This is a genomic window from Streptomyces endophytica (assembly GCF_026153355.1).
Classification (GTDB): Bacteria; Actinomycetota; Actinomycetes; order Streptomycetales; family Streptomycetaceae; genus Streptomyces; species Streptomyces endophytica.
The window spans coordinates 3506465-3564135 of the sequence record NZ_CP110636.1 but is presented as its reverse complement, the minus strand read 5'-3'; the positions used below and the strand labels follow the sequence as shown (position 1 = coordinate 3564135).

General features: G+C 72.3%; 45 protein-coding genes, 3 tRNA genes and 7 pseudogenes (2 of these 55 running past the window's edge). 25 read left to right on the top strand and 30 right to left on the bottom strand.

What is annotated here, in order from left to right:
- The 3 genes from trxA to OJ254_RS15895 all read right to left on the bottom strand — a co-directional run.
- Positions 1 to 370: the 5' portion of a thioredoxin gene (gene trxA / locus OJ254_RS15905; RefSeq protein WP_265365174.1), read on the bottom strand. Its footprint begins 158 nt before the window's first position; 370 of the gene's 528 nt are visible here — the first part of the coding sequence; its start codon is at positions 368 to 370; the stop codon falls past the left edge of the window.
- A gap of 108 nt (positions 371 to 478) precedes the next feature.
- Positions 479 to 1258: a maleylpyruvate isomerase family mycothiol-dependent enzyme gene (locus OJ254_RS15900; protein WP_265362854.1), complete on the bottom strand. Its 780-nt coding sequence runs from the start codon at positions 1256 to 1258 to the stop codon at positions 479 to 481.
- A 188-nt stretch (positions 1259 to 1446) separates the two neighbouring features.
- Positions 1447 to 1803: a cupin domain-containing protein gene (locus OJ254_RS15895; RefSeq protein WP_265362853.1), complete on the bottom strand. Its 357-nt coding sequence runs from the start codon at positions 1801 to 1803 to the stop codon at positions 1447 to 1449.
- A 303-nt stretch (positions 1804 to 2106) separates the two neighbouring features.
- On the opposite strand from OJ254_RS15895, the gene OJ254_RS15890 reads away from it, so the two are divergent.
- The gene (locus tag OJ254_RS15890) at positions 2107 to 2982 is read left to right on the top strand and encodes a glycosyltransferase family 2 protein (protein ID WP_265362852.1); all 876 of its coding nucleotides are present in this window, start codon (positions 2107 to 2109) and stop codon (positions 2980 to 2982) included.
- 174 nt (positions 2983 to 3156) lie between these two features.
- Here the strand turns inward: OJ254_RS15890 and OJ254_RS15885 are convergent, their stop codons facing one another.
- The 4 genes from OJ254_RS15885 to OJ254_RS15870 form a co-directional block, all read right to left on the bottom strand.
- Positions 3157 to 3402: a hypothetical protein gene (locus OJ254_RS15885; RefSeq protein ID WP_265362851.1), complete on the bottom strand. Its 246-nt coding sequence runs from the start codon at positions 3400 to 3402 to the stop codon at positions 3157 to 3159.
- A 509-nt stretch (positions 3403 to 3911) separates the two neighbouring features.
- Positions 3912 to 3985: transfer RNA gene (locus tag OJ254_RS15880), tRNA-Ile, on the bottom strand.
- A gap of 180 nt (positions 3986 to 4165) precedes the next feature.
- Positions 4166 to 4238, bottom strand: a tRNA-Asn gene (locus OJ254_RS15875).
- A 5-nt stretch (positions 4239 to 4243) separates the two neighbouring features.
- A tRNA-Asn gene (locus OJ254_RS15870) sits at positions 4244 to 4316 on the bottom strand.
- A gap of 220 nt (positions 4317 to 4536) precedes the next feature.
- Here OJ254_RS15870 and OJ254_RS15865 point away from each other — a divergent pair.
- Together OJ254_RS15865 and OJ254_RS15860 are read left to right on the top strand one after the other, a co-directional pair.
- Positions 4537 to 4836, top strand: a complete 300-nt coding sequence (locus tag OJ254_RS15865; protein WP_030416956.1) for a hypothetical protein — start codon at positions 4537 to 4539, stop codon at positions 4834 to 4836.
- 104 nt (positions 4837 to 4940) lie between these two features.
- Positions 4941 to 6422: an FGGY family carbohydrate kinase gene (locus tag OJ254_RS15860; RefSeq protein ID WP_265362850.1), complete on the top strand. Its 1482-nt coding sequence runs from the start codon at positions 4941 to 4943 to the stop codon at positions 6420 to 6422.
- A 150-nt stretch (positions 6423 to 6572) separates the two neighbouring features.
- Here OJ254_RS15860 and OJ254_RS15855 read toward each other — a convergent pair whose 3' ends face one another.
- The 8 genes and pseudogenes from OJ254_RS15855 to OJ254_RS15820 form a co-directional block, all read right to left on the bottom strand.
- Positions 6573 to 7979: an RNA polymerase sigma factor gene (locus tag OJ254_RS15855; RefSeq protein WP_265362849.1), complete on the bottom strand. Its 1407-nt coding sequence runs from the start codon at positions 7977 to 7979 to the stop codon at positions 6573 to 6575.
- 564 nt (positions 7980 to 8543) lie between these two features.
- Positions 8544 to 10466 carry a DNA primase gene (dnaG, locus tag OJ254_RS15850; RefSeq protein WP_265362848.1) on the bottom strand — a complete coding sequence of 641 codons (1923 nt, stop codon included), beginning with the start codon at positions 10464 to 10466 and terminating at the stop codon, positions 8544 to 8546.
- A 156-nt stretch (positions 10467 to 10622) separates the two neighbouring features.
- Positions 10623 to 11647, bottom strand: a pseudogene (locus OJ254_RS15845) (pyridoxal-phosphate dependent enzyme).
- Between the two features lie 9 nt (positions 11648 to 11656).
- A pseudogene (locus tag OJ254_RS15840) lies at positions 11657 to 12921 on the bottom strand (NAD(P)/FAD-dependent oxidoreductase).
- A gap of 259 nt (positions 12922 to 13180) precedes the next feature.
- Positions 13181 to 14494 carry a deoxyguanosinetriphosphate triphosphohydrolase gene (locus OJ254_RS15835; protein ID WP_265362847.1) on the bottom strand — a complete coding sequence of 438 codons (1314 nt, stop codon included), beginning with the start codon at positions 14492 to 14494 and terminating at the stop codon, positions 13181 to 13183.
- Positions 14491 to 15426, bottom strand: a complete 936-nt coding sequence (locus OJ254_RS15830; RefSeq protein ID WP_265362846.1) for a sirohydrochlorin chelatase — start codon at positions 15424 to 15426, stop codon at positions 14491 to 14493. The genes OJ254_RS15835 and OJ254_RS15830 overlap by 4 nt, the downstream gene beginning before the upstream one ends.
- Before the next feature lie 172 nt (positions 15427 to 15598).
- Positions 15599 to 16624: pseudogene (locus OJ254_RS15825) on the bottom strand (adenosine deaminase); the annotation flags it as partial.
- A 128-nt stretch (positions 16625 to 16752) separates the two neighbouring features.
- Positions 16753 to 17178, bottom strand: a pseudogene (locus OJ254_RS15820) (gamma-glutamylcyclotransferase family protein); the annotation flags it as partial.
- A gap of 276 nt (positions 17179 to 17454) precedes the next feature.
- Between OJ254_RS15820 and OJ254_RS15815 the strand changes: the two are divergent.
- The gene (locus OJ254_RS15815) at positions 17455 to 18162 is read left to right on the top strand and encodes a SanA/YdcF family protein (RefSeq protein ID WP_423835903.1); all 708 of its coding nucleotides are present in this window, start codon (positions 17455 to 17457) and stop codon (positions 18160 to 18162) included.
- Between the two features lie 127 nt (positions 18163 to 18289).
- Here the strand turns inward: OJ254_RS15815 and OJ254_RS15810 are convergent, their stop codons facing one another.
- Both OJ254_RS15810 and cutA read right to left on the bottom strand, forming a co-directional pair.
- Complete coding sequence (locus OJ254_RS15810; RefSeq protein ID WP_265362845.1) at positions 18290 to 19294, bottom strand: trypsin-like serine peptidase; 1005 nt, start codon at positions 19292 to 19294, stop codon at positions 18290 to 18292.
- Position 19295: 1 nt separating this feature from the next.
- Positions 19296 to 19660 (bottom strand): annotated as a pseudogene (cutA, locus tag OJ254_RS31635) (divalent-cation tolerance protein CutA).
- Positions 19661 to 19898: 238 nt separating this feature from the next.
- Between cutA and OJ254_RS15800 the strand changes: the two are divergent.
- Together OJ254_RS15800 and OJ254_RS15795 are read left to right on the top strand one after the other, a co-directional pair.
- Positions 19899 to 20273, top strand: coding sequence for a cupin domain-containing protein (locus OJ254_RS15800; protein ID WP_265362844.1), 375 nt, complete (start codon positions 19899 to 19901; stop codon positions 20271 to 20273).
- A gap of 51 nt (positions 20274 to 20324) precedes the next feature.
- On the top strand, positions 20325 to 21194 hold the full coding sequence (locus OJ254_RS15795) for a class I SAM-dependent methyltransferase (protein ID WP_265362843.1): 870 nt from the start codon (positions 20325 to 20327) through the stop codon (positions 21192 to 21194).
- Between the two features lie 127 nt (positions 21195 to 21321).
- Here OJ254_RS15795 and OJ254_RS15790 read toward each other — a convergent pair.
- From OJ254_RS15790 to OJ254_RS15770, 5 genes and pseudogenes are all read right to left on the bottom strand, one after another.
- Positions 21322 to 22109 (bottom strand): annotated as a pseudogene (locus OJ254_RS15790) (sulfite exporter TauE/SafE family protein).
- Positions 22110 to 22226: 117 nt separating this feature from the next.
- The gene (locus OJ254_RS15785) at positions 22227 to 22736 is read right to left on the bottom strand and encodes a hypothetical protein (protein WP_265362842.1); all 510 of its coding nucleotides are present in this window, start codon (positions 22734 to 22736) and stop codon (positions 22227 to 22229) included.
- Positions 22737 to 22870: 134 nt separating this feature from the next.
- Positions 22871 to 23074 carry a hypothetical protein gene (locus tag OJ254_RS15780; RefSeq protein ID WP_265362841.1) on the bottom strand — a complete coding sequence of 68 codons (204 nt, stop codon included), beginning with the start codon at positions 23072 to 23074 and terminating at the stop codon, positions 22871 to 22873.
- Positions 23075 to 23205: 131 nt separating this feature from the next.
- Positions 23206 to 24537 carry a ferredoxin reductase family protein gene (locus OJ254_RS15775; protein WP_265362840.1) on the bottom strand — a complete coding sequence of 444 codons (1332 nt, stop codon included), beginning with the start codon at positions 24535 to 24537 and terminating at the stop codon, positions 23206 to 23208.
- A gap of 149 nt (positions 24538 to 24686) precedes the next feature.
- The gene (locus OJ254_RS15770) at positions 24687 to 25085 is read right to left on the bottom strand and encodes a hypothetical protein (protein ID WP_265362839.1); all 399 of its coding nucleotides are present in this window, start codon (positions 25083 to 25085) and stop codon (positions 24687 to 24689) included.
- Positions 25086 to 25243: 158 nt separating this feature from the next.
- Between OJ254_RS15770 and OJ254_RS15765 the strand changes: the two genes are divergently transcribed.
- The 4 genes from OJ254_RS15765 (at position 25244) to OJ254_RS15750 (ending at position 29862) form a co-directional block, all read left to right on the top strand.
- Positions 25244 to 26074, top strand: coding sequence for a helix-turn-helix domain-containing protein (locus OJ254_RS15765; RefSeq protein ID WP_265362838.1), 831 nt, complete (start codon positions 25244 to 25246; stop codon positions 26072 to 26074).
- Positions 26071 to 26418 (top strand): DUF397 domain-containing protein, encoded by a 348-nt coding sequence (locus OJ254_RS15760; RefSeq protein ID WP_265362837.1) that lies wholly within the window; start codon positions 26071 to 26073, stop codon positions 26416 to 26418. The genes OJ254_RS15765 and OJ254_RS15760 overlap by 4 nt, the downstream gene beginning before the upstream one ends.
- A gap of 11 nt (positions 26419 to 26429) precedes the next feature.
- Positions 26430 to 27620: a M20 metallopeptidase family protein gene (locus tag OJ254_RS15755; RefSeq protein WP_265362836.1), complete on the top strand. Its 1191-nt coding sequence runs from the start codon at positions 26430 to 26432 to the stop codon at positions 27618 to 27620.
- Positions 27621 to 27777: 157 nt separating this feature from the next.
- Positions 27778 to 29862, top strand: coding sequence for a glycoside hydrolase (locus OJ254_RS15750; RefSeq protein ID WP_265362835.1), 2085 nt, complete (start codon positions 27778 to 27780; stop codon positions 29860 to 29862).
- On the opposite strand, the gene OJ254_RS15745 is transcribed toward OJ254_RS15750, so the two are convergent.
- From OJ254_RS15745 to OJ254_RS15735, 3 genes are read right to left on the bottom strand one after another with little or no spacing between them, the layout of a single operon-like run.
- Positions 29826 to 30491 (bottom strand): LuxR C-terminal-related transcriptional regulator, encoded by a 666-nt coding sequence (locus OJ254_RS15745; RefSeq protein WP_265362834.1) that lies wholly within the window; start codon positions 30489 to 30491, stop codon positions 29826 to 29828. The genes OJ254_RS15750 and OJ254_RS15745 overlap by 37 nt on opposite strands.
- A gap of 40 nt (positions 30492 to 30531) precedes the next feature.
- Positions 30532 to 31944: a sensor histidine kinase gene (locus tag OJ254_RS15740; RefSeq protein ID WP_265362833.1), complete on the bottom strand. Its 1413-nt coding sequence runs from the start codon at positions 31942 to 31944 to the stop codon at positions 30532 to 30534.
- Positions 31941 to 32381, bottom strand: coding sequence for a hypothetical protein (locus OJ254_RS15735; protein ID WP_265362832.1), 441 nt, complete (start codon positions 32379 to 32381; stop codon positions 31941 to 31943). Before OJ254_RS15735 ends, OJ254_RS15740 begins: the two co-directional genes overlap by 4 nt.
- Before the next feature lie 159 nt (positions 32382 to 32540).
- On the opposite strand from OJ254_RS15735, the gene nirB reads away from it, so the two are divergent.
- The 5 genes from nirB (at position 32541) to OJ254_RS15710 (ending at position 37671) form a co-directional block, all read left to right on the top strand.
- Positions 32541 to 35192 (top strand): nitrite reductase large subunit NirB, encoded by a 2652-nt coding sequence (nirB, locus tag OJ254_RS15730; RefSeq protein ID WP_279350850.1) that lies wholly within the window; start codon positions 32541 to 32543, stop codon positions 35190 to 35192.
- Between the two features lie 5 nt (positions 35193 to 35197).
- Positions 35198 to 35623, top strand: coding sequence for a nitrite reductase small subunit NirD (nirD, locus tag OJ254_RS15725; RefSeq protein ID WP_265362831.1), 426 nt, complete (start codon positions 35198 to 35200; stop codon positions 35621 to 35623).
- A gap of 104 nt (positions 35624 to 35727) precedes the next feature.
- Positions 35728 to 36228, top strand: coding sequence for an SRPBCC family protein (locus OJ254_RS15720; protein ID WP_265362830.1), 501 nt, complete (start codon positions 35728 to 35730; stop codon positions 36226 to 36228).
- Between the two features lie 50 nt (positions 36229 to 36278).
- Positions 36279 to 36593: an ArsR/SmtB family transcription factor gene (locus OJ254_RS15715; protein ID WP_265362829.1), complete on the top strand. Its 315-nt coding sequence runs from the start codon at positions 36279 to 36281 to the stop codon at positions 36591 to 36593.
- A gap of 133 nt (positions 36594 to 36726) precedes the next feature.
- Entirely contained in the window at positions 36727 to 37671 is a 945-nt protein-coding gene (locus tag OJ254_RS15710) for an oxidoreductase (protein WP_265362828.1), read from the top strand.
- A gap of 73 nt (positions 37672 to 37744) precedes the next feature.
- Here OJ254_RS15710 and OJ254_RS15705 read toward each other — a convergent pair whose 3' ends face one another.
- The gene (locus tag OJ254_RS15705; RefSeq protein ID WP_265362827.1) at positions 37745 to 38374 is read right to left on the bottom strand and encodes a hypothetical protein; all 630 of its coding nucleotides are present in this window, start codon (positions 38372 to 38374) and stop codon (positions 37745 to 37747) included.
- 378 nt (positions 38375 to 38752) lie between these two features.
- Here OJ254_RS15705 and OJ254_RS15700 point away from each other — a divergent pair, with 378 nt between their 5' ends.
- The 3 genes from OJ254_RS15700 to OJ254_RS15690 all read left to right on the top strand — a co-directional run bounded on the left by OJ254_RS15700 (position 38753) and on the right by OJ254_RS15690 (position 42112).
- Complete coding sequence (locus OJ254_RS15700) at positions 38753 to 40726, top strand: APC family permease (RefSeq protein WP_265362826.1); 1974 nt, start codon at positions 38753 to 38755, stop codon at positions 40724 to 40726.
- Between the two features lie 59 nt (positions 40727 to 40785).
- Entirely contained in the window at positions 40786 to 41583 is a 798-nt protein-coding gene (locus OJ254_RS15695; protein WP_265362825.1) for a maleylpyruvate isomerase family mycothiol-dependent enzyme, read from the top strand.
- Positions 41584 to 41806: 223 nt separating this feature from the next.
- Positions 41807 to 42112, top strand: a complete 306-nt coding sequence (locus OJ254_RS15690) for a hypothetical protein (RefSeq protein ID WP_265362824.1) — start codon at positions 41807 to 41809, stop codon at positions 42110 to 42112.
- Positions 42113 to 42379: 267 nt separating this feature from the next.
- Here the strand turns inward: OJ254_RS15690 and OJ254_RS15685 are convergent, their stop codons facing one another.
- Entirely contained in the window at positions 42380 to 42520 is a 141-nt protein-coding gene (locus OJ254_RS15685; protein WP_265362823.1) for a hypothetical protein, read from the bottom strand.
- Positions 42521 to 42535: 15 nt separating this feature from the next.
- Between OJ254_RS15685 and OJ254_RS15680 the strand changes: the two genes are divergently transcribed.
- Together OJ254_RS15680 and OJ254_RS15675 are read left to right on the top strand one after the other, a co-directional pair.
- Positions 42536 to 42805: a hypothetical protein gene (locus OJ254_RS15680; RefSeq protein WP_265362822.1), complete on the top strand. Its 270-nt coding sequence runs from the start codon at positions 42536 to 42538 to the stop codon at positions 42803 to 42805.
- 161 nt (positions 42806 to 42966) lie between these two features.
- Positions 42967 to 44772 carry a WXG100-like domain-containing protein gene (locus tag OJ254_RS15675; RefSeq protein ID WP_481005567.1) on the top strand — a complete coding sequence of 602 codons (1806 nt, stop codon included), beginning with the start codon at positions 42967 to 42969 and terminating at the stop codon, positions 44770 to 44772.
- A 1066-nt stretch (positions 44773 to 45838) separates the two neighbouring features.
- On the opposite strand, the gene OJ254_RS15670 is transcribed toward OJ254_RS15675, so the two are convergent.
- Positions 45839 to 46282, bottom strand: coding sequence for a hypothetical protein (locus OJ254_RS15670; protein ID WP_265362820.1), 444 nt, complete (start codon positions 46280 to 46282; stop codon positions 45839 to 45841).
- A gap of 279 nt (positions 46283 to 46561) precedes the next feature.
- On the opposite strand from OJ254_RS15670, the pseudogene OJ254_RS31630 reads away from it, so the two are divergent.
- Positions 46562 to 46831 (top strand): annotated as a pseudogene (locus OJ254_RS31630) (toxin glutamine deamidase domain-containing protein); the annotation flags it as partial.
- A gap of 188 nt (positions 46832 to 47019) precedes the next feature.
- Here the strand turns inward: OJ254_RS31630 and OJ254_RS15660 are convergent.
- Entirely contained in the window at positions 47020 to 48243 is a 1224-nt protein-coding gene (locus tag OJ254_RS15660; RefSeq protein WP_265362818.1) for a hypothetical protein, read from the bottom strand.
- Positions 48244 to 48519: 276 nt separating this feature from the next.
- Here OJ254_RS15660 and OJ254_RS15655 point away from each other — a divergent pair, with 276 nt between their 5' ends.
- The 3 genes from OJ254_RS15655 (at position 48520) to OJ254_RS15645 (ending at position 54981) form a co-directional block, all read left to right on the top strand.
- On the top strand, positions 48520 to 52389 hold the full coding sequence (locus OJ254_RS15655; RefSeq protein WP_265362817.1) for a toxin glutamine deamidase domain-containing protein: 3870 nt from the start codon (positions 48520 to 48522) through the stop codon (positions 52387 to 52389).
- Positions 52390 to 52433: 44 nt separating this feature from the next.
- Complete coding sequence (locus OJ254_RS15650) at positions 52434 to 54611, top strand: SUKH-4 family immunity protein (RefSeq protein ID WP_265362816.1); 2178 nt, start codon at positions 52434 to 52436, stop codon at positions 54609 to 54611.
- Between the two features lie 64 nt (positions 54612 to 54675).
- Positions 54676 to 54981, top strand: coding sequence for a hypothetical protein (locus OJ254_RS15645; protein WP_265362815.1), 306 nt, complete (start codon positions 54676 to 54678; stop codon positions 54979 to 54981).
- 761 nt (positions 54982 to 55742) lie between these two features.
- Here the strand turns inward: OJ254_RS15645 and OJ254_RS15640 are convergent.
- A complete protein-coding gene (locus tag OJ254_RS15640) occupies positions 55743 to 56204 on the bottom strand; it encodes a hypothetical protein (protein ID WP_265362814.1) in 462 nt (153 codons plus the stop codon).
- Positions 56205 to 56591: 387 nt separating this feature from the next.
- Here OJ254_RS15640 and OJ254_RS15635 point away from each other — a divergent pair, with 387 nt between their 5' ends.
- On the top strand, positions 56592 to 57671 hold the 5' portion of the coding sequence (locus OJ254_RS15635; RefSeq protein ID WP_265362813.1) for an ABC transporter substrate-binding protein. 180 nt of this gene lie beyond the right edge of the window; only the first 1080 of its 1260 coding nucleotides appear in the window; it begins with the start codon at positions 56592 to 56594; its stop codon lies beyond the right edge, outside the window.

The window sequence follows — 57671 nt, the reverse complement described above, 5'->3', positions numbered from 1 at the left end:
GGACGATCATCACCGTCGGGATGGACTGGATCTGGAAGGCCTGCGCGAGCTCGGGCTGCGCCTCCGTGTCGACCTTGGCGAAGATCAGGTCGTCGTGCTTCTCCGAGGAGCGCTCGAAGACCGGGCCGAACTGCTTGCAGGGGCCGCACCACTCGGCCCAGAAGTCGATCAGCACGAAATCGTTCCCGGAGACGATCTCGTCGAAGTTTTCCTTGGTGAGCTCAACGGTGCTCATGTATTCCCTGCTTCTGTCGAGGATGTGCTGCTGTTCGCGCGGTCTCCGGCTGCGGAAACGGGTTCGCCCCGCCAGGTATTCCGTACGCCGTGACGTTTCCGCACGCCGCGGCGCATTCGGTACGCCGCGGCGCATCCGTACGCCGGACCGCCCCGCTCCCCTGCCCACCGACAGCATTCCTAGACATCCCGATCCACGTGGGAAGACACACGCCGGCGGCCGCCCTCCCCGTGCCCGACGGCCTCATATCCAATACGGCGGCGAGGGCACCCCCGCTCCGCCGGAGGTGGCCAGCCCCGCCCCGGCCGGGCTGCGCCCCGTCAGCCAGGCCAGCAGATCAGCCGATCGGCCCAGCACGACCGGGCCCTCGCCACCGTCGCCGCTCCCGATGGCGCGGGCGAAGTCCGCGTCCGTCGCCTCGATCCGCACCGCCGACGCCCGCCCCGCACCGTCCCCATCCGCCCCCGCACCCATTTCCGCACCCTTCTCCGCATCCGCTTCCCGGCGGGCGAGGGCCGCGACGATGTCGTCCAGGATCCAGCGCACCGTGCCCGCCGGGATGTCCGCGAAGGTGTAGCCGGCGTCCAGGTCCGCGTGGTGAATCTCCAGTTCGCGCAGCCGGGTCTCCATCAGGCCGGCCGGCGTCCGCGTCTCCCCCGTACGCATCCGCACCCGCGCCTGCCACGCCGCTTCGGGCAGCGCCCGGAGGGCCGTCGCGAACCGTTCCGCGCTCCCCGCCAGGTCTTCCGCCAGCGCGGCCACCGGGCGGTCCGCCCCGGCCTCGATCTCCGCCGCGCGGGCCGCCATGCTCGGGTACTGCGGAATCGCCGCACCCGTACGCGCGCCCTCCAGCAGCCGGCAAAGACTGTCGGTGGCCCGCGCGAGATGGGTCAGCACATGTCCCCGGGTCCACGGCGGGATCAGTGTCGCCCCGCCGACCTGTTGGTCGGTCAGCCCCGCGACGGTGCCGGCCAGCCGCGCCATGGACGCATCGAGTGCCCCGCGCAACTCCTCCCGCGTCATCCCGGAGTCCCCCGCCGCACGCCCGCCGTCGCCGCTCCTGCTCCCACGCATGGCCATACGCCTGACCCAGCCTCCCTAAGCATTCCGATGGATGGAAACAGAATGCCGCATACCGAGAGAAGGGGGAACGGGGTCAGGCGCTCACGCGCAGCCGGCCGCCGACGGCCATCACTTCAGCGCTCCCGCGCTCACTCCTTCGCATAGTCCTTCGCCATACCGCCCGCGAAGTCGTACACCACGGCCTGTTCGTCGCCGACCACCCAGGCATCGTGACCGGCCGGGCAGACGAAGACGTCGCCGGGCCCCACCTCGGTCTCCGCGCCGTCGTTCATCCGCACGCGCATCCGTCCCTGGACCACGAAGCCGTTGTGGTGGACCTCGCAGCTGTCCGTCCCGGCGATCGGGGCCACCGACTCCGACCAGCGCCAGCCCGGCTCGAACGTGGCCACCGCGAAGTCCAGGCCGGTCAGATGCAGGGCCTCCAGGTGGCCCCGGGGAAAGTCCCGCCGCTCATCGGGCTTGTCGATCGGTTTGACCTCCATCATGAGGAATACCTCCCTCCGCCCCCTGTCGTTCCCGGATTCCCCCACCCCTTCCATCGTGCGCCCGCCCTCCCCCGGACGAAATGTCGCCGTACCGGTGCCGTGGCCCGCAACCGTCCCGCCCGACGACTACCATCCGGAACGATTCGCCCGGAACGCCCCCCCAGAACGCCCCGGAACGTCCCACCAGAACCGCCCCGGAACGCCCACCGGAACCCCCGGAACGACCCGTCGGAACCACCGCGGATCACCGGGACCGCACGCTCCGGACACTCCGGGGGACCGCCGAGAACGGAGTCTCCGCCCGTGCCCCCTCTGCGCGTAGGCGTCGCCATCCTCACCATGGGAAACCGCCCCGCCGAACTCCGGGCCCTGCTGGATTCGGTCGCCAAGCAGGACCTCGCGCCGGCCCACGTCGTGGTGGTCGGGAACGGCTCGCCGCTGCCACCCCTGCCGCACGGCGCCGTGGGGATCGAGCTGAGCGAGAACCTCGGCGTCGCCGGCGGCAGAAACGTGGCCCTGGACGAACTGCGCAAGCTCGGGGACGTCGACCTGGTGGTCGACCTCGACGACGACGGCCTGCTGATCAGCCCCGACGTCTTCCGCCGGCTCGCCGAACTGCACTCCGCCGACCCGCAGTTGGGCATCGTCAGCTTCCGCATCGCCGACGAGCGGGGCCGTACCCAGCGCCGGCACGTCCCCCGCCTACGGGTCGGCGACCCCGCGCGCGGCGGCCTGGTCACCACCTTCCTCGGCGGCGGGCACTCCCTCTCGCTGCCCATGCTGGACCGCATCGGCGGCTGGCCGGACGACTTCTTCTACGCACACGAGGAGACCGACCTCGCCTGGCGGGCCCTGGACGACGGCTGGCACATCCGCTACGCCCCGGAGCTCGTGCTCCAGCACCCGTACACCTCACCCACCCGGCACGCGGTGTACCACCGCATGGTCGCCCGCAACCGCGTCTGGCTCGCCAAGCGGCACCTCCCGGCCCTGCTGGTGCCGGTCTACCTCGGCGTATGGGCCGCACTGACGGCCGTCCGCAGCCGCTCGGCCGCCGGTCTACGGGCCTGGGCCGCCGGCTTCGCCGAAGGCGTCCGCACCCCCTGCGGCCCACGCCACCCGATGCGCTGGCGCACGGTCTGGCGCATGACCCGCCTCGGCCGCCCCCCGGTCATCTGACGCCCGCGCGGCCCCCGGCCGGAGCCCAGCACCGGCCGTCTGACCCGTGTGGCCGATCGGCGCTGCCCGGACGCGTCGCCAACGTCCGGCGGCCCGGCACGACGACAGGGGGCCGACCCGTGCGGGCCGGCCCCCTGGGGTAGGAGGTCTTCGGGCGTCCAGCGGCTCGGATGGTCAGCCGATGATGATGACGCTGATTCCGTGGCCGTAGCCGAAGTGGTCGTAGCCGAAGTGGTCGTAGCAGTCCCCACCCCAGCGCCAGTTGTCGTCACAGCCCCATCCGTGGGCGGAGGCGTGGGTGGGTGCGGCCGCCGGTGCGGCGGCGGGAGCCGCGCTGGCGGCGCCGGCTCCGGCGAGCACGAGGAAGGGCACTGCGCACAGTGCCGCGACTATGCGGTGGGACCTGATCTTCGCGCGCATGATCGTCCCTCTCGGGGTTGGTGCGTTGCCGATGCATCGGCATGTCGATGTGAGTTCCCCTGGCCTCACCACCGTGCGCCGGGAACGCGCGAGGCCCTGACGCACCGTAGGGAGGCGACATAGCAGGATTCGAAACCTGCTGCGCGGACATCGTTGCAACCTCAAGCAGATGTCACTTTCGAGCGTAAGCACGGCTCCCAGTGAGGTCAAACATGCCCTCTCCCCACAGCTCCGGCCACGGTGCGGGGCCGGACGCGAGACACCCGGGCGGTGTTCGGTGGGTCGCCCTCCGGGTGAGCCGACGCTCGCGGCAGATCACTTCTCTTCCGCGGCCGGTGAGGACGATCGAGCACCTGCTCAGGAAGCCGCACCGGCCCCTCGTGCCCCGGACGGGACCTCAGGCCCCCGTAGGGCCTCTGGATCTTGGTCCGGGCGAGCGAACGGGACCACCACGCCGTGGCGGTGGACCCGTTCTCCGGGCGAAGAGGGTCTCGCCCTGGATGCTGCGGTGGGGCGGGTGGGACTCGAACCCACGGCCGACGGATTATGAGTCCGCTGCTCTAACCGGCTGAGCTACCGCCCCCTCACGGCGCGTCGCGCACATTTGTGCGCGCCGTCTGCCGCAGCATAGCCGCTCATACGATCTGCTGCCCGTGAGGGCCGCCGTTCCGCGACCACGCATGCCCAAGAGGACTTCGATCACCGGGGTTTCGGTTCCACGGCACACGAAAAAGGGCCCCTTCCGGGACCCTTCCTCGATCTGCTCCCCCGACTGGACTCGAACCAGTAACCCTCCGGTTAACAGCCGAATGCTCTGCCAATTGAGCTACAGGGGATTGAGCTCCCCCGACTGGACTCGAACCAGTAACCTGCCGGTTAACAGCCGGCTGCTCTGCCAATTGAGCTACAGGGGATTGCTCCGTGTGCCTCGAATGCGTCGCTGTCCGGGCCTCCGGACGGCGGGCGCTCGCTGCGACACATACATTAGCGCAAGCAGGGGGGTGCTCCGCCAATCGGTATCGCCTCAGGTCACCTCGGGTGATCTCCGGCCCCGGAGGGTAGGCGCGCGGCACAGCCCGGCATCCCGGTGCGTACCGGCACCGGACGGGACCGAACACAGGGAAAGGTGGAGCGATGCGCTACCGGCTCACTTTCATCGCGGGACTGGCCACGGGGTACGTGCTCGGCGCACGGGCCGGCCGGGAACGGTACGAGCAGCTCCGCAAGGCCGCCCAGCGGGTCACGCAGAACCCGGCCGTCCGTAACAGCGCCGAGTCGGTGGCGCTGACCGGGCGGGACGCGGCGGCCAAGGCGTTCGGGAAGGTCTCGGCCAAGGTCGAGGACCGGCTTCCGGCGTCCGTGAGCGACCGGGTGCGTTCCCTGCGGGAGCAGCGTTCCGCGGACGAGGACGAGTGGGGAACCAGTAACACCTGAAGGGGGCCGGGCCCGGCGGCATCCGAGGTGGACGGCGGGCGGCGGTCGCCGGGGGCAAACCCTGACTCTTTCCCTATGCGTCCCATGGGGCATCATCTGGGGCCATGGGGATAGTCGCCGGATTGGACAGTTCGTCCGAGAGCACACGGATCGTCGTCTGCGACGCGGACACGGGCGCCGTCATCAGGCAGGGGTATGCCCCGCACCCGGTCGAGAAGGGACCGGACGTCGACCCGCAGGCGTGGCTGATGTCACTCGGGGAGGCGGCGGGGAACGGGCTGCTGGAGGGCGTACAGGCCATCGGGGTCGCGGCGCAGCAGCACGGGATGCTGCCGCTGGACGCCGAGGGCAACCTCGTCCGGCCGGCGCTGGTCGGCAACGACAAGCGGGCCCAGAGCGCGGCGGCCGACCTGCTGGACTCGCTGGGCGGCCGTACCGCCTGGGCGCAGGCCGTCGGGGCGGTGCCGCAGGCCGCGCACCCGGTGACCAAGCTGCGCTGGCTGGCGCGTAGCGAGCCGGAGCACGCGGCCCGGGTGGCGGAGGTCATGCAGCCGCACGACTGGCTGGTGTGGCAGCTGCTGGGGCGGCCGGCGCGGCGGACCACGGACCGGGGCGCGGCCTCGGGCACCGGGTACTGGTCGGCGGAGACCGCCTCGTACCGGCCGGATCTGGTCGAGCTGTCGCTGGGCCATCAGGTGCGGCTGCCGGAGGTGCTGGGTCCGTCCGGGACCGCCGGGTTCACCCCGGAGGGGCTGCTGATCTCGGCCGGTACGGGCGAGACCATGGCGGCCGCGTTCGGGCTGGGCGTCGGCGAGGGCGACGCCGTGATGTCGCTGGGCGCCTCGGGGTCGGTGTTCGGCATCCACCACGAGGCGCTGGTCGACCCGAGCGGCACGATCACCTCGTTCGCCGACGCCACCGGACGGCATCTGCCGGTGGTGCACACCAGCAACGCGGTACGGGTGCTGCGGGGCGCCGCGGAGATGCTGGGGACGGACCTCCAGGGCCTGTCCGACCTGGCGCTGAAGTCGTCGCCCGGTGCGTACGGCATGGTGCTGCTGCCCTATCTGGAGGGCGAGCGGACGCCTCATCTGCCGCACACCGCCGGGTCGTTGCACGGGATACGGCGTGAGTCGATGAAGCCGGAGCATCTGGCGCGGGCCGCCGTCGAGGGCATGCTCTGCGGGCTCGCCGACGCGCTGGACGTGCTGCGCGGGCGGGGCGTGGCGGTGCGCCGGGTGTTCCTGCTGGGTGCGGCGGCGGAGCTGGCGGCGGTGCAGACCATCGCGCCGGCGCTGTTCGGGGTGCAGGTCGTGGTGCCGCAGCCGGCCGAGTACGCGGCGCTGGGCGCGGCGCGGCAGGCGGCCTGGGCGTGGGGGGTGGCGCACGGCACGCTCACGCCGGCCGCCGGGGCACCGGCCGCACCGGGCGGCGGGTCCGCCTGGGTCGATCCGCCGCAGTGGCCGGCCGCCGCGAGCCAGGTCTTCGAACCGGGCGACGAACTGCCGGTCGGCCAGGCCGTGCGTCAGCAGTACGCGGCGGTGCGGGACGAGACCCATCCGGGGGCGTTCCAGCGCGAGGTGTGAGCGGGAGGCGTGAACGGGCGGCGTGAACGGGAGGCGTGTGCGGTGCGCAGCCCGTATCGGCGCGGGCCCTGTCGGCGCGCCGGCCGCGGGCGCACCGTGGTGGTGCCGGTCCGGGCCGTGCACGGTCGGGGTGGCTCCGTCGGGTGCGGCTCAGTCCAGGTAGCCGCGGAGCTGGTCGGCGAAGGCGTGGTCGCGGAGTTTGTTGAGGGTCTTGGACTCGATCTGCCGTATCCGTTCGCGGGTCACGCCGAAGATCCGGCCGATCTCCTCCAGCGTGCGGGGGCGGCCGTCGGCCAGGCCGTAGCGGAGCTGGACGACCTTGCGTTCGCGTTCGCCGAGCGTGGACAGCACCGCGTCGAGGTGCTCGCGGAGCAGCAGGAACGCGGCGGATTCGACGGGTGAGGCGGCGTCGCCGTCCTCGATGAGGTCGCCGAGCGCGACGTCCTCCTCCTCGCCGACCGGGGCGTGCAGCGAGACCGGTTCCTGGGCCAGCCGGAGCACCTCGCTGACCCGTTCCCCGGTCAGGTCGAGGTGGGCGGCGACCTCCTCGGGCGTCGGTTCGTAGCCGCGTTCCTGGAGCATCCGGCGCTGGACCCGCACCACGCGGTTGATCAGCTCGACGACGTGGACCGGGACGCGGATGGTTCTGGCCTGGTCGGCCAGGGCGCGGGACATCGCCTGGCGGATCCACCAGGTGGCGTAGGTGGAGAACTTGTAGCCGCGGGCGTAGTCGAACTTCTCGACGGCGCGGATCAGCCCGAGGTTGCCCTCCTGGACGAGGTCGAGCATGGTCAGGCCGCGGCCGACGTAGCGCTTGGCGACGGAGACCACCAGGCGGAGGTTGGCCTCGATGAGCCGGCGCTTGGCCATCCGGCCGAGGACCACCAACTGGTCGAGGTCGTAGGCGAGTTGGGAGGACAGGTCGGGGGTGTTGGTGAGCTTCTCCTCGGCGAACAGACCGGCCTCGACGCGGCGGGCGAGTTCGACCTCCTCGGCGGCGGTGAGCAGCGGGATCCGGCCGATCTCGCGGAGGTACTGGCGGAAGAGGTCGGAGGAGGGGCCGCTGCTGGTGTCGGCACGGGGCGCGGGGCCGGGCTCGGATGCGGGCTCTCGCCCTGGCTCTGGCGCCGGCCCGGGTTCCGGTGCGGCTTCCGCTTGCGCTTCCGGGTCGGCTTCCGTTTCCGCCTCTGCGTCTGTTTCTGCGTCTGCTTCTGCGTCTACGTCTGCTGCCGGGCCGGCGGGGAGGGCCGGTCCGTGCTCCGGGTCGGGGGCGGTGCCGGGGCCGAGGACGTCCGGGGCGAGGGTCAGGAGCATTTCGGCGGCCGGGGGTTCGGCCTGCTGCGGGACCGTGAGGGGCTCGTCGGACGGATCGAGCAGCGGCCCGGCGACCGGCTCCGCGGCTGGTGGCGCGACGGGCGGCGGGAGCTGCGGGGCGGCGGCCGGCGCGTCGGCGAGGGTCTGGGTCTGCACGGGGGCGACCTCCAGGGTGATCGCTGCTGTGGCGGCAGAAAGGCCGGGTACGGTTGCGGCCGAGCCGCCGTCCGTCCCGTACGTCAAGAGCGGTTCCGCGGGGGTTTCCGGTGGCGTACGACCGGACCCGCCGCGCTCCGAGGACTCAGGCACCGCTCCTCAGTGTGGAGTACGACACACTCCCGCCACGAGGGGCGTGCGACCACTTTTTGAGTCCGGTCCGTGACCGGACGGCTACCGCGGGGTGTTACGGGGTGGCTGGGGGGCGTCGGGGGCGGGGTGGCGGGGGCGGTGGAGGGCGGGGTGGGGGCGGGGCCCTAGGGGCGGTCGAACGCCTCCCGTAGGGGTCGCGAGGGCCCCCTGCGGGGCCACAACGTGGCGGGGTGGTGGGGTATTCCGGCACGGCCACGCGGAGTTGAGGAGCCGCGGTCGCACGGCGCAGAGCCTCGCCGGCACGGAGCCTCGCCGGAGCGGAGCCGCGTAGTCGCGCAGGGGCGGAGCCCCGCCGGCACGGAGCCGCGGGCGCAGGGGCGGCGCCTCGCCCGCGCGGAGCCGCGTAGTCGCCCAGGGGCGCGGAGCCTCGCAGCAGGTAGGCGCGTCAGCCGCCTGGCCGCCTCAGCCGTCTGGCCGCGGCGGCCTTCTGGCCATGTCCTACAGCGCCGCGTAGCCGCGTTCGCGGAGGGATTGGCCGTATTGCTGGAGGACCCAGAGTTCGTTCTGGACTGCGGCCAGGTGGTCGGGGTCGGCGCGGGGGCCGAGGCGCTGGAGGGTGCCGCGGATTTCGGTGACGCGTTGGTTGACGGCGGCGAGGCGGACCGCGACCAACTGGACGCCGGCGTAGGCCTCGTCGGGGTCGCGGCGGGTGTGCAGGGGCTCGACGGTGAGCTCGGTGACCATCGCGCGGACGGTGTCGTCCGGGGCGGCCTCGCGCACCCGGGCGACGTAGCCGTTGTCGGCGGCGCCGGCCGTGGCGCCGCCGGCCTCCTCGATGCACTGGCGGACCACGGCGTAGGGCGGCGCGGTGAACTCGTCGGCGCCGTAGGCGTCGAAGGCCGGGGAGACCAGGTCGGGGCGCTGCAGGGCCAGCTTGAGGAGCTCCCGCTCGACGCGGTGGGCGGGGCTGCGGAGGTTGAGCGCGGGGCCGCGGGGGACGGCCGGGCCGGACTGTTCGGGGGCGGAGGGGGCCGCGCCGGGGCGGGGCCGGCGGCCCTGGTCGGGGCCGGTGCCGTCGCGGCCGCGTTCGCGGGCCCAGCGGGCGAGCTGGGCGACCCGCTTGACCACGAACTGGGTGTCCAGGATGCCGAGCATGCCGGCGAGCTGGACGGCGCTCTCGTGCTGGATGGAGTTGTTCTTGATGTGGGCGACGATGGGCGCGGCCTCGTCGAGCGCGGCGGCCCGGCCGACGGCGGTGTCGAGGTTGTGCCGGGAGACGACGTGCCGCAGCGCGAACTCGAAGAGCGGCGTACGGGACTCGACGAGGTCGGCGACGGCGTCGTCGCCCTTGTTGAGCCGCAGGTCGCAGGGGTCCATGCCGCCGGGGGTGATGGCGATGGAGGTCTGCGCGGCGAACTTCTGGTCGTCCTCGAAGGCGCGCAGGGCGGCCTTCTGGCCCGCGGCGTCGCCGTCGAAGGTGAAGACGACCTCGGAGCCGGAGTTGTCCATCAGCAGCCGGCGGAGGATCTTGATGTGGCCCTCGCCGAAGGACGTGCCGCAGGTGGCGATGGCGGTGGTGACGCCGGCCAGGTGGCAGGCCATGACGTCGGTGTAGCCCTCGACGACCACGGCGCGGTTGCCCTTGGCGATCTCCTTCTTGGCGAGGTCGATGCCGTAGAGGACCTGGGACTTGCGGTAGAGGGGGGTCTCGGGGGTGTTGAGGTACTTGGGGCCGTTGTCGTCGTCGCGGAGCTTGCGGGCGCCGAAGCCGACGACCTCGCCGGCGATGTCGCGGATCGGCCACATCAGGCGGCCGCGGAAGCGGTCGATGGGCTTGCCGCTGCGGCTGTCCTGGGAGAGGCCGGAGACGATCAGCTCCTTGTCGCTGAAGCCGCGGCCGCGCAGGAAGCGGGTGAGGTGGTCCCAGCCGGCCGGGCTGTAGCCGACGCCGAAGTGCTGGGCGGCGGACTGGTCGAAGCCGCGCTCGGCGAGGAACCGGCGGCCGATCTCGGCCTCCGGGCTGTCGAGCTGCTCGACGTAGAACTGGGCGGCGGCCTTGTGGGCCTCCACCAGGCGGGTGCGCTCGCCCTGCTGGCGGCCTGGGGTGTAGCCGCCCTCTTCGTAGCGCAGGGTGATGCCGGCCTGGGAGGCGAGGCGCTCGATGGTCTCGGCGAAGGAGAGGTGGTCGATCTTCATGATGAAGTCGACGGTGTCGCCGCCCTCCTGGCAGCCGAAGCAGTGGTAGAGGCCCTTGGCGGGGCTGACGTGGAAGGACGGGGACTTCTCGTCGTGGAAGGGGCAGAGGCCCTTCAGGTTGCCGCCGCCGGCGTTGCGGAGCTGGAGGTACTCGGACACGACGGCGTCGATCGGGACCGCGTCCCGTACCGCCTTCACATCGTCATCGTTGATCCTGCCTGCCACGCGTGAATTCTACGGCCGGGGTCGGACAGTCCTGGCCGGGTGCGCGTCGGGGCCGGGCGGCCAGGGCGCGGGGCGGCGGGCATCGGCCCAGGTCATCCCGGCCGGGTCGGGCCGGCCAGGTCGGGTCGGGCCCGGCCGGGTCCGTGCGGAAGGCCCTCATCCGCCGGCGCCCGCCATCACCGCCAGGAACCGGTCGAGGCCGATGTTGCCGCCGGAGATGATCACGCCGGTGCGGGGCGGGAGCGGGCCGGCCCGGCCGGTGAGGAGGACGGCCAGGGCACTGGCGCCGCTGGGCTCGGTGACGATCTTGAGCCGTTCGAAGGCGAACGCCATGGCCGCGCGGATCTCGTCGTCGCTGACCAGGACCACCGAGTCGATGAGGCGCCGGTTGATCGCGAAGGTCAGGGCGCCGGGGGTGTCGACGGCCTGGCCGTCGGCGATGGTGCGCGGGACGGGGACGGTGACGGGGTGGCCGGCGGCCAGTGAGCGCCGGGTGTCGTCGCCGGCCTCCGGCTCGACGCCGATCATGCGGATGCCGGGGGCGAGGGCGGTGGCGGCGGTGGCCGAGCCGGCCATCAGGCCGCCGCCTCCGACGGGCACCAGGAGCGCGTCGAGCGGACCGGTCTCCTCCAGCAGTTCCAGGGCGGCGGTGCCCTGGCCGGCGATGATGTGCGGGTGCTCGTACGGCGGGATCAGGGCCAGTCCGCGGTCCTCGGCGAGCTGCTGGGCGAGGGCGGCGCGGTCGCCGGTGTAGCGGTCGTAGCGGACGATCTCGGCGCCGTAGCCGGCGGTGGCGTCCGTCTTGGAGCGCGGGGAGTCCTCGGGCATCACGATGACGGCGTGGCTGCCCAGTTCGCGGGCGGCGAGGGCGACGGCCTGGGCGTGGTTGCCGGAGGAGTAGGCGACCACTCCCGGGCGAGCTGTTCGGGGGCGAGCCGGGAGAGGGCGTTGTAGGCGCCGCGGAACTTGAAGGCGCCGATGCGCTGGAAGTTCTCGCACTTGAGGTGGGCCTCGGTGCCGGCCAGCGCGTCGAGGGTGCGGGAGCGCAGGACGGGCGTGCGGTGGGCCACGCCCGCCAGCCGCCGGGCGGCGTCCCGGACGTCGTCGAGGGTGACGGTGTCCGGGGCGCCGGGGCCGGCGGGGCGGGAGTGGCCGCTGGGGCCGCTGGGGCTCTGCGTCATACGCGCACGCTACGGGAGCAGCGAGGCGAGCGGAACATCCGGATCGGCCAGCGCGGCGGGCTCCAACGGGGCGCCGCTGCGGATGAGTTGCTGGATGGTGTCGGCGACGTCCCAGACATTGACGTTCATGCCCGCCAGCAGCCGGCCGTCGGCGGCGAGCCAGAAGGCGACGAACTCCCGCTTGGCGACGTCGCCGCGGCAGACGACCTGGGCGTACGAGCCGGGCGGGGCGTAGCCGGAGTACTCCATTCCGACGTCGTACTGGTCGGAGAAGAAGTACGGGACGCGGTCGTAGCTGATGTCCTGGCCGAGCATGGCGCGGGCGGCGGCCGGGCCGCCGTTGAGGGCGTTGGCCCAGTGCTCGACCCGGATGCGGGTGTCGAGGAGGGGGTGGTCGGCGGCGGCGACGTCACCGGCGGCGTAAACGTACGGGTCGGAGGTGCGCAGCGCCGCGTCGACGGCGATGCCGCCGCCGGTGCCGGGCTCGGCGAGGTCGAGGCCGGCCTGTTCGGCGAGGGCGGTGCGCGGGGCGGCGCCGATCGCGGCGAGCACGTCGTGGGCGGGGTGTTCCTCGCCGTCGTCGGTGCGGACGGCGAGGACCATGCCGTCCTGGCCGACGATTTCGGTGAGGCGGGCACCGAAGTGGAAGCGGACGCCGTGTTCGCGGTGCAGGTCGGTGAAGAGCGCGCCGAGTTCGGGGCCGAGGATGCCGTGCAGGGCGGTGGGCGCGGGTTCGACGACGGTGACCTCGGCGCCGTAGGAGCGGGCCGCGGCGGCGACCTCCAGGCCGATCCAGCCGGCGCCCGCGATGACCAGCTGTCCGTTGTCCCGACCGAGGGACGCCAGGACGCCGCGGAGCCGTTCGGCGTGGGCGAGGCGGCGCAGGTGGTGCACGCCGGCCAGGCCGGTGCCGGGGATGTCCAGGCGGCGCGGTTCGGCGCCGGTGGCCAGCAGCAGCTTGTCGTAGGCGATCAGGGTGCCGTCCCCCAGGCGGACGGTCCGGCCGGCCGGGTCCAGGTGGACGGCGGGCTGGCCCAGGTGGAGCTCGATGTGTGCCTGGGCGTACCAGGCGGGTTCGTGGATGAAGACGCTGTCGCGCTCCTCCTTGCCGAGCAGGTACCCCTTGGAGAGCGGCGGGCGCTCGTACGGGTGGTCGCGCTCGTCACAGATGAGGATCACCCGGCCGGTGAAGCCCTCGGAGCGGAGCGTCTCCGCGGCCTTCGCCCCGGCCAGGCCACCCCGACGATGACGAACGTCTGGTGTGCGTCGACCACTTGCTTCCTCCTCGTTGCGGTGCCGTACGTCCGCGTCCGCGTCCGTAAACGCCCCCGATGTGCCCCCGGTGTGGTTTTTCCGGTGTGCCTTCCCCCGTGTGCTGACCGGGTGTGCCGTCCCGATGCGCTGTCCCGGTGTGCTTTCCCCTGTAGATGTGTGCGGTGTCGGCGGGGTTCTCCGTGCCGGCCGTTCGAAAACGGTGGGGTTCGAGCGTCCCGCACGGAGCGTGAGGGGGGAAGAGGGGCTTCCCCCCAAGGGTCACCCTGGGTTGCCCCGCGCGTTACCGGGCCGTCGGGTGAGACGGGCGTGCAGGGAGCGGGCCGTCGTGTCCGTCAAGGCCGCGATCTGGTCGATGACGGCCCGCATCCGCGCGGTGTCGTCGGGGGCCGCCTCGAACAGCGAACGGAACTGCGGATCAAGGCCGTCGGGGGCCCGGGTGAGCAGTGCCTCGGCCAGTTCGGCGATGACCACGCGCTGGTCCGCGCGCAGTGCCTCCTGGTCCGGGCGCTGCATCACGTACCGGTCGGCGACCGCTTTCAAAACGGCGCATTCCAGCCGGGTTTCGGCCGGAACCACCAGCTCCGCGGCGTACCGGGTGAGCCGGCCGCTCCCCCACCGGGCGCGCGTCGCGCCCTCCGCGGCGAGGCAGAAGCGGCCGATCAGCTGGCTGGTGGCGTCCTTGAGGCGGGCCTGGGCGAGCGCGCTGCCGTCGTAGCCGTGCGGCCACCACTCCTGCTCCAGCAGGCGGTCCAGCGCCGCGGCCAGTTCCTCGGGTCCGGCGCCGGGGGCGTAGCGCTCGGCGGCGACCGCGAAGATCTCGGCGCGCTCGGCGTCGGCGAGCAGGAGGTTGGGGTCGAGGTGCCCGGCGTGCAGCCCGTCCTCGACGTCGTGCACCGAATAGGCCACGTCGTCGGACCAGTCCATGACCTGCGCCTCGAAGCTGCGTGCCGCGTCGGGCGCGTCCTGCCGGAACCAGGCGAAGACCGGCCGGTCGTCCTCGTAGACCCCGAACTTCGGGGAGTCCGGGTCGGCCGGGTGCGCGCCGCGCGGCCAGGGGTACTTGGTGGCGGCGTCGAGCGCGGCGCGGGTGAGGTTGAGGCCGACGCTGAGCGCCGAGCCGTCCGGTGCGGGCACGAACCGCTTGGGCTCCAGACGGGCCAGCAGCCGCAGCGACTGGGCGTTGCCCTCGAAGCCGCCGCAGGGCGCGGCGACTTCGTTGAGGGCCTGTTCGCCGTTGTGCCCGAAGGGCGGGTGGCCGAGGTCGTGCGCCAGACAGGCGGTCTCGACCAGGTCGGGGTCGCAGCCGAGGGCGGCGCCCAGTTCCCGGCCGACCTGGGCGCACTCCAGGGAGTGGGTCAGCCGGGTGCGCGGGCTGGCGTCCCAGGCGTGGGTGAGCGTGCCGGGGGTGACGACCTGGGTCTTGCCGGCCAGCCGGCGCAGCGCCGCAGAGTGCAGCACCCGGGCCCGGTCGCGCTGGAAGGCGGTGCGTCCCGGGCGTTTGTCGGGCTCGGGGACCCAGCGTTCGGTATCGGCCGCGGTGTAGCCGGTGATGGTCGGTCGTGTGCCCGTCATACAGCGACGGTAGCCGCCCTGATGCTCTCGGGGCCGGATCCGGTGCACGTGAGGAGCGCCTGGTCGTAGCGGTGCAGTACGAGGCGGGCCAGCGCGGGGTGGTCCCCCAGGGGCGCGGCGGCGACGCCGGGGGCGGCGGCCGCGCACTGGGTGGCGAAGCGGCCGGGGGCGGTGAAGCAGCCGGCCAGCGCGATCCGCTCGTGGCCGTCGGCGGTCAGCGTCCGGACGGCTTCGGCGACGGTCGGGGCGGCGGCCGTCGGAGAGGGGTGACGCGAAGCGTCTCGTTCCGGGGTGGTGGCGGGAGACGGGTGGGCGTAGGCGGGGACGACCGGGAGGCCGCCGAGTCGGGCGGAGAGGAGGCGGGCGGTGCGCTCGGTGTCCCGGGCGGAGCGGGCGGCCCGGGAGCCGGCGGCGGCCAGGACCACGGCGGTGCTCCCGTGGCCGGCGGCGGCGCCGGCCTCCAGCAGCCGGCCGTGCAGCGCCTCGGCGAGGAGCGGGTGCGGGCCGAGCGGGGCGGCGATCCGGCCGGTCAGGTGGGGTGCGGCCGCGAGGGCGGCGGGCAGGTCATGGGTGACGTGGTAGCCGTGGCCGAACAGCAGCGGGACGAGGACGGCGTCGCCGCGGAGGTCCGCGAGGGTGTCGGCCAGCAGCGGCTGGTTGAGCTCGATGTGCCCGAGCCGTACGGGGAGGCCGGGGCGGAGTGCGCGGACGCGGTCGAGGAGCGCACGGATGGCCGGCAGGGCGCGCGGGTCCCGGCTGCCGTGCGCGACGGCGACGAGGGTGGGGGCGGCGGGTCGCGGTGGGCGGAAGCCGTGCAGCCGGACCGTGCGGAGCCGGCTGCTGAGCTCGGCGGTGATCTCGGCGGCGAGGTCCCCCGCGCCGAGCGGCGCGGGGGAGGCGGAGGCGGAGGGCTGCGGTATCGGCACCGTCATGATCCGAGCGTGGCAGCCGGGCGTTGCGCCGCGGTTTCCCCGCGGGGAACTCCGTGTTCCGTACGGCTTTCCGCCGGTGCTACGCCCCGTGTGCGCCGTCCTGCCCGGTGGCCCCTCGGGGCGCACCGGATTCCGGGCCCGTCTTCTTGCCCTCTTCGCCGGCGCCCGCCTCGTGGGCGTCGATCTCCTTCAGGTAGCGCTCGCGGGTCGGCTCGTCCAGGAAGGACGCGCGGAAGGAGTTGCGGGCGAGCCTGCGCAGCGTCGCGCCGTCGAGGCCGAGGGCGTCGCGGACGGCGGTGAAGTTGTCGTCCGCGTAGCCGCCGAAGTACGCCGGGTCGTCGGAGTTGACGGTCACCAGCAGCCCGGCGTCCAGCATCGCGGGCAGCGGGTGGTCCGCGAGGTCGTCGACCACCCGCAGGCGGAGGTTCGACAGCGGGCAGACCGTGAGCGGCACCTGGTCCGCCACCAGGCGGGCGACCAGGCGCTCGTCCTCCATGGAGCGCACCCCGTGGTCGATCCGGTCGACGCCGAGGACGTCCAGGGCCTCCCAGACGTACGCCGGCGGGCCCTCCTCGCCCGCGTGCGCCACGCACTTGAGCCCGGCCTCCTTCGCCCGCGCGAAGACCTCCCGGAACTTCACCGGCGGATGCCCGACCTCGGCCGAGTCCAGCCCGACGGCGGTGATCCGGTGCAGGTACGGCCGGGCCGCCTCGAAGGTGGCCAGGGCCGATTCGGCGCTCTCGTCCCGCAGGAAGCACATGATCAGCCGGGTACTGATGCCGTACGTCTCCTCGGCGGCGTCCAGCGCCCGGGCCAGGCCGTCGATCACCGTGCCGATCGCGACGCCGCGCGCGGTGTGCGCCTGCGGGTCGAAGAAGATCTCGGCGTGCCGTACGCCCTGCTCCTTGGCACGGGCCAGGTAGGCGTGCGCGAGGTCCGCGAAGTCGTCCTCGGTGCGCAGCACGGCCATCAGCGCGTAGTACAGGTCCAGGAAGGACTGCAGGTCCGCGAAGGAGTAGGCGCGGCGCAGCTCGTCCTCGGTGGCGTAGGGCAGCTGGACGCCGTTGCGCCGGGCGAGCGCGAAGGCCAGGCCGGGCTCCAGCGTGCCCTCGATGTGCAGGTGCAGTTCCGCCTTGGGCAGCGGCCCGGCGGCCGGCCGGTCGGTGGAGGGGTTCGGGGAGGAAGCCACGCTGGTCAGACCTGTTCTGCGGTAGGTGAAGGGCCCTCCGTACTACGGGAGGGATCTTCCAGGTTAGCCGCGGGAGCCGCGGAGCCCACGGGGTGGTGGGGCGCCCCGGAGCCGACCGGGTGAGGGACGCGCTCCACGGGGGCGGCCAGCCAGTCGCCGCCCGCCAGGGGCGTCCCGGTCGCGCGCAGGCGGGCGGCGAGCGGTGCGGCGGCCAGGTAGACCCAGGCCGGTACGGTCCGGCCGTCCGGGCGGACCGCGTCGGTGACCACCCGCTCGTAGAGGTTCCGCGGGTCGCCGGGGGCGTAGTCCTCCAGCCGGTCCAGCACCGCCCGCACCTCGTCGTAGTCGGCGGCCCGGGGGTGGACCAGCGCGCCGTGCACCACCGCGTCCGGCGGCCCGGGTATCGCGTACGGGTAGCCGGGGCCGTCGTAGAGCAGCGCGCCGGTGATCCGGGCCGGTTCCTCGTGGGCGGTCCGGCCGCGGAGCGCCCAGGCGTGGTTGGCCTGGCCGGGGAGCAGCGTTCCGTAGACGAAGAAGGGCAGGCGCTCGGGCTCGGTGGACATGGGGCGCGGTCCTCCCGGTGGTGGGGTCCTCTCCAGGGCCGTTCGGCATCGGCGGCGGGGCCGTTCGGCTTCGGCGGTGCGGCGCGGGGCTCCGGTGCGGCTCGGGGGCACGTCGTCGGCGGTGCGTCCTCGGCCACGATGCCAGGTGGTCCTGCAACCATCATCGGCCGGTGGGCGTCGGTCCCTGCAAACACTGTCGCGATCAGGCGCGATCGCACGCAATCGGTCGCGGGCAGAAGCGATCGCTTGCGGACAGGAACGGGGACGGGGGCGGGCATGCGAGAGCCGGTGGCAGGGCTGATGCGGCGCATACGGGGCGGGGTGTCCCGTATGCGGCTGCCGCGGACCCGGCGCGGGCAACGCCGCGCCTATCAGGCCGTGGTGGCCGCGACGGTGCTCGCGCTGGCCCCGGCGACCTGGCTGAACGCCACCGCGGGCCCCCGGGTCCGGACCGTCGCCGACGCCCCCGCCGCACCGGTCGCCATCGTCTTCGGCGCGGGCCTGTGGGACGGCAAACCGTCCCCGTACCTCGCCCACCGGCTGGACGCGGCCGCCGCGCTCTACCGACGGGGCACCGTCCGGGCCGTCCTGGTCACCGGTGACAACAGCCGCCACGACTACGACGAACCGGACGCCATGCGCGGTTATCTGCTGCACCACGGCGTCCCGGCCCGGAAGATCGTCAACGACTACGCGGGCTTCGACACCTGGGACTCCTGCAGCCGGGCCCGCCGGATCTTCGGCGTGCACCGGGCGGTGCTGGTCAGCCAGGGCTTCCACATCCGGCGCGCGCTGGCGCTGTGCACGGCGGCCGGGATCGACTCGTACGGGGTCGGGGTCGCCGCCACGCGCGATGTGACCTGGGCGTACGGCGGTGTGCGGGAGATCTTCGCGGCCGGGAAGGCGGCGGCCGACGCCCTGCTGCGGCCCGATCCGCAGTTCCTCGGCCCGCGCGAGAAGGGCGTGACCGAGGCGCTGCGGTGAGGCCGGGGGGAGCTCTGCGCCACGGCCGGCGGGGGCGCTGCGGTGAGGCCGGCGGCCTTGCGCCGAGGCGTGGCGGAGGCGCTGCGCCGGGCCGCGCGCGCCTCCGCCTCCGGCCCCTGCCCCGGCCTCAGGCCTTGGACGCGCGGGCGTACAGGCTGAGGATCTTCGCCCCGAAGAAGGGGCTGTAGGAGGTGCGGTCGCTGTTCGGGCCCTTGGGGCCGCCGCCGTTGAGGCCGCCGATCAGCCCGATGATCCGGCCGGTCCCGGTCCGCTCGTCGAAGCCGGCGAGCCAGGGGCTGCCCGAGGTGCCGCCGAAGAAACCGCCGCACTCCATGCGGAGTTGGCTGGTGCCGCTCAGCCGGGAGGTGTGGGTGGCGCAGCGCACCGCCCGGTCCTCCGGGTCGTTGCGGACGTTGGGGTAGCCGATGACGGTGACGTCGTTGCTGTAACCGGGCGTCGGGGCGAGGACGTTGCCGCCGGTGACGTCCTCCAGGGCGCGGCCGTCCGCGTCGGGCTCGACGGTGGCGAAGGCGAAGTCGAGGTCGGACTTGTCGCCGGTGGTGCCGCGGTCCGGATAGGCGAAGGACTGGTCGATCGCCCACACCCCGTGCGGCTGGGTCTGGGCGCCGGAACGATACTGCGGGACGAACGCGGCACGGTCGCCCGGGTTGCAGTGCCCCGCGGTGAGGATCAGGTTGCGGTGCGGGCTGTGCACCACGCTGGCGGTGCAGTGGTGGGCCCGGGCATCGCCGTCCACCGAGAACAGCACGCCGACGGTCGGGATGCCGTCGAAGTGCCGGGCGGTGGCGGGGAGTTGAGCCACGGCGGCGGAGGTCCTGGCCGTGGACGCGGATACCGATCCGGTCGCGGAGTCGCCCGCGGCCGGTGCGGCGGCGGCCATCCGCTCGGGCGTCCAGTAGGCGGCGGCGTCCCGGCTGGTCCAGGGCGCGTCCGGGGCCGTCGGCCGGTCGTCGGTGGCGGCGGCGCCCCGGGCGCCCTCGGCCGCCTGTACGGTCGGCGTCGCGGCCAGGCAGAACGCCACGCCGAGGGCCGTCGTCACGGCCTTGCCGCCGCGGGTCAGCAGGGGGGTGCGCAGCGGGCCCGGGGTCCGCCGCTTCGCGTGTCGCGCCACGTCAGCTCGTCTCCTCTGCGACCCAGGACAGATAGCCGGCCCCGCCGCGGGTGATCGGGGTGGCGATGATCTCGGGGTGTCGTAGTCGTGCGCCTGCAGGAGGTAGCGCTCCAGCTCCGGATAGCGCGCCTGCGACGTCTTGAACAAGACCTGCCATTCCCGCGCGGTCTCCACCGCACCGTTCCAGCGGTAGACCGAGGTCACCGGGGCGCCGACCTGGGCACAGGCGGCGAGCCGGCCCTCGATCGCGCCGCGGGCCAGGCGCTCGGCCGCCTCCGCGCTGTCCGTGGTGGTCATGACGGTCAGGAACTCGGTGGACACGGGCGCTTCGCCCGTGCGGGAGGTCGGGTCGGTGGGATCGGCCACGGTGGCGCATCCTTCATGGTGGGGGACATGGCGCGGGCACATGGTGGGCACCCGGTGAGGGACGAACGGACGCTGCCCGCATCGTACGGACCGGGATGATCATCCCTCAGCTGACGGGCCGCCCCCCGCAGGGGCACGCACCCGGACGCAGGGGGCCGAATTCCCCGGTTGCATCCGCTGGTACAGCGGCAACGATGGAAGGGAGCCAGCCGCCGGCACGCAGCGAAAGGCCAGCACCATGGACGACCTCGACGCACTCACCCGCCAGCAGCTCGACGACGCCAGGGCCTCCGCGCACGGGCGCAGTGCCCATCTCTTCGTCCATGACGGTCCGCTGCGGCAGACCGTGATCGCGCTGATCGCCGGGGCCTCACTGGACGAGCACGGGGCGCCACCGGCGGCGAGCCTGCAGGTCCTCAAGGGGCGGGTCCGGCTGACCGGGCCGGGCAACGGCACCGAGCTGAAAGCCGGTCAGATCGCGGTGATCCCGCAGGAGCGGCACGGGCTGGAGGCCATCGAGGACTCGGCGGTACTGCTCACCTCCGTCACGGAGTTCAAGGGCGAGGACATCCGCGGCGCGGAGACGGTGGGGGCGGCGCGGGGAGGGCGATGAATGAGCGCAATTACCTTCACGTTTTTCTGAACCTTATGTAGCTTGTGGAGCATGACGAGTCCCAGGTCCAGTGACGGCCCCGCCGGGCGCAGCTCCCACGGCGGCGGGCCGGGCATCAAGGTGCGGCTGACCGGCGAGAAGGAGACCCTGCTCCCCACGCTCCACGCCCGCGCCGTCGACTGCCTCTCCCCCGACCCGATCCTCGGCGACACCATGGCCCTGGACGCCCTCCGCCGGATCGACTCCGACTTCGACGCGATGCGGCTGAGCGCCGGCGACGCCGTCACGGTGGCCCTGCGCGCCCGCCAGTTGGACCGCTGGACGGCACAGTTCCTGGAACGGCACGACGACGCGGTGGTGGTGCATCTGGGCTGCGGTCTCGACACCCGCGTCCACCGGCTGGCCCCGGGGCCCGGAGTGCGCTGGTTCGACGTCGACTTCCCCGAGGTCATCGACCTGCGCCGGGAGCTGTACCCGGCGCCGGCGGCCGACTACACGGCCGTCCCGTCGTCGGTGACCGATCCGGCGTGGGTCGCCCAGGTGCCCCCGGACCGGCCGACGATGATCGTCGCCGAGGGGCTGTTGATGTACCTCACCGAGGAGGACGCCACCGCGCTGCTGCGGCGGCTGATCGTCCACGCGCCGCACGGTGCGGCGGCCTTCGACGTCTTCGGCAGCGTCGCCATCCGTACGCAGCGGCTCAGCCGGGTGCTCCGGAAGGCCGGCGCGAGGGTGCACTGGGCCACCGACCGCGCGGGGATCGCCGCGCTGAGCCCCCGCCTGAGGATCGTCGAGGACGTCAGCGCACTGGAACTCCCGGGGATCGAGAAACTGCCGCCCGTCTCCCGGCTGGCCGCCCGGGCCGCGGCCAAGGTGCCCGGGATCCGGGACACGTGGCGGCTGTACCACTGCCGGTTCTGAGCCGCCCCGCCCTGCCCGGCGTCGTCCGCGGGCCCTCCTGGCGCCCTCGAACTCCCCGCGAGCGTCCTCGGACTCTCCTGGGGCGCCCTCGGACTCCCGGGGGCGCCCCCGAACTCTCCGGTCGTCCTCAGACCGCGATCCACTGGTCGTACGCCAGCTTGCACAACAGGGCGACGACCACGACCACCAGCACCCCGCGGACGAACCCGGCCCCGCGCTTGAGCGCCATCCGGGCACCCACCATGCCGCCCACGAGGTTGAACAGCGCCAGCAGCGCGCCGAGTTGCCACAGCACGGTGCCCTGGACGGCGAACATCGTCAGCGCGCCGACGTTGGTGCAGACGTTCACGACCTTGGCCGTGGCCGACGAGGTCACCAGGTCCATGTGCAGCATCGCGGCGAGCGCGATGACCAGGAACGCGCCGGTGCCCGGCCCGATCAGGCCGTCGTAGAAGCCGATGCCCAGACCGGCGACGAGGACCGCGGCGAGCACCCGCCGCCGGGAGACCGGGCCGGACGGCGCCGGGGCGGTCCCGAACGCCGGGCGGAACAGGACGAAGGCGAGCACCGCCAGCAGCACCGCCATGATCAGCGGGCGCAGCACCTCGCTGTTGATCCCGGCCGCGAAGAACGCCCCGCCCAGCGAGCCGGCCATCGCCGCCAGCCCGATCCGCAGCGCGGTCCGCAGATCGATCGGCGCCTTGCGCACGTAGGTGACCGCGGCGGCCGTCGTGCCCACGATGGCGGTGGACTTGTTGGTGCCGAGGACGTACGCGGCGGGCGTGTGCGGCAGGCCGACCAGCAGGGCCGGGAGCAGCAACAGCCCCCCCCGCCCACCACGGCGTCGATCCAGCCCGCCGCGAGCGCGGCCAGGCAGAGCAGGGTCAGGGCGAAGAGCGATATGTCAGCGGGCACCGGCTGATCTTAAGAAGCGGGCCGCGGACCGGGCTCCGCAATTACGGACGCGGTGACGAACGCCGCCGAACGGAGGGGCCGACGTCCACCGGAACAGAGGGGCCGACGTCCGCCGGGTCAGATGCAGCCGTCCAGGGTCGAGGTGCGGCCGTAGGGCAACTCGCGCCCGTCGATCGCGACGCCGGTCCCGGGCGGCAGCACGGGAGAGACCAGGGCCGGCAGAGCAAGGCCTTCCCAGTCGACGCTCACCTCGATGGCCTCGGGCGACTCTTCCGCGACCTCGTAGATGTCCTGCGGCAGAACATCCCAGATCGCGTCGTCGTCCATGCCGTCATACCGCCCACCGGGCTCCGGTGCGCCGCCGCTGGCCCCCAGGTCCGCTGCGGACCGCAGCGCCGTCAGCCCGGGGACCTTCACCGTCACGAACGGGTCCAGCTCCCTTTCCACCAGGAGCTCCCCGCCCCGGTAGACCCTGATCACGAAGGCGCCGCCGGCCGCCCACGAACCCGTACGCACGTAGTAGGCGACCGAAGCGTCGAGCTCTCCGAGGTCGCTGCACACCTCAAGGTGCTCCCAACCGCCGCCGCCCTGCCAGAAGGAACCCTCGAACACGTAGAAGCTGTACATGTCGTCCCACCCCGATGTGCCTGATGTCTCTCGATGTGTCCGGTGGCCGGCGATGCCCCGTACCCGGCGCTGACAGCCCTGCCCACAACTACCAGGTGGCACTTCCTGGAACGAGAACCTGACCGCGGCCGGGCTCACCTGGGCAGGGCCGCCTGCGGGTCCGGGACGCTGTGGCCGGCCGGTGCCCGGTCCGGGGCGGGCGGAGCCGCCGGGGAGACCGTCAGGGACAGCAGTGTGGCGCTCAGCGCACTCGCCCCGGCCAGACACGCCACCAGCTGGCGGCGGGCCCGTACGGTGGCGACGGGAACGGGGGCCGGTGCCGAGGCGGGGACAGGCACGGGGGCGGGGCCGGGAACGGCACGGGAGGCGCGGGGCGCACGACGCCTGCGTGGCTTGCGGTGCTTCGCCATGAACGACGGATCCTTCCAGCGGCCAACGGCCAACGGCCAGTGGTTCAAGTGGGCGGGGCTCAGAACGTGAAGTGCTCGGAGTGGATACGGGACGCGGGCACACCCGCCCGCTCCAGAGCGGTGATCGCGGCCCGCGCCATCCCGGGCGGGCCGCACAGATAGACGTCGTGCTCCGCCAGATCCGGCACGAGGTTGCGCAGCGCGCGCGGGGCCAGCGGATCGAAGGGCCCGTCGGACGGGCCGAGCAGATAGTGCAGGGCCGCCCCGCGCGCCGCGGCGATCCCCTCCAGCTCCTCGCGCAGCACCAACTGCGCGGCGCTGCCCGCCCGGTAGAGCAGCGTGAGATCGCCGGGCCCGCCCGGCAGGGTCTCGAACAGGGCCCGCATCGGCGTGATGCCGACGCCCCCGGCGAGCAGCAGCACCTTGCGGCGGGTCCGCCGGTGTGCCGTCAGCGCCCCGAACGGGCCGGTGGCCAGCACCCGTACGCCCGGCCGCAGCCGCCGGACCCGCCGCGTGTGGTCGCCGCACGCCTTGACCGTGATCCGCAGCGTGTCCTCGCGTACCGGCGCGGAGAGCGAGAACGGCAGCGCCGTCCGCCACAGCCGCCGGTCCAGGAACCGCCAGCGGAAGAACTGCCCCGGCTCGGCCCGCAATGCTTCCAGTCCGCGCCCCCGTATGACGACCGAGACCACCCCCGGCCCCTCGGTCCGCACCTCGGCGACCCGCAGATCGTGCCGGAGCGCCTGCCGTACGGGGACGACCAGCCGGTACCAGACCAGCAGGGTGCCGACGGTGGTGTGCGCCAGCGCCCACAGCCAGGCGGCGAACGGGCTGCCGGCCAGATCGGGCCCGGAGAGCTGGTGGCCGAAGGCGAGCGCGACGGCCACGTACGTCAGCAGATGGACCGCGCGCCAGGTCTCGTGCCGGACCCGGCGGCGGAGCGCAGCGGCCGAGGTGACCCCGACCCCGGCCAGCAGCCCCGTGCCCACCGCCGCGGCGGCCAGCCACGGGTAGCCGAGCAGGCCGCCGGCGGCGGCGAGCAGATCCGCACCGGTGTGGGCCGCGTAGCCGCACAGCGCGAAGAGGGCGTGGGTGCAGCACAGCCCGAGGACGTACCGGCCGCCGAGGGCGTGCCAGCGGGCCAGCCGGTCGGCACCCACCCCGTGCTCGACGGCCGGTACGCGCGCCATGAGCAGCAGCATCGCCAGCACGCCGTACGCCGCGAGCAGCCCGCTGAGGTGCGCGAGGGTGGCGAACAGCGCGTCGAGCCGCGCCGAGGGCTCCGCCTGCACGAGCCAGAGCCCGACGACCACGGCCGCACCACCCGCCAGCCCGGCCCGCAGGGCCCGCGGCGAGGTACGCAGCGGGGGCGCCGGTACGGGCGTCGGCACGGGCCTCGGCGTGGCCGGAGGTGCGGACGTCGGTACGGACGTCGATACGGGCCGGGGGGCCAGCCGCGAGTAGAGCGGATGGACGGGGGACGAGTGCGGGGCGCCGTCCCGGGCGCGAGGGTGGGTGGGGGTGCTCACAGGCCGACAAACTACGGCCGTTCGACACCGCGAAACACCAGGTCAGGCCCCAATTCCGGTTCCTTAAGGCAGCCTTGAGGACAGCCTGACCGTTGGTTAAGAACCAGCCGCTCACCCCGGCTTTCCGCGATCCGGTGCACCGCGTCGAGCGCCTCGGTCAGCTCGACCGTCAGCAACTGGAGCTCCCCGGTCGTCCAGCTCCGCCCGTCGAGCAGCCGCCGCGCCTCTTTGCGCAACTCGGCGGTGTAGCAGAGCTGCTCCGCCTCGATGTCGTCCGCGAGCCGGGAGATGAACCCGGTCCCGTCCCCGAGAACGAGGCAGGGCTTCCCTTCCGGGCTCGTCCACGGGAGGAGTCGGGGGGTGGAGGTGGAGGTGGAGGTGGTGGGGGAGGTGGGGGTGTCGTCCGTCATGAGCGGCCTCCTGGGGCTCCGTTATGAGGTAACCGGATGTAGCCATTCGGTCACCGTGGCAAAGCAACGGGCAATAGGATCGGATCACTTGACCGGCAGCACTCAAGCTCGCGACCTGCTGCGACGTCAGCACGCTCACATGACAAGAGGTCATAGCGTTGGACGAGACCACCTCACCCGAGAACTTGAACCCACTCCAGCGATTCGGACGGGATGTCCGCCAGGTGCGTCTGGCGCGCAAGCTCACGCAGAAGCATCTGGGCCATTCCATGGGCTATTCCGAGGCATACGTGTCCAAGGTCGAGTCCGGCACGCTGACGCCGAGGCCGAGCGAGAAGTTCGCCAGGGGCTGCGACCTCGCATTCGGAACGGGCGAGCTATTCGCAGGGATGCTCCGCAGGCTCGACGAAGGCGACCACCCAAGTTGGTTCGTCCCGTACCTCAACCTGGAGCGGAAGGCGTCGCGCATCCTGGACTACTCGGCGAACCTGGTGAAAGGCATTCTCCAGACGGAGGACTACGCACGCACCGTCTTTCGCACCTCCAATCCCCAGGCGACCGCGGAGGGTATCGAGGGCAAGGTTGCCGCGCGCATAGGGCGGCGTGAGGTGTTCGAGCAGGCTTCTCCTCCGCTTCTGTGGATCATCCTGCATGAGGCATGTCTGCGCACGGTCGTAGGAAGCGCCGCGATCATGACGGGACAACTGGAGTACCTGCTGACGTCAGCAGCGACGCCTCACATCAAGCTGCAGGTTCTGCCGTTCTCAGCCGGCGCCCCGGCTGCGCACGCGAAACCGTTCACTGTGCTGCGCTTCACGGACGCTCCAACGGTGCTCTACACAGAGACCCGGGTAGGAGGCAGGATGCATGACTCCGCACAAACGGTCGACGCCGCCCTAGATGACTATGATCTGCTCAGGGCGCATGCGTTATCCCCTGATCGATCACTAGCCCTGATCAAAAACCTCCTGAAGGAGTACCGCGCATGAGCCCCGAGTTGGATCTCGCAGCCGCCCAGTGGGTCAAGTCGTCCTACAGCGACGGCAGCGGCGGGGACTGCGTCGAGTTCACCCGAGACTTCGCATGGGTCAAGTCCTCCTACAGCGACGCCAACGGCGGCGACTGCGTCGAGTTCACCCGGGACTTCGCCTGGACCAAGTCGTCCTACAGCGACGGAGACCAGTGCATCGAGTTCAGCCGCACCCTCACCCACCCCCACGGCCTCGTCCCCGTCCGTGACAGCAAGGTCCCGGACGGCCCCGCGCTCGTCATCCCCGCCAGCGGCTGGACCGCGTTCATCTCAGCCGTCAAACAAGGGACGTTCGGCGCCTGAAAGGAGCCCCCGTGAACCTCCGCGACGACGCCCGGGCGCTGTCCGACGACCTCATCCAGCTCCGCCGTACGCTGCATCGCATCCCCGAGACCGGGCTCGATCTTCCCCGTACCCAGGAGACGGTGCTGGCCGCGCTCGACGGGCTGCCGTTGGAGGTCCGCACCGGCGACGGACTCAGCTCGGTGACGGCGGTGTTGCGCGGGGGCCGGCCCGGACCCACCGTACTGCTGCGCGGTGACATGGACGCCCTGCCGGTCGCCGAGCGCACCGGCCTGGACTTCGCCGCCGACAACGGCCGGATGCACGCCTGCGGCCACGACCTGCACACCACCATGCTCACCGGCGCCGCCAAGCTGCTCAGCGCGCACCGCGACCGGCTCGCGGGGAACGTCCTCTTCATGTTCCAGCCGGGCGAGGAGGGCTACGACGGGGCGCGGCACATGCTCGCCGAGGGGCTGCTGGACGCGACCGGGCAGCGGCCGGCCGCGGCGTACGCGATCCACGTGCTGTCGGCGGGGCTGCCCAGCGGCGTGTTCCGGACCCGCGGCGGTACGGCGATGGCCGCGTCCAACACGTTGCGGGTGACGGTGCGCGGTGAGGGCGGGCACGGGTCGATGCCGCACCGCGCGAAGGACCCGGTGCAGGCGGGCTGTGCGATGGTGACCGCGCTACAGGCGTGGATCACCCGTACCTTCGACGTCTTCGACCCGGTGATCCTCACGGTGGGCACGTTCCACGCCGGTACGAAGCAGAACGTCATCCCGGACACCGCGGTCTTCGAGGCGACGGTCCGCAGCTTCTCGGACGCGGCACAGGCCCGCGTCAAGGACGGCACCGTGGAGGTGTGCCGCGGCATCGCGGCGGCCTACGGGGTCGACGTGGACGCGGAGTTCCAGGAGGTCTACCCCGTCACCGTCAACGACCACACGGAGGCGGACTTCGCGGCGGGCGCGGTCCGCGAGGCGCTGGGCGAGGAGCGCTACGTACCGCAGGCGCAGCCCCTCCAGGGCTCGGAGGACTTCTCCCGCGTGCTCGCCGAGGTCCCCGGCGCCATGCTCTTCCTCGGCGCCCCGCCCCGCGGCGCCGACCCGGAACGCAGCCCCAACAACCACTCCCCGCTGGCCGAGTTCGACGACGCGGTACTGGCGGACGGCGCCACCCTCTACGCCGAGCTCGCGGCGCGACGCCTCGCTTCGGCCTGACACGGAACCCTGTACGGAGAGATCTCCCACGGGCGCGGGCCTCGGGGGTGGCGGAGGCGTCCGAGGAGGAGCGGGAGGCGGGCGACGGGGCAAGCGTTTCCCCGTAGTGGAGAGCGGTTCTTAGAAGCCTCTTAAGACCGCTCACTATCCAGTCCCCATGACTTCTTTCACGATCTCCGGGGACCCCAACTCCCCTTCGCGGGGCGCCCGTCGCAGGTCGCCGCGGGCCCGCCGGACCACTCGGGCGCTCGCCGCGTCCCTCGCGCTCGCCTCGGCCGCCCTCGGTCTGAGCGGATGTGACAGTGCCGCCGCCGGGACGCTGCGCGGGAGCAAGCTGGAGTTGCCCGTGGCCGGTGGTACCGCCGTCGTGGACACCGGGACGCTCGCGGTCAGTGCGCGGGCCGGGGACGGGCGGCGGATGGTGTGGTCCGAGGCGGCCGGGGGCGGGCTCGGGAAGCCGGGGCCGGTGACGCGTACGTCGGACGGGGCGCGCTGGAGCTATCCCGCGAAGGGGCTGACGGTGACGGCCGGGGTGGAGCACGGGCGGCTGCGGATCCGGCTGCGGTCGGAGCATGACGGGTCGGTCAGCTGGCCGGTGACCGGGACCGACCGGGCCGCCTCGTCCGTCCAACTGCCGCGCGGGGAAGGGCTGGACATCCCGGTGCGGGACGCGTTCTGGAACGCGGGGTCGGAGAAGGGCGGGCTGGCCGGGAGCAGCGTGGATGTGGGGGCGGAGCTGGCGTTGCCGTTGTGGGGGTATGCCCTGGACGGCTCCCGAGGGGCAGGCGGGAGTTCCGGCGGGCGGGGGCACGGGGTGAGTTATCTCGTGCCGACGGACATCGGGACGTCGTTGCGGTTCGCGTCCGTGGGTGGGCGGTTGCGGAGTACCGCCGTCCATGCGTTTGACGGCGGGGAAGGCACCCGGGAGTACGACGTGTCGTTCGCGCTCACCGACGGCGATCCGGTCGCGCCGGCGGCCGACTACCGGGCGTATCTCGCCCAGCACGGGCAGCTCGGCAGTCTGGGGCGGAAGATCCGGAAGAACCCGGCCAACGCCAGGCTGCTCGGGGCGTTCCACGCGTATGTGTGGGGGGAGGCGCGGACCGCCGCCGGGATCGACAAGCTCAAGCGGCTGGGGGTCGGGCGGATGTGGCTCGGATATGACTCGGGGCCCCACCCGATGGACGCCGCGGCGGTGCGGGCCGCCAAGAAGGCGGGCTATCTCGTCGGCCCGTACGACTCGTTCGCCAACGGGCAGGACCCGAAGACCGCCGACAGTCCCACCTCGGCGTGGCCGGACCGGGTGTATCCCGACTTCTGTATACGAAAGGCGGACGGCACCCCGGAGACCGGCTTCGGCGGCCGCGGCTGCTACCTGAGCTCGCGCGCCTTCGAGAAGGCCGAGCCGACGAAGCACTACCTCGCCGACCGTACGCGCACGATGACCGCCAACGGGGCGGACAGCTACTTCCTCGACGTCGACGCGACCGGGGAGGTCTTCCGGGACCACGCCGCGGGACACGAGATGACGAAGGCGGGCGACCGCGCCGCCCGGCTGGCCCGGATGCGGCGCCTGTCCCGGGACTTCGTGCTGGGCTCCGAGTCGGCCCAGCCGTGGGCCAACGAGGTGCTCGCGTACGACCACGGCTCGGGCACCCCGGTCGCCGACGGCCTGTGGAAGCTGGAGCGCGACAAGCCGACCTGGGGCGGCTACTTCCCGGAGAACGCGCCGAAGGCGTTCTTCAAGCCGGTGCGACTGCCGGCCGGCCTGGCGAAGGCGATGTACGACCCCGCGTACCGGGTGCCGCTGTACGAGACCGCGCTGCACGGCTCGCTGGTCAACGCCGAGCGCTGGGAGCTGTCGTACGAGAAGCTGCCGGCGCAGAAGACCACCCGGGCGCTGCTGGCCATGCTCTACAACACGCCGCTCAACTATGTCCTGGACGGGACCTCGCTGGCCGAGCACGGGAGTGAACTCGCCGCCTTGCAGCGGTACTTCGCGCCGTTGCACCGGGCCGCGGGGACCGAGCGGATGACGTCCTTCCGGTGGCTGACCGGCGACCGCACCGTCCAGCGCACGGTCTTCGGCGACGGCACCCTGACCGTCACCGCCAACTTCGGCCGCACCGCCCACGACGGGCTGCCCGGCGGCTGCGTCGACGCCAAGCTGCGCACCGACGCGCAGCCGCGCCGGCTGTGCCCGGCTCAGCTCACCCCGGCGGGGCCCGCGGCCTCCAAGTAGCGCAGTACCGCGAGCACCCGGCGGTGGTCCGTCTCCGAGGGCGGGAGGCCGAGCTTGGCGAAGACATGGGCGACATGCTTCTCGACCGCCCGCTCGGAGACGGTCAGGGCGGTGGCGATGGACTGGTTGGTGCGGCCCTGCGCCATCAGGGACAGCACCTCGTGCTCGCGCGGGGTGAGCGCGTCCAGCGCCCGCGACCGGCGGCTCGCGCCGAACAGCTGGGACACCACGTCCGGGTCCAGCGCGGTGCCGCCGGCCGCCACCCGTTCGAGGGCGGCCACGAACTCGCCGATGTCCATGACCCGTTCCTTGAGGAGGTAGCCGACGCCGGCGAAGCCCGCGCCGAACAGCCGGTCGGCGTAGGCGGTCTCCACGTACTGGGAGAAGATCAGCACGCCGGTACCGGGGTGGTCGCGGCGGAGCCGGACGGCCGCCCGCAGGCCCTCGTCCGTATGGCCGGGCGGCAGCCGGATGTCCACCACGGCGGCGTCCGGGCGGTGGGCGGCGACCGCCGCGAGCAGCGCCTCGGCGTCCGCCACGGCGGCCTCGACGGTCACCCCGCGCAGCTCCAGCAGCTGGACCAGGCCCTCGCGCAGGATCGCGGAGTCCTCGGCTATGACGATGCGCATGGGGTCCCCCGTCGGGTCGTCGTGTCTGCCCCGCCCGCCGTCATGTGGCTGCCCGGCCGGTTGCCGGGTACGGGAGGCGGACGGTGATCACCGTAGGGCCACCGGGCGGGCTGTCGCAGGTCAGCGTGCCGTCGACGGTACGGATCCGGCCCAGCAGCCCGGTCAGGCCGGTGCCCGCGCCGACCACCGCTCCGCCGTGCCCGTCGTCCCGTACGGTCAGCAGGAGGGCCCCCTCGGGGGCGGCGGCACCTTCCGGCCCCGGTCCCGCACCCGGCCCCGGCCCCGACCGCGGCCCCGCGGTCCGTGCGTCCACCGTCACCCGGGACGCGCCGCTGTGTTTGACGGCGTTGGCGAGGAGTTCGGCCGCGCAGAAGTAGGCGAGGGATTCCAGGGCCGGGGAGGGGCGCGGGCCGAGGGCGGTGTGCAGGGCGACCGGCAGCGGGGCGTCCGCGGTGAGGGTGGCCAGCGCGGTTTCCAGGCCCTGGTCGAGCGCGGGCGGATGGATGCCCCGGACGAGGTGGCGCAGATCGGTGACGGCCTGGGTGGCGTTGCTCCGGGCCGTCTCCACCACGGCGAGCAGCCGGTCCCGGTCGGCGTCCTGGGTGATCAGTTCGCGGATCAGGGTGAGGTGCATGCCCAGGCCGACGAGCCGGGCCTGGGTGCCGTCGTGGAGATCGCGTTCGATGCGGCGGAGGGTGGCCACGGCGTCGTCGACGGCGTGCGCGCGGGTCTCCTCCAGGGTGCGGATACGGGCCTCCGCGGCGCTCGGCCCCAGCAGGGCGCGCAGCAGCAGCCGGTGCGGGGCGCCCGCCCGGCGCACCAGCCAGGGCGCGAGCAGCACCAGCAGCGCCCCGGCGGCGACCACCACGGTCCAGCGCGGCCAGCTGTCGAACTCCACACCGTGGATCTGGAGCGACACCCGGCGCACCGAGCCGTCCGCGCCGTGCAGGGTGACGTAGTTCCAGCGGCGCAGCACGGGGTGGGCGAGCGCCAGCAGGCCGTAGACGTAGCCGACCAGGACGGCGAGCAGCGGGAGCAGGGCGGTGAACGGGGCGAGCAGCGCGGCGGCGACGGCCCGCCAGCCGGCCGGGTCGCCGAGCAGTGCGCGACGCCAGCCGAACGCCCCGCGCGCGACGCGCCGCCCCGCCGGTTCGATGTCCACGCCCAACAGGAGCCGCACGAGGGTCAGTTGGAGCCCGCCCAGGGCGAGGGCACCGCGTACGGTCAGCGCGAGCAGCCAGGGCCCGAGGGCCGTCCACGACAGCACCGCGCCCAGCGCCAGCCCGGCCGGTACCAGGACCAGTCCGCAGAGCGCGAGGGGCGCGGCGAGCAGGGCGTGGGCCACGGCGGCGAGGCCGCGGGGGCGGAAGGGCGCGGTGAGGACGGTGCGCAGGGTGCGGGCCCGGGGCGCGGGGCCCGTGGAGCCCGCGGCGCCCGTCAGGGTCGTACTCAACCGGAGTGCCGGGCGAGCCAGATCCCGCGGCCGGCGGCGGCCAGCACCAGCGCGGCCACCACCGGGCCGAAGGCCATCAGGACGACGCCCGCCCCGATGTTCGCGCCGATCGTCCCGGCGGTCAGCACCCGCCATCCCCAGCCGGCCAGCAGCCCGGCCGCCAGCAGCGGGGACAGCACCTGCCACCAGCGGCGGTCGAAGGCGTGGTGACAGGTGGCACGGGCCAGCGCCACCGCGCTCACCACCACGGCGGTCAGGGCCAGCACGCCCAGCGCGGTGTCCAGGCCGGGCGGCAGCTCCGGGGGCCGGACGAAATAGTCCAGCCGGGACGGCGGTACGCCCTGGTAGTCGTCCTGTCCCAGCAGCCCCCACACCGCGACCGGTAAGGCCACGGGCAGGACGGCGGCGGCCGCCGTAGGTGTCCCCGGTATCTTCATGCGCCCATGATGGCGGGCGGACCCCAGACCGGCATGAGTAGGGGTACTCACCGGGGCGCCCCGCCTCACACGCCCCCCACCGCCGCACTGAGGCAGGCGTTCCGCCCGGGAAACAGACCAGATGCCGGCGGGTAACAGCGGCACCGCACGCTGACGACCATGACCTCCACTCCATCGCTCCCGGACGCCGCACCGGCAACCTCACCGGACACCGCCCCCACCATCGCCCTGATAGGCCACGGCATGGTCGGCCAGCGCTTCCTGGAAGAGCTCGCCGACCGCGGTGTCACCGAACGGGCACGGGTGGTCGTCCTGTGCGAGGAGAGCCGACCGGCCTACGACCGGGTCCAGCTGACCTCGTACTTCGCCGGCCGCAGCGCCGACGATCTGAGCCTGACCGATCCGGACTTCCTCGCCCGGCACGGCATCGAACTGCTCCTCGGCGACCCGGCCACCGGCGTCGACCGGGCCGCCCGTACGGTCACCGCACGTTCGGGGCGGACCGTGCGCTACGACGCCCTGGTGCTGGCCACCGGGTCGTATCCGTTCGTCCCGCCGGTGCCCGGCAAGGACAGTGCGGGCTGCTTCGTCTACCGGACCCTCGACGACCTGCTGGCCATCGAGGAGTACGCCAAGAACGCGGGCACCGGCGTGGTGGTCGGCGGCGGACTGCTCGGCCTGGAGGCGGCCGGTGCGCTCAAGGGCCTCGGACTGCGCACCCACATCGTGGAGTTCGCGCCGCGGCTGATGGCGCTCCAGGTCGACGAGGGCGGCGGCCGCGCGCTGCGCCGTACCGTCGAGGAGATGGGCCTCACGGTCCACACCGGCGTCGGCGGCAAGGAGATCGTCGCGGACGAGGCCGGGGCGGTGACCGCCATGGGCCTGTCGGACGACTCCCGCATCGACACCGACCTGGTCGTCTTCTCGGCCGGCGTCCGCCCCCGCGACCAGCTCGCCCGGGACTGCGGGCTGCCCGTCGGGGAGCGCGGCGGCATCGTCATCGACGCGCAGTGCCGCACCGAGGACCCCGCCGTCTACGCCATCGGCGAGTGCGCGCTGGCCGTCGACGGCCGGGTCTACGGGCTGGTCGCGCCGGGCTACGACATGGCCCGGGTGGCGGCCGCGGACCTCGCCGAGCGGCTGTCCGAGCCGGCTGCCCTCACCGAGGGGACGACGGAGCCCGCCGAGGAGCGTCCCGGATTCACCGGCGCGGACCTGTCCACCAAGCTGAAGCTGCTCGGCGTGGACGTGGCCTCCTTCGGTGACGCGCACGGCGCCGCCGACGGCTGTCTCGACGTGGTCTACTCCGACGCCCGCAGCGGCGTCTACAAGAAGCTGGTGATCGGCGCCGACGGCGCGCTGCTGGGCGGGGTGCTGGTCGGCGACGCCGACGCGTACGGCACGCTGCGCCCGCTGACCGGCACGGTGCCCCCGGTGGCGCCCGAGCAGCTGGTGCTGCCGGCCGGTCTCGCGGAGGGCGGCGGCGCCGCGCTGGGCCCGGACGCGCTCCCCGGCGACGCGGTGATCTGTAGTTGCCACAACGTCACCAAGGACGCCATCCAGGCGTGCGCCACCCTTCCCGAGGTCAAGCAGTGCACCAAGGCCGGTACCGGCTGCGGCAGTTGCGTGAAGCTGATCGGCCAGCTGCTGCCGCAGTCCGAGGACCAGGGCCTGTGCGGCTGCTTCCCGCACACCCGTGCCGAGCTCTACGAGATCGTCCGGGTCCGCCGGATCACCTCGTACGGCGAACTGCTGGACGCGTACGGCCGGGAGGAGGCGCGCGGCGGCGAGGGCTGCGAGATCTGCAAGCCCGCGATCGGTTCCGTGCTGGCCTCCCTCGCGCCGGCGGTCGGGGCCGACGGCTACGTGCTGGGCGGTGAGCAGGCGGCGCTCCAGGACACCAACGACCACTTCCTCGCCAACCTCCAGCGGAACGGCTCCTATTCGATCGTGCCGCGGATCCCCGGCGGTGAGATCACCCCGGAGAAGCTCATCGTCATCGGCGAGGTGGCGCGCGACTTCGGCCTCTACACGAAGATCACCGGCGGCCAGCGGATCGACCTCTTCGGTGCCCGGGTCGACCAGTTGCCGGCCATCTGGGCGCGCCTGGTGGACGCCGGTTTCGAGTCGGGCCACGCGTACGGGAAGGCGCTGCGCACCGTGAAGTCGTGCGTCGGCGAGACCTGGTGCCGCTACGGCGTCCAGGACTCCGTCCGGATGGCGATCGATCTGGAGCTGCGCTACCGGGGGCTGCGCGCACCGCACAAGCTGAAGTCCGCGGTCTCCGGGTGCGCACGGGAGTGCGCGGAGGCCCGCGGCAAGGACTTCGGCGTGATCGCCACCGCCGGCGGCTGGAACCTCTACGTCGGCGGGAACGGCGGCGCCACCCCGCGCCACGCCGATCTGCTCGCCCAGGACCTGAGCGACGCCGAACTGATCCGGCTGATCGACCGCTTCCTGATGTTCTACATCCGCACCGCCGACCGCCTGGAGCGCACCTCCGCCTGGCTGGAGCGGATCGAGGGCGGCCTCGACCACGTACGCGACGTCGTCGTGCACGACTCCCTCGGGCTGTGCGACGAGCTGGAGGCGCTGATGGCCGCCCATGTCTCCCACTACCGCGACGAATGGGCCGAGACCCTCGCCGACCCCGAACGGCTGGGCCGCTTCGTCTCGTTCGTCAACGCGCCCGGCGCGCCGGACCCGTCCGTCCGCTTCGTCCCGGAGCGCGACCAGGTCAAGCCGGATCTGACGCTGCTGGCAGGACCGACCCTGCCCGTTCGCACTCTGGAAGGGACCTCTGCCCGATGAGCCTGATGACCACCACCGTTTCCCCTGAAGCGGTTGCCGCCTTCCCGGCAGCCACCACCGGTACCGCCCCCGGCACGTCCGAGGGCACGGCGACCGCCTTCGTCGAGGTCCGCGGCCCGGAGGGCGACTGGCTCCCGGTCTGCACACCGGACGACCTCACCCCGGGGCGCGGAGTGGCCGCCCTCCTCCCGGACGGCACACAGGCCGCGCTCTTCGCGGACCGGGCCGGCCGGCCGTACGCGATCGGCAACCGCGATCCGTTCACCGGCGCCCAGGTCCTCTCCCGGGGCCTGACCGGCAGCGTCGACGGCCGCCCGTTCGTGGCCTCGCCCCTGCTCAAGCAGCGCTTCGACCTGGAGTCGGGCGACTGCCTCGACGATCCGTCGGTGTCGGTCCCGGTGTACGGCGTGCGGGTACGGAGCAACGACTGACCGAGCCGTCGCGCAACCTCCTGGTTGCACCTCCCTCCGCTACGTGCAACCATTGGGTAGCACGTAGCGCAAGGGAGCACCGCCGGAACGCCAGGAGGCACCTCATGAGCACCCACAGCGACAGCACCGACGAGCGCGGCGACGACCGCGCGCGCAACCGCATCGAGCGGGAGATCAGCATCGCCGCGCCGGTCGAGCGGGTCTGGGCGGTCCTGACCGAGCCCGAGCACGTCGGCTCGTGGTTCGGCCAGGGCGAACCGACCCCGGTGGACCTCCGCCCGGGCGGGATCATGCACCTCGACCACGGCGCGTACGGCCAATTCCCGACCACCGTCGTCACCGTGGACCCGCCGCACCGCTTCTCGTACCGCTGGGCCAGCGCCCACCCGGGCGAAGTGGCCGTCGAGGGCAACTCCACCCTCGTCGAGTTCACCCTGACACCGGAGGGCGACGGCGGCACCCGCCTGCGGGTCGTGGAGACCGGCTTCGCCGAGATCGAGATCCCCGAGGACCGGATCAAGACCGCCGGGTACGACAGCCACTCCGAGGGCTGGACCGGCCAGATGGAGAACGTCCGGCAGTACGCGGAGCGGCTCGCGGCATGACGACGGACGGCAGGACGGCGGACGGCGGGACGGCGGGCGGGGAGCCACCCGTGGACGCCGCGACGGAGGTGTTCGCCGCGCTGGCCGACCCGACCCGCCGCCGGATACTCGACGCGCTCGCCGCGCACGGCGAGGCGACCGCCACGGTCCTGGCGGCGGAACTGCCGGTCAGCCGCCAGGCCATCGTCAAGCACCTCGGCATCCTGGACCGGGCCGGACTGGTCGTCGGCCACCGGGCGGGCCGGGAGGCGCGCTACCGGGTCGTACCGGAGCAACTCGGGATCACCGCCCGGTGGATGGACCGGCTGGCCGCCACCTGGGACACCCGCCTGGCGGCGATCAAGCGCCTGGCGGAGGGCGAGTGAGGCCGCTCGGCGGCGGCCCTCGGGCCCGCCGCCGAGCGCCGGGCTACTCGGGCGTAGGGTGGATGATCCGTCGGCTCGTCGGCCACTGGCCCAACGCCCCTCGGCCGCCGGCCCCGTAGGGAGGAGTGCAGGCGTGACCCGGTGGAACACCAGCCACATCCCCGACCAGACCGGCCGCTCGGCGGTGGTCACGGGCGCGAACAGCGGCATCGGCTACATCACCGCACGCGAACTGGCGCGCCGCGGCGCCCGCGTGGTGCTGGCCTGCCGCAGCGCCTCGCGCGGCAAGGCGGCCCTGGACCGGCTGCGCACCGAAATACCCGCCGCCGAGGCCGAGTTCCGGCCGCTCGACCTCGCCGACCTGTCCTCCGTACGGGACTTCGCGGCCACCCTCGACGGCTTCACCGGCGACCGCCTCGACCTGCTCGTCAACAACGCGGGCGTGATGGCACTGCCGTACCGCACCACCGCCGACGGCTTCGAGATGCAGTTCGGCACCAACCACCTCGGCCACTTCGCGCTCACCGGTCTGCTGCTGCCCCGGCTGCTGGCCACCCCGGGAGCCCGCATCGTGTCCGTCTCCAGCATGCTGCACGCCCTCGCGGACCTGGACTTCGAAGACCTCAACGGCGAGCGTTCCTACGGGCGTTGGACCGCCTACGGCCGTTCCAAGAGCGCCAATCTGCTCTTCGTCCACGAGCTGACCCGGCGGCTCGCGGCGGCCGGTTCGCCGCTCGTCGCGGCCGCCTCGCACCCCGGTTACGCGGCCACCAACCTGCAGACCGCGGGCGTCCGGATGGAGGGGCGCAGCTCGGCGGAACGGGTCATCGGGCTGGGCAACCGCCTGATCGCCCAGCCCGCGGAGGGCGGCGCGCTGGGCACCCTCTGCGCGGCCACCGCCCCGTACATGCGGCCGGATTCCTTCGTCGGCCCGCGCAACGGGCTGCGCGGCGCCCCGGCGCAGTCCTTCCGCGCCCCCTGGACGAAGAAGGACGCGAACGGCGCGCGGCTCTGGGCCGCCTCGGAGCAACTGACCGGCGTGCACTACGACTTCTCCGCGGCCCGCCCGTCCGGCTGAGCACTCCCTCCGGGAACCCACGCATCGGCCGTGTGGTGCTCACCCCGGGAACCCACACATCAGCCGTTGGCGCTCACTCCAGCCCGGACGCCTCGAACACCGCCCGCGCGCCGTCCTGATCGATCCGTTCCGCCAGCACCTGGAGCGTCGCGGCCCCGCAGCGCAGCAGTCCGCGCTCGCGGGAGCGGCGGACCCCCTGGTCGAGGCGGTGCCACAGCACGGGGTTGGCGCTGAGGACCTTGGGGTCCAGCTCGACCCGGCCGCCCCGGGCGTCGCGGAGCACCAGCCGCGGCGCCATGCCGTCGGTGCGCCGTACGACGACGAGTTGGTCGGTCTCGACCCGGTGCCCGCGCACCAGCCCACGGGACCGCAGCCAGCCGTCCCCGGCCGTCACCCGCGGCGGGAAGAGGACCGCGAACAGCACCAGTGCGACGGCCACCCAGCACCCGGCGCGCCAGGGCGTGAGGGTCCCGTTGGCGAGGTCGACCAGCAGCATGACCAGGAGCAGCCCGGCCGTGCAGCAGAGCGTGGCGCGCAGCTCCGGCAGCCAGGTCCGGTCGTGGACGGTCTCGTTGGCGGGCAGGGGCGGGGGGATCGCCGACCGGGCGACCGGCCGCCGCCACGCGACCCGTCGTCCGCCGTCCTCGCCTGCGCCGTCCCCGTCCCTCGTGAAGCCGGGCCCCAGGCCCCGTCGCCGTCCCATGCCTCGACGCTAGGGCGGCGCACCGTGGCCTCCCCAGGCATTTACAGGGCACTGATGCGGTCGCGCCGAACCTTGACGCGACGATGACGAGGCGTTGACACGGGCGCCGGAAAGCGGCCATGCGGGGCGCGGGATCCGGCCGTGACGACGGGTGCCTGCCGTCGGGCAGCGGCGGCGGGGCGTCAAGGACCCGTGAAGAACGTCCTTTCGTGCGCCAAGGAGGCGCCAAGGCCGCTCGCCGGCCACCGCCGGGGCCCGCACGCTGGCCTGGTCCAGCCGGACACCCGGCACAGGCACAGGCACAGGCACAGGCACAGGCACAGCGCACCGCGGAGCGCACTGCGCCGCACCGCACCGCACACGGAGGTACGACGCACGATGTCGACGGTGTCCCAGCCCGATGGCCGCCCGGACACCGCCCGCGGTGCCGTCGCGCCCTCCGCCGCCCCCGACCCCGACCCCGACGCCCGCCACCGGCTCACCGCGCTCCAGGGCCTTTCCGCCCTCTCCCTCGACGCCATGGCCTCCGTCGCGTACGGGCCCGAGGCGGTCGTGCTGGTCCTGGCCGCGGCGGGCGGTCACGGGCTCGGCTTCACGCTTCCGGTCACGCTCGCCATCGCCGCCCTGCTGGCCGTCCTGGTCGCGTCGTACCGGCAGGTCATCGCCGCCTTCCCGAACGGCGGCGGTTCGTACGCGGTGGCCCGGACCCACCTCGGCCGCCGGGCCGCCCTGGTCGCCGCGGCCTCCCTCGTCCTCGACTACGTCCTCAACGTCGCGGTGTCCGTGACGGCCGGCGTGGCCGCGCTCACCTCGGCCTTCCCCGGCCTCTACGCCGACCGGCTGGGGATCTGCCTGGCCGTCCTGGTCCTGATCACCGGGGTGAACCTGCGCGGCATCGTCGACTCGGCCAAGGCGTTCCTCGTCCCCACCGCGGTCTTCATCGGTGCCGTCCTGGCGATGGTGGTGGCCGGCCTGCTCCGCGACGCGCCCGCCTCCACCGTCACCGCGGCCGGCCACGCCTCCGTCGTCGCCCACCACGCCACCGCCGTGGGCGCCCTGCTGCTGCTCAAGGCGTTCGCGGCCGGCTGCTCGGCGCTGACCGGCGTCGAGGCGGTGGCGAACGCGGTGCCGTCCTTCCGGGCCCCGGCCACCCGGCGGGCCCAGCGCACCGAGGTCGCGCTCGGTGCCCTGCTCGGCGTGATGCTGATCGGCCTGTCCCTGTTGATCGGCCGGTTCCACCTCCAGCCGGTCGAGGGCGTCACCGTCCTCGCCCAACTCGCGGACGCCTCGCTCGGCCACAACTGGGCTTTCTACGTCGTCCAGTTCGCCACCATGGTGCTCCTCGCCCTCGCCGCGAACACCTCCTTCGGCGGGCTGCCCGTCCTCATGGGCCTGCTCGCCCGGGACAACCACCTGCCGCACGTCTTCGGCCTGAAGGCGGACCGCCAGGTCCACCGGCACGGTGTGCTCGCCCTGGCGGCGGCCGCCGCGATCCTCCTCGCCCTCTCCGGCGGCGACGTCAACACCCTCGTCCCGCTCTTCGCCATCGGCGTCTTCGTGGGCTTCACCCTCTGCCAGGTCGGCATGGTCCGGCACTGGCGCCTGGAACGCTCCGCCGGCTGGCGCGGCAAGGCCCTGCTGAACGGGTGCGGGGCGCTGCTCACCGGCGTCTCGGCGCTGGTCGTGACCGCCACCAAGTTCACCGAGGGCGCCTGGCTCGTCGTCATCGCCCTGCCCGTACTGGTCCTCGCCTTCGAGGCGGTGCACCGCGCCTACGCCCGGATCGGCGACCGCCTGGGCCTCGGCCGGATCCCCGAACCCCCGCGCCGCGCGCACTCCCTCGTCATCGTTCCGGTCTCGCACCTGTCCCGGCTGACCTGCGAGGCGCTGAACGCGGCGGTGTCCCTGGGGAACGAGGTCGTGGCGGTCACCGTCACCCACGACACCCCCGAGGACCGCCCGGCCGCCGAGGCGCTGCGCCGCGACTGGGAGCTGTGGAGCCCCGGCGTCGAACTCCTCGAACTGCCCTCCGCGACCCGCTCCCTCGGCCGCCCCATCGCCGACTACGTCACCGGGCTCACCGCCCGCCGCCCCGGCACCCGCATCACCGTCCTCATCCCGGAGGCCGAGCCGGCCCGCCTGTGGCAGCGGCTGCTGCAGAACCAGCGCGGCGCGGTCGTCGCCCACGCGGTCCGCCGCGACACGGACGCGGTGATCTGCCGGCTGCGGTTCCGGCTGTCGACGGCTCCGGTTGCCGACGGCCCGGTGGCCGACAGCTCGGTTGCCGACAGCCCGGTGGCCGACGGCCCGGTTATCGACGGCCCGATTGCCGGTAATAACAGTTGTCGGTAATAACCCTGTTGGTGGCGTCATGGCCCGTTCTGGTCAGTGACGGCGCCTACGGTGACGTCATGCGTCCCGCCATGGATTACGACAGCCACTGCACCGAAATCGTCACCCAGTCCCTCCTGCTCGGCTCGGCCCTCAAGGAGGACACGGACCTCGGCCCCGCCGTACCGTCCTGTCCCGACTGGAACCTCGCCCAGTTGCTGCGCCACCTGGGCGAGGCCCACCGCTGGGTCGCGGAGGTCGTACGGACCCGGGCCACCGCACCCCCGCCCGACACCGCCCTGCGCGTCCTCTCCCGGGACACCACCGAGCCGCCCGCCACCCTCGCCGGCTGGCTCATCGACGGTGCCGAGCTGCTCGCCGCGACCCTCCGCACCGCCGGCCCGGAGGCCCGGATCTGGACTCCGCTGCCCTCCGGGAGCCCCCGTTTCTTCGCGCGCCGTATGTGCCACGAGACGGTCATCCACCGGGCCGACGCCACCCTCGCCCTGCACGCCGACTTCTCCGTCACCCGGCCGGTCGCCCTCGACGCCCTCGACGAGTGGATGGAACTCGGCTCGCTGCCCGAGATGTTCGACTTCCACCCCGACCGGCGCGCCCTCCTGGGCCCCGGCCGCACGCTCCACTTCCACGCCACGGACACCCCGCCGGAAGCCGCCGCCGACTGGCTCGTCGACCTCACCGGCGACACCCTGGCCTGGCGGCGCGCCAAGGAACCGGCCGCCGTCTCGGTCAGCGCCCCGCTGACCGACCTGCTGCTCCTCATCTACGGCCGCCACTCCTCCGACCAGGAAGCCTTCACCGTCACCGGCGATACGGACCTGCTGGAGTTCTGGCTGTCGCTGGTCAACTTCGAGTGAGCTGCCGCGCGACCAACGCCCCGGACGGCCAGCGGACGGTCCTGCTCTCGGGCGAACCATTCAAGCCTTCAGCGCGTGAGTTAAGTTGACCATCATCGACCGGATCAGCGCCGAGGGGACAGCAACATGACCGATTCCGACCAGCCGGGAAGCGACCAGCCGGGGCCGTCCCGACGGGTGGCAACTCGACGGTGGCGGCAGCCCGATGGGTGGCGGCAGCCCGATGGTTGCTGGCCCCTCGGCATCGGGGAACGACGGGTCCCTGCCGCCCACGCCTCCCCCACTGCCCCCGCAGGCGGCGGACGAGAGCCCCCGGCCCGTCCCGGCGAACGCGGACGAGGCGCTCGACATCGGCCGCCGGCACTTCCCCGAGGTCGGTTCGCCCGACGGCCCCATCAGCCTGCACGTCCACGAATTCGACCTCGGCTACCTCGTCCACGCCGGCTGGCCCGCCCCGAGGACCCCACCGCTCCGCCCGCGTCGCCCGGTGGCAGCAACGTCGTCATCAACAAGGAGAACGGCGATGTGACCTTCCTGCCCAACTTCCCCCCGGCGGAGATCGAGGAGCTCTACCGCCGGGTCTACCGCCCGTCTTCCGAGGCCTGAAAGCCCGGGCGGAGCCGGGTCGGCGGCACCTGTCGGCATGTCAGCGGCGACAGCTAAGCTTTACCTTGAACATCTCATTGGGTAACCGTTACGAACGCGGGGGCGTTGTGGCCGGAGCAGGCGGTTTTCAGACCGATGTGGAGTCCCTCAAGTCCGAGGGCACGAACTTCACCAAGCTCGGCGAGGACTTCTACCAGTCCGTGGCGCGGCTGATGAACGGCCTGAGCGCGCTGGGTGCGGGCCCGCCGGCCGACCCCTCGAAGGCGCCCAAGCCGGAGGAGAAGTCGTTCGGCCAGCAGTTCATCGGCGGACTGACGACGTTCGACAGCAAGGACGGCGCTCCGCCGTGGGGGACGACGACCTCGGCGAGAAGTTCGGCGTGGCCTACGAGGGCGTGCGTGACGGCATGTACGAGTCGATGGGCCACCTCTCCGCGAAGCTCCAGGAAATCGGCAAAGCGCTGACCGATATGTCCAAGAACCACGCGGAGAACGAGGACTTCAACGACGCGCTGATGAAGCAGCACGTCGACAACAAGCAGGCCTGGCAGGACCCGACGAAGCAGCAGCAGCCCGACGAGGTCGTCACCACCGCCTGGTACCCGGCCAAGAACTGAGCCGACCGGCCGGACCACAGGCCCGGCCGGACCGCACACCCTGCCGGGTCACACCTTTGTGTGACCCGGGTCCCGCCCTTCTGACGAGCGCGCCTCCCCGCGAGGCCCGCATCCGCACCACGCCGCTATGCGCAAATTTCACGGGGAGCTCCACCTTGTCCATGATGCTGCCGAACGCTCTTGAGTGGGTCCTCGAGATGCTCGGCTTCAACTGGCCCACCGCCGACGAGGACAAGCTGATCGAGTGCGCCAATGTCTGGCGTCAGTTCGCCGCGGACGTCGAGGGCCACCAGGCCACCGGCACGACCGCCGCGTCGAACGTGCTCAGCCAGAACGCCGGCGACTCCATCGAGGGCTTCAGCAAGGCGTGGGACAAGTTCGGTGGCGGTTCGGGCTACTTCAACGACGCCCGTGAGGCGGCGGAGGTCATCGCCTTCACCTTCGAGGCCGCCGCCGCACTCGTCATCGGCATGAAGATCGCCGTCATCGTCCAATTGGCGATATTGGCGGCCGAAATCATCGCCGCACAAGCCGCGGCACCCTTCACATTGGGCCTATCGGAAATCGGCGGCGCGGCGGCGACCCTGGCCACCCGCGAGATGGTCCGCAAGATCCTCAAGGAGGTCGCCAAGCAGCTGCTCGACGCGATCCTGGAGGCCGCCAAGGAGCCGGTGATCTCCGCCCTGGAGGCCATGGTCTCGGACATCATCGCCCAGACCGTCAACCAGAACTTCGGCGCGCAGAACGGCTACAACCTCGGCCGGACCCTCAAGGAGGGCCAGAGCGCCGCCACCGACGCGATCAAGAACACCGGCGAGACCCTCGGCGAGAGCCTCCGCGACGGCGCCGGCCACCGCGCCGGCCACCGCGCCCGCGGCGGCCTGGACCACGCCGCCGGACGCGGCGGGGACCATGGGGGCGGCGGCGAACACGGCGACGGCGGCAGCGATAGCGGCGGTGGCAGCGGTAGCGGCAGTGGTAGCCACTCCAGCGATTCCGGCAGCGGCTCGGGGTCGGGTTCCGGATCGGGCTCCGGGTCCGGGTCCGGGTCGGGTTCTGGCAGCGGCTCGTCGGGTAGTGGCTCCGGGTCGGGTTCCGGGTCGGGGTCCGGCTCGGGTGCCGGCGGTTCGCACGACAGCGGCTCCGGCGGCGCGGGCTCCGGCAGCAGCTCGGGCGGCAGCTCCTCCTCCCACGACTCGGGAGGCGGCAACGGCTCGGGCAACGGCGGCTCGGACGGCAACCGCCCCAGCGACGGCGGCGGCAGCCACACCCCCCGCCCCTCGGACACCACCCCGGCCTCGGACCACAACTCCGGTGACGCCGGGAACTCCGGCGGCACGGGCAACTCTGGTGACTCCGGTAACTCTGGTGACTCCGGTGGTACCGGCAACTCCAACCACTCCGGTAACTCCCCCACCTCCGACGGCTCCGACTCCTCCCCGAACGGCTCGCAGCCCCGGCACGACGTCCCCCGGCCCAGCCGCTGCCGCCCCCGGACCAGCGCTCCCCCTTCGACGAGGGCTACGCCGGCGGCAACGACAGCGCGTCCCATGACTCGTCCCCCTCCCACACCCCCGACGGCGGCCCGGACTCCTCCCGCCCCAACACCGACGGCCCCAGCACCCAGCCGACCCACGACAACACCCCGGACTCGGCCCGCCCCGACACGGACGGCGCCTCCACCCAGCCCACGCACGACAACACCCCGGACTCGGCCCGCCCCGACACGGACGGCACCAGCACTCACCCCACCCGGGACACCACCCCCGACTTCGCCCGCCCGGACAGCGAGGGCATCACCACCCAACCCGCGCACGACAACACTCCGGACGCGGCCCGTCCCGACCACGACGGCATCAGCACCCAGCCCGCCCGGGACACCACACCCGAGGCGATCCGCCCGGACGCGGACAACGTCGGCACCCAACCGACCCCGGCGGCACCCTCCCCGGCCACCGACGCGGTAGCCGGCAACCCGCCCTCGTACGGCGAACCCTCCCCGGGCTCCCACGAAGGTTCCGGCACCGCGAACGGCGACAACTCCGGCAGTGGCGCCGGCGGCCGCCCCTCCGTGCCGCACCTCAGCACCCCGCAGGGCGCCCCGGTCCAGCACGCGCCGTCCAGCCAGCCCATCCAGCAGCGCGACCCGGCCCCCGGCGACCCCATGCCGACCGTGGACGGCGGCGACGACACCACCGTCACCACCCAGTCCGCAGGCACCGCCACCCTCCCCCCGCCCACCCAGCACACCGCCGACTCCCCCAGCGCGGCCCCCACCAGCCCCACCCCCCAGGCCCAGCCCAACTCCCCCCAGGCGAACGGCCCGATGATGATGGGCGCGGTCCCGCATCAGGCCGGTGCCCCGACGGCCGGCACCCCGCCCCGCGCCGCCAGCACCCCCTCCAGCAACACCCCGCCCCGCACCAGCACTCCGTCCACCACCCCTACCACCCCCTCCCCCACCGGCGGAAACGCCTCCGCACGCCCCACCAACCGTCGCCCCGACGGTTCCCAGGCGATCCAGGACCACACCCAGTGGCCCGCCCCGGACCGCCCCGCCTACAACCCCCGCCTCGACGGCCCGCGCCGCGACCAGACGACGCCCCCGCCGCACGACAGCCGTCTGGACGGCCCCCGCCGGGACGCCCCCACCACGCCGCCCGGCGCCAACCGCCGCCCCGACGGCTCCCAGATCGTCCAGGACCACACCCAGCAGCCCACCCCCGAGCGCCCCCCGCACAACCCCCGCCTGGACGGCCCCCGCCGCGACGACCCCACCCGCCCCGAAACCCCGGGCGCCACCACCCCCCGCAACGACGCCCCCGCCCGGAGGGCACCCGTCCGGAAGGCCCCCGCCCCGACTCTGCACCGCGTCCCGACGCCACCCGCCCGGACAGCTCACGCCCGGACTCGGCACGTCCCGACTCGGCACGTCCGGACACCTCACGCCCGGACGCCACGCGCCCGGACTCGGCACGCCCAGAGACGTCGCGCCCCGACGCTTCACGTCCCGATGCGTCACGTCCCGATGCGTCACGCCCGCAAGACGGACAGCAGCAGCCTGCCCCCAACCGCTCGGACCGCCCCCGGCCCGACGCCCCCGCGCAGGTTCCGACCACCCCCGGCGCCCAGTCCCCCGCTGCTCCCACCCCGAACACCCCCCACCAGCAGCCGAACCCCCAGCAGCAGGCGCCCAACCAGCAGCCGAATCCCCAGCAGCAGGCGCCGCAGCAGCAGCCGAAGCCTCAACAGCAGCAGCCCCAGTCCCAGCAGCCGAACCAGCAACAGCAGCAGCAGCCCCACCAGCAAACCCCGCAAAACCAGCCGCAGCCGCAGACCCAGCAGCCGCAGCAACCCCACCCCCAACAGCAGCCGCAGCAACAACAGCCGGTCCCGCACCAGCAGCCGGTCCCGGTCCCCCACCAGCAGCAGTCCCCCCACCACCAGAACCAGGCGCAGCCCACCCCCCACCAGCAACCGCCCACGCCGCAGCAGCAACACCAGTCGCCGGTCCCCCAGCCGTCGAACCTCCGCAGCCACACCGACGTCCGGATCGGCCTCAACCACCAGCCCAGCGGCCTGTACTCGCCGTTCCCGCACGACCAGCAGGCACTCGAGACGAGCTTCCCGCGCAACCCGGACGGAACCCCGCGCGCGTTCAACGACCCGTTCCAGCCCTGGGCCCAGCTCCAGAACGACGGCGGCCCCAACGTTCTCGGCCGCTCCAACAACTGCGCCGACTGCACCCGCTCCTTCATGGAGTCCTGGTACGGCAACCCGCAGGTGTCCGGGGTCCGCACGTACGACCCGGACGGCAAGGGCGGCATCGACCGCGCTTCAGGCGAGCGCGAAGGCACCCGCAACATCGAGGAGTACACGGGCGCCAAGTTCCGCAACTCGGGCCCGAACTCCAAGGACGGCTACGACCGCATAGCCGACGAGCTCCGCCAGGCCGGCCCCGGCGCGGCCGCCGCCGTCCTCGTGACCTGGCCGAAGAACCCCGACGGTTCCGGCGGCGGCGCCCACGTCTTCAACGCCGTCAACCACGACGGCAAGGTCGTCTGGGTCGACAGCCAGACCGGCAAGGTCAGCCACCAGCCCATCAACACCAGCGCCGACGGCGTCTGGCACCTCGTCCTCGACGCCAACCGCCAGCCCTTCGACCCCGCCACCCACCAAAACCAAACCCCTCAGGCACAACACCAGCCCCAAACTCAGCAACCGCAGCCCCAGCAGCAGCCACAGCCGCAACAGCAGCAGCCCCAGCCGCAGCAGCAGAACCCCCAGCAACAGGCACAGCCCCAGCCCCAGACCCAGACCCAGACCCAGACCCAGCAGCCGCAGCCAAACCCCCAACAGCAGGCACCGCAACCGCAGCAGCAGCACCCCCAGCCGCAGCAGCAGCCCCAGCAGCAGCAAGCGCAGCAGCCCCAGCCCCAGACCCAGCCGCAGACCCAGCAGCCGCAGCCGAAGCCGCAGCCACAGCAGCAGCCGAACCCCCAGCAGCAGGCACAGCAGGCACCGCAACCGCAGCCCCAGCAGCAGCAAGCGCAGCAGCCCCAGACCCAGCCGCAGACCCAGCAGCCGCAGCCGAAGCCGCAGCCACAGCAGCAGCCGAACCCCAGCAGCAGGCACAGCAGGCACCGCAACCGCAGCCCCAGCAGCACCCCCAGCCGCAGCAGCAGCCCCAGCAGCAGCAAGCGCAGCAGCCCCAGCCACAAACCCAACAGCAGCAGCCGAACCCGTACGCGCAACAGCAGCAGCCACAGCCTGGGCCACACCAGCAACAACAACAGCCTCAGCAACAGCAACCCGGCCCGTACAACCAGCCCCACCAGCAACAGCCGGGCCCCCACACTCAGCAGCCGAACCCGTACGCGCAGCAGCCGTACACCCAGCAGCCGCAGCACCAGCAACAGCAACAGCAACAGCAGCCCGGGCCGTACCAACAGCACCCGTACGCCCAACAGCAGCCGCACCAGCAGCAGCAGCCGAATCCCTACGCCCAGCAGCCCCACCAGCAACAGCCCAACCCGTACGCACAGCCGCACCAGCAGCCCAACCCGTACGCCCAGCAGCACCCGCAGCAGTCGAACCCATACGCGCAGCCGCAACAGCACCAGCAGCAGCCCGGGCCATACCAGCAACCCCACCAGCAGCAGCACCAGCAGCCGAGCCCGTACACCCAGCAGCCGCAGCAGCAGCCGCACGCCCAGCACCAGCCCGGCCCGTACCAACAGCCCCACCAACAGCAACAGCCTGGGCCGTACCAACAGCAGCAGCCCAACCCGTACACCCAGCCGCACCAGCAGGCCCAGCCGCAGCAGCAGCCCCATCAGCAGAACCCGTACGCCCAGCAGCAGCCGGGCCCGTACACCCAGCAGTCCTACCAGCAGCCCCAGACCCACAACCCGTACCAGCAGCAGAACCCACAGCACCCGGCAGGCGCACCCGGCACCGCCGGCAGTTCGCCGTCCCCGGAGCGCGCGCCCCGCACCCCGGGATCGGACAACCCGCGCCCGAATCAGAACGAAAAGGCCCAGCCGAACCAGCAGGCGCGCCAGCAGCCGCGGTCGGATCGACCGGCACCGCAGGGCTCGCGTCCTGAGCAGAGTCGTCCTGCCCAGCCGGGAGTGCGAGACGGCCACTCCGGCGATCAGCCCCGTCACCAGGATCCGGCCTCGTCGAGCGAACGGCCCCGTGGCGACTTCGGTATGCCGCATGTGGACAACACATCGGATGCGGACAACGCCCCGGCTCCGGAGAACCACGAGCCGCATGGGGACGCTCACGATTCCCCGTCCCACCAGGACCAGCCGACCCCGGACGACAGCGCCCCCGAGCAGCAAACGCCGGACCAGCCCGACCAGTGGGACCAGTCCGAAGAGTTCGGGCCCGAGAGTCTCGATTCGATCCGCGACAGCCTGGACTATGAGCCTGGCGGTCTGCAGCGGCCCGACCCGAGCGACCAACAAGCGCTCGAGGATGCTCACCCGCGCAACCCCGACGGCACCCCCCAGCTCTTCGCCGACCCGTTCGAGCCCTGGAGCCAGCTCCAGAACGACGGTGGCCACGAACAGCCGGGCCGTTCCAACAACTGTGCCGACTGCTCCCGTTCGTTCCTGGAAAGCTGGTACGGCAACCCGCAGGTGTCCGCACCCCGCACCCTGGACACCGAACCCGACGGAACACCCGACAACTGGTCGCCGGAGGACGACTCCGTCGCGAACCTGGAGCGGTGGGCGGGCGGCCCGTTCGTCGATTACGGTGACGACGCCTCCCACGCCTACCAGAACATCGCCGCGGAGCTGGACCAGGCCGGACACGGTTCCGCTGCGGTGGTCGGTGTCTACTGGCCGGAAGGCGGCGGTCACGCCTTCAATGCCGTCAACCACAACGGCAAGGTCATCTGGGTGGACAGCCAGACCGGCGAGGTCAGCGACGCCCCCATCCACCTGGAAGCCGGTTACGTCGTAGCAATCCCCCTCGACGCCGACGGCAACCCGATCCACCCGTGGGAATCGGACTCCGAGTCCGACGCCCCCGAACAGTCCGCCGACGCACCCGAGCAGTCCGCCGACGGTTCCGAACAGTCCGCCGATGACCCCGAACAGTCCGGGGACACCTCCGAACAGTCCGGGGACACCCCCGACAACGGCGACGTCAACGACAGCAACGACAGCAACGACAGCACCAGCGATAACGACCACCCGGAATCGGACGACGCACCGACTTCCGCAGAACCGGCTGACCTGCCGGGCCCGGCCGAGGCGTCGAACCCGACCGACGCGTCGAGCCCGACCGAGACACCTGACGACCAGGACGGCACGCACCAACAGCCGACTTCCGAGCCCAAGGCCGAGGGCGAGCCCAAGACCGAGGGCGAGCCTCCGGCCGACACAACGGACCCTGCGGACACCGACGCCACCCCGGCCAAGGACACGACGTCCGACACGGCTCCCGAGCCCCACCCGACCGCCGACGCCGACTCCAACATCGACGCGGACTCGGACTCGGACCCGGACACGGACTCGGACTCGCACGCGGACGCGGACGCGCACCCGGATGCCGAGCAGGAATCGAGCAACCCTGCCGAGGACTCGGATCAGGACTCCGGTGATGCGCACAAGGACACCGACTCGAATGCGGAAGGGGACTCGTCCACCGACCACGACTCCGGCGAGTTCGCGGGGCCCCGGCAGGACGCGGAGCACCATGAGCCCACTTTCCCTGCCGAGGACACCCGGCCGTACGACCGGGATCCGGGTGGCCTGGTGCCTCCGAACCCGGATGACCAGCAGGCATTGGAGCACAGCGTCCCGCGCAACGAGGACGGCTCTCCGCAGCGCCACCCGGACCCCAACGAGGGCACCTGGGTAAACGACGTCAACGGTCAGGACCACGGCCAGCCGGGTCGCACCAACAACTGCCCCGACGCGGCCCTCTCCTTCGCCGACACCTACTCCGGGCACCCCACCGTCGCGGCGGCCCGTACTCCGGACCACAACCCCGACGGCACCCCGTCCGACCGTGGTGAGAGCGGCGGCCGCGACCGCATGGAGAGCACGCTCGGCGCCCGGTTCACCGATCACGGTGACGGCCCCGACGCGTTCCGTCGCCTAGAGACGACCCTCCTCGACAACGGTCACGGATCCCAGGCCGTCGTCATCACCCAGGACGCCAACGGCCGCGCCCACGCGTGGAACGTCGTCAACCACAACGGCAAGATCACCTACGTCGACCCGCAGACCGGTCGGCGCAGCGACAAGCCCCTGCACAGCGGGGACCACGGCGTCTTCGCCATCCCGCTCGACCCCAACCGCCGTCCCATACCCGCCGGCCGTCCCACCAACGACGGCCCCGGGTCCCCGAACGCACGGCCCAACAGGGACAACGGCTCCCCGGCCAACCAGGGCACCGCCTCCCCCACCGACCGCAGCACTCCCTCGCCGGCCCATCGGCCCGGCGTGTCCGGCACGCCCCACCACGATGCCCCGGCCGGAGAACCCCGCCGTGCCCCGGCGGAACCCGCTGGCACACAGCACACGCCCGATGACGACCGGGCCGATGCCACCCGCGAGGAGCGGAACAAGAATCTTCCCGACCCGGAGTCGACGGACCAGGTTCACAACGACATTCCGGCGGACGCCTCGCAGGCGTCTCTCCGGGATCACGAACAACCGAAGGGCCACAAGGTCTATCGGATCGATGACCTGGAGCCCGTCTATGCCCACCTCAGGAACTGGTGTGAGGTACCCAAGGACTCCGAGGGCAACGACCTCAGGGACAAGGACGGCCACCGGGTCGAGCCGCCCCTCGCCCAGCTGCTGAGGCTGGCCGCGCAGCGCCGTCTCGCTGCCGAGCAGGTCACTCAGCCGGTCAATGCGACGAGGAAGGCCCTCGACGACGCCCGACAGCGGCTGAATGCGGCAGAAAAGAGCCGCAAGGATGCCAAGGACAACGTCACTCAGGCTCACCACAAGGCCGTCAAGGATGCCCAGGATGCGGTCAGCAAGGCTGCTGCGGCCCACGACAAGGCCTTCGCAGAGCTCAAACAAAAGAATGTCCCGCCGGCCGCCCTCACGGAAAAGGAGCTCCGGGACCTCCTCGGCAAGAACTTCGCCGAAATGGATGACGGGCAGCGTCACGTGGTCGTCGCCACCATTGCGCGAATGAGCCTCTCTTTCCATGCGAACAACGCCGTCGGCAGCGGCCCCGAGCGCATGCCTGGAAACGACAGTCCGTACCAGGGGTCCAAGAAGGCCAGCGGCGATCCCGATCCGGCGGAGACCCATCACGATTCAGTGGGAGCCCGACGACGCACGGAGGCAAAGCCCAAGTTCCCGCGCGAGTTCCGGCGCCAGGGGACCGACTCGGACAAGGCCTTCAAGAATCTGCAGGCGGAGCATCGGGCGAGCGGGAATCCGCACAAGATCGATGCGGTCCTCGCCGCGTCGTTCCCCAACACCCCCGACTTCACGGACAAGAACTTCGCCGTCATCGAAGTGGTCGACAAGGACGGGAACAGCACCTACGTCATCGATTCGTCGGTACCGGCGATGACCGACGGTGTGACACCGCGGCATTCCGAACGACATCTCCTGGACTGGATGGGAGCGATCAACGGGGCCGACGGCGTCAAGGCCCCCTACAACATCGCCGGCCTCTACACGGAGCGAGAGCCCTGTGGTCTGCGCGCGGGCAACACCGGACACGCCGACTGCTCGCAGACGATCCGGGACGCCGACGCCATGACCGGAGTTCCCGTTTACTACAGCACCACATATCGAGACGATTCCCCTCGGGAACGCCAGAGGCTCTTGGCCGAACGTGACGAACTGCTCGCCGACATGGGAGATCTGACTCCCGCGCAGCAGCAGAAGGAACTGCAGAAGGAAGGGCTGACCGACAAGCAGATAGAAAAGCAGGTCGAGAAGATCCGGCTGGAGAACAAGAAAGTCAACGACGCCGAAATTCACGGCCACCTGGAGGTCGTGGGAGAGCTGTGGTCCAAGGTTCAAGCTCAGATGGTTAAGCTGGAGCGAGAGCGCAATCAGGCCCAGCAGTCAGAGGATTCGGTGTGACAGAGCGCAATCAGGTGCCGCCAGGAGTATCAGGCCAGGAAATCGTGGCACTGGTCTCCGCCTGGCGGCAGAACTGGCGCCCAGGGGACAAATGGGCCCATCTCGTCGCCACCTCCGGAACTGCCGCTGTGGCCGTCCTGGAGGACATCCACCGGCAGACCGAAGGCAGCGTCCTGGTGGACGCCGCCGGCCGTACCACCGAGGAGGTCTTCTCCGAGGTGCTGCGGCTGCTCGGTGTCGACCTCTCACCGGGCAAGCGGTCTCGATGGCGTACGGCACTCCGGCGGCAGAACGCGGGTCGACTCGTCCTCATCGCGAATGCTCACCAGGCGGGCAGTACCCGGGGGTCGTCGGAACCGGATCAACTGCTGTCCCAAGCCGCCAGGAGCCTGAGCAGATTCCAGTTGGTGGTGGTCCTCCACCACACCCCGGACAGGCTGCCGCGCAGACCCAAGACGGTCTTCCACCTGCAGGGACCCGAGCACGGACACGGCGCCGACGAGGCGGACCGGCCGGCGCCCCTCCGGGCGCTGGCATTGGCGCGCCCTCGCGTCGTGCCGATGTGCGTGTGGGCCGAACTCACCGCGGCGCTGGGCCCGGAGCCGGCCACCGAGCCGGTTCTCCGGGGCCTGTTGGAGGAATTCTCCGACCACCTGGTGTCCGGAGAGCACGGGGTGGCATTCGTTGACGAGGACCTGGCGGAGGCGTTGCGCCGGGATGCGTCGGACGAAGAAGTCGGACGGGTCGACCGGCACATGGCCGCATGGCTGCTGCGGAAGTCCCCCGAATTCCGTCACGCCGAGGGGTGGGCGAAGTCCGGTCCGGAGGGGCGATATGCCGCCATGGGGCTCGCCATGCACGCCGCACAGGCCCAGGTCGCCGCTGCTGGATCATTCGGTGAGGAACAGCAGGGGCCTTTCGCGGAACTCCTGCGGGACGGCGGCACGGTGGCCAACATTCCGCAGACGACATTGTTGGACGCCGCTCGCTGCGCATTCCTCGACGACCTTCCCGGGAATTCCGCGGCCGGCGCCGCGCTCTATCTCTGGTCCTACGGTGTGATCCCTGCGCACCAGCAGGAGTGGGCTGCCTGGCTGCATCTGATGGCCACTGCCCGTGGCGATCACGCCTTCGCCGCCGCGGTTGCCGCATCCGGTGTGCGCCTGCCCTGGAAGGCGAAGTGGACGCACTGGCGCCCGCCGGGCGGCTGCCACTGGCGCTATCTCGAACCAGGTCGTATCGACGGACTGACCGAAGTGCGGTGGCAGGGCCGCGCCGCCGTCGCCAGCCTCTACACCGAGTCGGCGCGCGCGGACATCTGGGACGCGGATACCGGTGAACACCTCGCCGGTCCCTGGAACGACGAGATCCCAGAAGAGCATCATGGCGATCTGTCCTGGCGATCCGCATCAGGGAATGATCTTCCCGGCCCGGAATCCGTCGAAGACCTTGAGGAGGCGATGTCCGAAGAAGAAAGCGTTCATGACCTCCTTCTGGACAGCCCCGCCCTGTTCATCGGGAATCAGGTGATCCTCGGAGGTTCAGGCGGTCTCTTCGCCATCGAACCCACACGGCCCGAACCCGAGCGAGGCTCCTTCTCCCTTCCGAATTACGCCAACCAGGAGCCCTTCACGGGAAGCTACGACCTCGCCTCCGCGGTCACTCCCGTCGACGCCCCTCCGCCTAGTCCCGCGGACCTGGCCGAGATCTACGGCGCGCACCACATCCACTCCTTCCCGGAACACACGCTGCCCGAAGGGCTGACGGACGAATCGACGCGCCGCACGCTCATCGAATTCGGGCTGCCCGCGATGAGCGATGAAAACGGCATGGGTATCTACCCGTTCGGCGATCACCGGATGACCGTCTTCGACGAGATCCCCTGGCCCTCGGACATCACCCCCGCAGCGGAATCCGGACCGTTCTTCCAGATCGGCTTCTGGATGGGCGGCAAACTCGTCATCGACGGACCCACCGGCCACGTACTGCGCATCCCCTCCGAACCGGACGAGGACCACCTCGCGGCCCTGCCCGCGGCACAGAGCCTGGAGAACTTCCTCACCATGGTGGCGCTGTGGATCACCGGCCACCTCACCAAGGAACTGATCGACGGCGACGACGAGGCATACCTCGTGCCGCACCACGTCCTCACCGCCCACCGGCACATCGACCCGACCGGAGCCGAAGCCCCCGCCTGGGCGTACGCCTTCCACAACCCCTGACAGGCGCCGACGCGTCAGCACGCTCCATCAGCCCTGAGCTCGACCCAACGAGGAGAAAGACCCCATGCCGGAGACCGATCCGCCGCCGGAGTCAGCGCCCCGGATTCCTGCGACCCCCGAGGAAGCGCTGGAAATCGCCAGCGCACGCTTCAAGCCCCGCTGCCACGACGGCACCCCGGCCGCCCTCCACGTCGAGGAATTCGACATCGGCTACCTCATCTACGCCACCTTCCCGCCCACCGAGCCACGCTCCTTCGGCGGCAGCCACGCCGTGGTCTCCAAGACCGATGGCGCACTGACCTTCGTCCCCAACTTCCCCCCGAAATCAGCGATCGCCCTCTACCGCAAGCGCCACCACCCCAACCCGTGACCCATGGCCCTTGACCCTCGGGTTGGACGGTGAATGACGAGCTCCCTTCCGGGAACGGCCCGGGCCCGGGCGATTGTCAGTGGGGGCCGTCAGAATTGACGTATGACGACTGACAGTGACGGTGTGCAGCGCCAGGGCTACGACGTGGAGAGCATCCTCGCCGATGAGGATCAGGTCGCGGCCTGGGCGCGGGCGAATATGGCGGCGCTGGTGGCCGAGCTCGTGGAGCGCGGGTGTGAGGAGCCTGGGCGGGGCTCGAGGACGGGGAGGCGGATGACGAGTGGCCTGGCTGCCTCCAGTTCTCCTTCGAGTGCCCGCCGGGCTATGAGGGGACGTGGTCATGCCTGGGGTGCCTCTCGCGGTGGTGAAAACCGCCGCGGAGGACGGGAGTTGGCCGGTGGTGCACAACGGGGTGTCGTATGCCTGGGATGAGCTCGTGGAGAATCTCTCGGCGTTTGATGCGGCGCGGCGCACCATCTGGGCGAACCGGGACCGGCTGGTGGCCGAGCTCGTGAGGCGGGGGCTTGCGCTGCGGGACGAGACGTCGACAGCGATCCGGACGCGAGCGGGGACTCCAGGGTGACCCACCACCTCGCGCTGGAGGGAAGACGCTCAGGGTTTCGATACCGGATGTCGCGGTGGGGCCGGGGCTCCCTCAGGAGATGTATGTGGGGGCTATCCGTATGCCTGGGAGGCGGCGGTGGAAGCGGTCGTGGCGGCGCTGACGACTGCTCATACGAGTTAGAGCGGCGGCTCGGGGTTCAGGTCCAGCCGGTGGCCGTCAGGACGTCGCGCGCGATGTCCGGGACGGTGCGGTCGTCGGTGGTGACCCGGAGGGTGTCGGGGTGGGCACGCTCGTCGAGGAGGCGGGCCTTGCGGGCGCTGCTGCGGCGTTCGTGGTCCAGTTCGGAGCCCAGTTCGCGGGCGGTGAGCCGTTCGTCCGTGGTGGCGTCGCTGGCGGTGAGCAGGACGCGGGTGAGGCGGGTGTCCGCGCCGAGGGCGCGGAGGAACATGGCCTCGGAATGGGGGAGGACGCTCACGGTGTTGGTGTAGATCAGGCGCCGGTAGCCGAGGTCGGCGTAGTTGGCCCAGAGGGCGGTGAGGTTGCGTTCGGTGATACGGGAGCGGTCCGAGTCGCCGGGTGGGGCGGGGTGCACCTGGCCCATGAAGTCGCCCTCGATGATGACGTGCGGGACGGCCGCGGCACGAAGGAGGACGGACACTTCCCAGCCGACGGTGGTCTTGCCGACGCCGGCCCGCCCCCCGATGAGGAGTACTTCCGCGGGAACGCAGCGGGTTCGGGACCGGGTTCGGGACCGGGTTCGGGGCGGAGGGCTGTGGCGGCGTTCATGAGGGAAGGGTGGCAGGGGCGGCGGGCGTAAGCGACCGGTTTCCTGCGGGCGGCGGCGTGCGGAGGCGATCGCTTTGCGTTCAGGGTCGCGGGCCCGGCCACCTGACGGTTCGTAGAGAACCAACGGGAAGCAACGGGAAGCAACGAGAAGCACTGCGCGTGTCACGGGCGTGCGGCAGAGTGGACGGTCGCACGGTGCGGTGATCGACGATCACCGGTGGCAGGGCAGCGGTGGTGACGACGGCAGGGGTAGCGAGTCATGGCGGGGATCGAGCGGCGGAGACTGCTGGCGGCCGGGGGCGGAGTCGCGTTGGCGGCCGGACTGGCCAGCGCGTGCGGTGCCAACACCGGCCGCGGGGGCGGCGGTTCCGGTTCCGGCATCAGCCAGTGGTACCACCAGTACGGGGAGCCGGGGACCGCGCAGGCCGTGAAGCGGTATGCGGCGGCGTACAAGAAGGCTCACGTCAGTGTGCAGTGGCGGCCGGGCGATTACGACCGGCAGACGGCGGCCGCGCTGCTCACCGACTCGGGGCCGGATGTATTCGAGGTCAACGGGCCGCTGCTGGACCAGATCCAGGGCGGGCAGGTCGTCGATCTGACGGCCGAGGTCGAGCCGGTGAAGGACGACTTCAACCAGGCGGTGCTGGCACCGAAGATCTGGCAGGGAAAGGTCTGGGGCATTCCGCAGGTCATCGACATGCAGATGCTCTATTACCGGAAGAGCGCGTTGAAGGACGCGGGAGTCGAACCCCCGTCCTCGGTCGATGAGTTGGTGGACGCGGCCAAGAAGCTCACGACGAAGAAGTCCAAGGGGCTCTTTCTGGGCAATGACGGTGGGGTGGGAGTGCTGAGTGGCACGCCGCTCTTCGCCGCCGGGTTGAGTCTGATCGATGAGGACGGGAAGGTCGGGTTCGATGATCCGGCCGCGGCGCGGGTGCTGGGAAAGATCCGGCAGTTGTACGCCGACAAGTCGCTCCTGCTGGGGGCTCCTACGGACTGGTCGGACCCGGCCGCGTTCCTTCAGGGGCTGACCGCCATGCAGTGGTCGGGATTGTGGGCGCTGCCGCAGATCAAGAAGGCGTTGGGGGACGACTTCGGGGTGCTGCCCTTCCCGAAGGAAGGCTCCGGCGGGAAGCCGGCCGTTCCGGTGGGTGCTTATGGGTCCGCGGTCAGTGCGCGCAGCAAGCGGAAGGCCGAGGCGAAGGCCTTCGCCAAATGGCTGTGGGTGGACCGGACGGACTTCCAGCAGGATTTCGCGTTGTCGTACGGGTTCCACATCCCGGCGCGGATCTCGCTGGCGAAGAAGGCCAAGCAGTTGCAGGAGGGGGCGGCCGCGGAC

Coding starts and splice junctions, on each gene's coding strand:
- OJ254_RS15830 (WP_265362846.1), bottom strand. CDS start 15,426: ATGACGGTGCCGATACCGCAGCCCTCCGCCTCCGCCTCCCCCGCGCCG.
- OJ254_RS15750 (WP_265362835.1), top strand. CDS start 27,778: ATGACTTCTTTCACGATCTCCGGGGACCCCAACTCCCCTTCGCGGGGC.
- OJ254_RS15760 (WP_265362837.1), top strand. CDS start 26,071: ATGAGCCCCGAGTTGGATCTCGCAGCCGCCCAGTGGGTCAAGTCGTCC.
- OJ254_RS15735 (WP_265362832.1), bottom strand. CDS start 32,381: ATGAAGATACCGGGGACACCTACGGCGGCCGCCGCCGTCCTGCCCGTG.
- OJ254_RS15655 (WP_265362817.1), top strand. CDS start 48,520: ATGCCGCATGTGGACAACACATCGGATGCGGACAACGCCCCGGCTCCG.
- OJ254_RS15815 (WP_423835903.1), top strand. CDS start 17,455: ATGCGAGAGCCGGTGGCAGGGCTGATGCGGCGCATACGGGGCGGGGTG.
- OJ254_RS15745 (WP_265362834.1), bottom strand. CDS start 30,491: ATGCGCATCGTCATAGCCGAGGACTCCGCGATCCTGCGCGAGGGCCTG.
- OJ254_RS15900 (WP_265362854.1), bottom strand. CDS start 1,258: ATGACGCGGGAGGAGTTGCGCGGGGCACTCGATGCGTCCATGGCGCGG.
- OJ254_RS15645 (WP_265362815.1), top strand. CDS start 54,676: ATGCCGGAGACCGATCCGCCGCCGGAGTCAGCGCCCCGGATTCCTGCG.
- nirD (WP_265362831.1), top strand. CDS start 35,198: ATGACCACCACCGTTTCCCCTGAAGCGGTTGCCGCCTTCCCGGCAGCC.
- OJ254_RS15785 (WP_265362842.1), bottom strand. CDS start 22,736: ATGTACAGCTTCTACGTGTTCGAGGGTTCCTTCTGGCAGGGCGGCGGC.
- OJ254_RS15865 (WP_030416956.1), top strand. CDS start 4,537: ATGCGCTACCGGCTCACTTTCATCGCGGGACTGGCCACGGGGTACGTG.
- OJ254_RS15675 (WP_481005567.1), top strand. CDS start 42,967: ATGATGCTGCCGAACGCTCTTGAGTGGGTCCTCGAGATGCTCGGCTTC.
- OJ254_RS15720 (WP_265362830.1), top strand. CDS start 35,728: ATGAGCACCCACAGCGACAGCACCGACGAGCGCGGCGACGACCGCGCG.
- OJ254_RS15895 (WP_265362853.1), bottom strand. CDS start 1,803: ATGATGGAGGTCAAACCGATCGACAAGCCCGATGAGCGGCGGGACTTT.
- OJ254_RS15700 (WP_265362826.1), top strand. CDS start 38,753: ATGTCGACGGTGTCCCAGCCCGATGGCCGCCCGGACACCGCCCGCGGT.
- OJ254_RS15795 (WP_265362843.1), top strand. CDS start 20,325: ATGACGAGTCCCAGGTCCAGTGACGGCCCCGCCGGGCGCAGCTCCCAC.
- OJ254_RS15695 (WP_265362825.1), top strand. CDS start 40,786: ATGCGTCCCGCCATGGATTACGACAGCCACTGCACCGAAATCGTCACC.
- OJ254_RS15705 (WP_265362827.1), bottom strand. CDS start 38,374: ATGGGACGGCGACGGGGCCTGGGGCCCGGCTTCACGAGGGACGGGGAC.
- OJ254_RS15770 (WP_265362839.1), bottom strand. CDS start 25,085: ATGACGGACGACACCCCCACCTCCCCCACCACCTCCACCTCCACCTCC.
- nirB (WP_279350850.1), top strand. CDS start 32,541: ATGACCTCCACTCCATCGCTCCCGGACGCCGCACCGGCAACCTCACCG.
- OJ254_RS15690 (WP_265362824.1), top strand. CDS start 41,807: ATGGTTGCTGGCCCCTCGGCATCGGGGAACGACGGGTCCCTGCCGCCC.
- OJ254_RS15800 (WP_265362844.1), top strand. CDS start 19,899: ATGGACGACCTCGACGCACTCACCCGCCAGCAGCTCGACGACGCCAGG.
- OJ254_RS15860 (WP_265362850.1), top strand. CDS start 4,941: ATGGGGATAGTCGCCGGATTGGACAGTTCGTCCGAGAGCACACGGATC.
- OJ254_RS15885 (WP_265362851.1), bottom strand. CDS start 3,402: ATGCGCGCGAAGATCAGGTCCCACCGCATAGTCGCGGCACTGTGCGCA.
- OJ254_RS15835 (WP_265362847.1), bottom strand. CDS start 14,494: ATGACGGGCACACGACCGACCATCACCGGCTACACCGCGGCCGATACC.